This window comes from Candidatus Enterococcus courvalinii, assembly GCF_017315945.1.
Taxonomy (GTDB): Bacteria; Bacillota; Bacilli; order Lactobacillales; family Enterococcaceae; genus Enterococcus_B; species Enterococcus_B courvalinii.
This window is the reverse complement of record NZ_JAFLWI010000004.1, coordinates 115,344-173,014: the sequence shown is the minus strand read 5'-3', so window position 1 is coordinate 173,014 and position 57,671 is coordinate 115,344. Positions and strand designations below refer to the sequence as shown.

General features: G+C 35.7%; 56 protein-coding genes and 1 riboswitch (1 of these 57 only partly in view). Of the genes, 13 read left to right on the top strand and 43 right to left on the bottom strand.

Features of this window, described 5'->3' with window-relative positions; translation table 11 throughout:
- Positions 1-19: 19 nt before the first annotated feature.
- Both JZO71_RS03920 and JZO71_RS03915 read right to left on the bottom strand, forming a co-directional pair.
- Positions 20-355 (bottom strand): hypothetical protein, encoded by a 336-nt coding sequence (locus JZO71_RS03920; RefSeq protein ID WP_067482472.1) that lies wholly within the window; start codon positions 353-355, stop codon positions 20-22.
- A gap of 85 nt (positions 356-440) precedes the next feature.
- Positions 441-986 (bottom strand): TetR/AcrR family transcriptional regulator, encoded by a 546-nt coding sequence (locus tag JZO71_RS03915; RefSeq protein WP_206898307.1) that lies wholly within the window; start codon positions 984-986, stop codon positions 441-443.
- A gap of 465 nt (positions 987-1,451) precedes the next feature.
- Between JZO71_RS03915 and JZO71_RS03910 the strand changes: the two genes are divergently transcribed.
- On the top strand, positions 1,452-2,987 hold the full coding sequence (locus JZO71_RS03910; RefSeq protein WP_206898285.1) for a helix-turn-helix domain-containing protein: 1,536 nt from the start codon (positions 1,452-1,454) through the stop codon (positions 2,985-2,987).
- Positions 2,988-3,039: 52 nt separating this feature from the next.
- Here JZO71_RS03910 and JZO71_RS03905 read toward each other — a convergent pair whose 3' ends face one another.
- The 7 genes from JZO71_RS03905 to JZO71_RS03875 all read right to left on the bottom strand — a co-directional run bounded on the left by JZO71_RS03905 (position 3,040) and on the right by JZO71_RS03875 (position 10,033).
- Complete coding sequence (locus tag JZO71_RS03905) at positions 3,040-3,744, bottom strand: zinc metallopeptidase (RefSeq protein WP_206898284.1); 705 nt, start codon at positions 3,742-3,744, stop codon at positions 3,040-3,042.
- Between the two features lie 75 nt (positions 3,745-3,819).
- Positions 3,820-4,155, bottom strand: coding sequence for a zinc ribbon domain-containing protein YjdM (locus JZO71_RS03900; RefSeq protein ID WP_206898283.1), 336 nt, complete (start codon positions 4,153-4,155; stop codon positions 3,820-3,822).
- 165 nt (positions 4,156-4,320) lie between these two features.
- Positions 4,321-5,292 carry a DHH family phosphoesterase gene (locus tag JZO71_RS03895; RefSeq protein WP_206898282.1) on the bottom strand — a complete coding sequence of 324 codons (972 nt, stop codon included), beginning with the start codon at positions 5,290-5,292 and terminating at the stop codon, positions 4,321-4,323.
- Between the two features lie 14 nt (positions 5,293-5,306).
- Positions 5,307-6,638 carry a DRTGG domain-containing protein gene (locus JZO71_RS03890; RefSeq protein ID WP_067482483.1) on the bottom strand — a complete coding sequence of 444 codons (1,332 nt, stop codon included), beginning with the start codon at positions 6,636-6,638 and terminating at the stop codon, positions 5,307-5,309.
- A gap of 7 nt (positions 6,639-6,645) precedes the next feature.
- The gene (locus JZO71_RS03885; protein ID WP_206898281.1) at positions 6,646-7,326 is read right to left on the bottom strand and encodes a metal-dependent hydrolase; all 681 of its coding nucleotides are present in this window, start codon (positions 7,324-7,326) and stop codon (positions 6,646-6,648) included.
- Positions 7,327-7,739: 413 nt separating this feature from the next.
- A complete protein-coding gene (locus tag JZO71_RS03880; RefSeq protein WP_206898280.1) occupies positions 7,740-8,222 on the bottom strand; it encodes a YbaK/EbsC family protein in 483 nt (160 codons plus the stop codon).
- Between the two features lie 131 nt (positions 8,223-8,353).
- The gene (locus JZO71_RS03875) at positions 8,354-10,033 is read right to left on the bottom strand and encodes an RNase J family beta-CASP ribonuclease (RefSeq protein ID WP_206898279.1); all 1,680 of its coding nucleotides are present in this window, start codon (positions 10,031-10,033) and stop codon (positions 8,354-8,356) included.
- Between the two features lie 670 nt (positions 10,034-10,703).
- On the opposite strand from JZO71_RS03875, the gene JZO71_RS03870 reads away from it, so the two are divergent.
- The 3 genes from JZO71_RS03870 (at position 10,704) to JZO71_RS03860 (ending at position 14,161) form a co-directional block, all read left to right on the top strand.
- On the top strand, positions 10,704-12,218 hold the full coding sequence (locus JZO71_RS03870; RefSeq protein WP_206898278.1) for an ABC transporter permease: 1,515 nt from the start codon (positions 10,704-10,706) through the stop codon (positions 12,216-12,218).
- A 13-nt stretch (positions 12,219-12,231) separates the two neighbouring features.
- A complete protein-coding gene (locus JZO71_RS03865; RefSeq protein ID WP_206898277.1) occupies positions 12,232-12,912 on the top strand; it encodes an ABC transporter ATP-binding protein in 681 nt (226 codons plus the stop codon).
- Between the two features lie 262 nt (positions 12,913-13,174).
- Positions 13,175-14,161 (top strand): DUF1002 domain-containing protein, encoded by a 987-nt coding sequence (locus JZO71_RS03860; RefSeq protein ID WP_206898276.1) that lies wholly within the window; start codon positions 13,175-13,177, stop codon positions 14,159-14,161.
- Positions 14,162-14,238: 77 nt separating this feature from the next.
- On the opposite strand, the gene JZO71_RS03855 is transcribed toward JZO71_RS03860, so the two are convergent.
- From JZO71_RS03855 to JZO71_RS03830, 6 genes are all read right to left on the bottom strand, one after another.
- Positions 14,239-14,457 carry a CsbD family protein gene (locus JZO71_RS03855; protein ID WP_206898275.1) on the bottom strand — a complete coding sequence of 73 codons (219 nt, stop codon included), beginning with the start codon at positions 14,455-14,457 and terminating at the stop codon, positions 14,239-14,241.
- A 103-nt stretch (positions 14,458-14,560) separates the two neighbouring features.
- A complete protein-coding gene (gene iadA, locus JZO71_RS03850) occupies positions 14,561-15,745 on the bottom strand; it encodes a beta-aspartyl-peptidase (protein WP_206898274.1) in 1,185 nt (394 codons plus the stop codon).
- 76 nt (positions 15,746-15,821) lie between these two features.
- Complete coding sequence (gene yfcC / locus JZO71_RS03845; RefSeq protein ID WP_206898273.1) at positions 15,822-17,561, bottom strand: putative basic amino acid antiporter YfcC; 1,740 nt, start codon at positions 17,559-17,561, stop codon at positions 15,822-15,824.
- Between the two features lie 479 nt (positions 17,562-18,040).
- A complete protein-coding gene (locus JZO71_RS03840; RefSeq protein ID WP_206898272.1) occupies positions 18,041-18,253 on the bottom strand; it encodes a DUF2922 domain-containing protein in 213 nt (70 codons plus the stop codon).
- A 13-nt stretch (positions 18,254-18,266) separates the two neighbouring features.
- Entirely contained in the window at positions 18,267-18,479 is a 213-nt protein-coding gene (locus tag JZO71_RS03835) for a hypothetical protein (RefSeq protein ID WP_206898271.1), read from the bottom strand.
- A 113-nt stretch (positions 18,480-18,592) separates the two neighbouring features.
- On the bottom strand, positions 18,593-19,117 hold the full coding sequence (locus JZO71_RS03830) for a hypothetical protein (RefSeq protein WP_206898270.1): 525 nt from the start codon (positions 19,115-19,117) through the stop codon (positions 18,593-18,595).
- 164 nt (positions 19,118-19,281) lie between these two features.
- Here JZO71_RS03830 and JZO71_RS03825 point away from each other — a divergent pair, with 164 nt between their 5' ends.
- Positions 19,282-20,016, top strand: a complete 735-nt coding sequence (locus JZO71_RS03825; RefSeq protein WP_206898269.1) for a hypothetical protein — start codon at positions 19,282-19,284, stop codon at positions 20,014-20,016.
- Between the two features lie 115 nt (positions 20,017-20,131).
- Entirely contained in the window at positions 20,132-20,302 is a 171-nt protein-coding gene (locus tag JZO71_RS03820) for a hypothetical protein (protein WP_206898268.1), read from the top strand.
- A 141-nt stretch (positions 20,303-20,443) separates the two neighbouring features.
- Here JZO71_RS03820 and JZO71_RS03815 read toward each other — a convergent pair whose 3' ends face one another.
- The 18 genes from JZO71_RS03815 to JZO71_RS03730 form a co-directional block, all read right to left on the bottom strand.
- Complete coding sequence (locus JZO71_RS03815) at positions 20,444-21,403, bottom strand: LCP family glycopolymer transferase (RefSeq protein ID WP_242590380.1); 960 nt, start codon at positions 21,401-21,403, stop codon at positions 20,444-20,446.
- A gap of 449 nt (positions 21,404-21,852) precedes the next feature.
- The gene (locus JZO71_RS03810) at positions 21,853-22,470 is read right to left on the bottom strand and encodes an SIS domain-containing protein (RefSeq protein WP_206898267.1); all 618 of its coding nucleotides are present in this window, start codon (positions 22,468-22,470) and stop codon (positions 21,853-21,855) included.
- 640 nt (positions 22,471-23,110) lie between these two features.
- Entirely contained in the window at positions 23,111-23,455 is a 345-nt protein-coding gene (locus JZO71_RS03805; RefSeq protein ID WP_206898266.1) for a hypothetical protein, read from the bottom strand.
- Positions 23,456-23,615: 160 nt separating this feature from the next.
- Positions 23,616-24,197 (bottom strand): hypothetical protein, encoded by a 582-nt coding sequence (locus JZO71_RS03800; protein ID WP_206898265.1) that lies wholly within the window; start codon positions 24,195-24,197, stop codon positions 23,616-23,618.
- Between the two features lie 247 nt (positions 24,198-24,444).
- Positions 24,445-25,320 carry a UTP--glucose-1-phosphate uridylyltransferase GalU gene (galU, locus tag JZO71_RS03795; protein ID WP_206898264.1) on the bottom strand — a complete coding sequence of 292 codons (876 nt, stop codon included), beginning with the start codon at positions 25,318-25,320 and terminating at the stop codon, positions 24,445-24,447.
- Between the two features lie 157 nt (positions 25,321-25,477).
- Positions 25,478-26,488 carry an NAD(P)H-dependent glycerol-3-phosphate dehydrogenase gene (locus JZO71_RS03790; protein WP_206898263.1) on the bottom strand — a complete coding sequence of 337 codons (1,011 nt, stop codon included), beginning with the start codon at positions 26,486-26,488 and terminating at the stop codon, positions 25,478-25,480.
- 70 nt (positions 26,489-26,558) lie between these two features.
- Positions 26,559-26,966 carry a glycerol-3-phosphate cytidylyltransferase gene (gene tagD, locus JZO71_RS03785; protein WP_206898262.1) on the bottom strand — a complete coding sequence of 136 codons (408 nt, stop codon included), beginning with the start codon at positions 26,964-26,966 and terminating at the stop codon, positions 26,559-26,561.
- Positions 26,967-27,018: 52 nt separating this feature from the next.
- On the bottom strand, positions 27,019-28,911 hold the full coding sequence (locus JZO71_RS12580) for a glycosyltransferase (protein ID WP_206898261.1): 1,893 nt from the start codon (positions 28,909-28,911) through the stop codon (positions 27,019-27,021).
- A 25-nt stretch (positions 28,912-28,936) separates the two neighbouring features.
- The gene (locus JZO71_RS03775) at positions 28,937-29,746 is read right to left on the bottom strand and encodes an ABC transporter permease (RefSeq protein WP_206898260.1); all 810 of its coding nucleotides are present in this window, start codon (positions 29,744-29,746) and stop codon (positions 28,937-28,939) included.
- Positions 29,747-29,758: 12 nt separating this feature from the next.
- Positions 29,759-31,087, bottom strand: coding sequence for an ATP-binding cassette domain-containing protein (locus JZO71_RS03770; RefSeq protein WP_242590379.1), 1,329 nt, complete (start codon positions 31,085-31,087; stop codon positions 29,759-29,761).
- 42 nt (positions 31,088-31,129) lie between these two features.
- Positions 31,130-33,034 carry a CDP-glycerol glycerophosphotransferase family protein gene (locus JZO71_RS03765; RefSeq protein WP_242590378.1) on the bottom strand — a complete coding sequence of 635 codons (1,905 nt, stop codon included), beginning with the start codon at positions 33,032-33,034 and terminating at the stop codon, positions 31,130-31,132.
- Positions 33,035-34,123 carry a CDP-glycerol glycerophosphotransferase family protein gene (locus tag JZO71_RS03760; RefSeq protein ID WP_206898259.1) on the bottom strand — a complete coding sequence of 363 codons (1,089 nt, stop codon included), beginning with the start codon at positions 34,121-34,123 and terminating at the stop codon, positions 33,035-33,037. It abuts the gene before it with no gap.
- Positions 34,111-35,136 (bottom strand): alcohol dehydrogenase catalytic domain-containing protein, encoded by a 1,026-nt coding sequence (locus tag JZO71_RS03755; protein ID WP_206898258.1) that lies wholly within the window; start codon positions 35,134-35,136, stop codon positions 34,111-34,113. Before JZO71_RS03755 ends, JZO71_RS03760 begins: the two co-directional genes overlap by 13 nt.
- On the bottom strand, positions 35,133-35,837 hold the full coding sequence (locus tag JZO71_RS03750) for an IspD/TarI family cytidylyltransferase (protein WP_206898257.1): 705 nt from the start codon (positions 35,835-35,837) through the stop codon (positions 35,133-35,135). The genes JZO71_RS03755 and JZO71_RS03750 overlap by 4 nt, the downstream gene beginning before the upstream one ends.
- Before the next feature lie 38 nt (positions 35,838-35,875).
- Positions 35,876-36,451 carry an LCP family glycopolymer transferase gene (locus tag JZO71_RS03745; RefSeq protein ID WP_206898256.1) on the bottom strand — a complete coding sequence of 192 codons (576 nt, stop codon included), beginning with the start codon at positions 36,449-36,451 and terminating at the stop codon, positions 35,876-35,878.
- A 22-nt stretch (positions 36,452-36,473) separates the two neighbouring features.
- A complete protein-coding gene (locus JZO71_RS03740) occupies positions 36,474-37,280 on the bottom strand; it encodes a WecB/TagA/CpsF family glycosyltransferase (RefSeq protein ID WP_206898255.1) in 807 nt (268 codons plus the stop codon).
- A complete protein-coding gene (locus tag JZO71_RS03735; RefSeq protein WP_206898254.1) occupies positions 37,264-38,388 on the bottom strand; it encodes a CDP-glycerol glycerophosphotransferase family protein in 1,125 nt (374 codons plus the stop codon). The genes JZO71_RS03740 and JZO71_RS03735 overlap by 17 nt, the downstream gene beginning before the upstream one ends.
- A gap of 481 nt (positions 38,389-38,869) precedes the next feature.
- Complete coding sequence (locus tag JZO71_RS03730; protein WP_206898253.1) at positions 38,870-40,606, bottom strand: fibronectin type III domain-containing protein; 1,737 nt, start codon at positions 40,604-40,606, stop codon at positions 38,870-38,872.
- A gap of 221 nt (positions 40,607-40,827) precedes the next feature.
- Between JZO71_RS03730 and JZO71_RS03725 the strand changes: the two genes are divergently transcribed.
- On the top strand, positions 40,828-41,670 hold the full coding sequence (locus tag JZO71_RS03725) for an Rgg family transcriptional regulator (protein WP_206898252.1): 843 nt from the start codon (positions 40,828-40,830) through the stop codon (positions 41,668-41,670).
- Positions 41,671-41,795: 125 nt separating this feature from the next.
- Positions 41,796-42,440 carry a lytic polysaccharide monooxygenase gene (locus JZO71_RS03720; RefSeq protein WP_206898251.1) on the top strand — a complete coding sequence of 215 codons (645 nt, stop codon included), beginning with the start codon at positions 41,796-41,798 and terminating at the stop codon, positions 42,438-42,440.
- A 65-nt stretch (positions 42,441-42,505) separates the two neighbouring features.
- On the opposite strand, the gene JZO71_RS12540 is transcribed toward JZO71_RS03720, so the two are convergent.
- Both JZO71_RS12540 and JZO71_RS03710 read right to left on the bottom strand, forming a co-directional pair.
- Positions 42,506-43,657 carry a 3D domain-containing protein gene (locus tag JZO71_RS12540; protein WP_347401329.1) on the bottom strand — a complete coding sequence of 384 codons (1,152 nt, stop codon included), beginning with the start codon at positions 43,655-43,657 and terminating at the stop codon, positions 42,506-42,508.
- 181 nt (positions 43,658-43,838) lie between these two features.
- A complete protein-coding gene (locus JZO71_RS03710) occupies positions 43,839-44,675 on the bottom strand; it encodes a putative ABC transporter permease (protein ID WP_206898250.1) in 837 nt (278 codons plus the stop codon).
- A 176-nt stretch (positions 44,676-44,851) separates the two neighbouring features.
- Between JZO71_RS03710 and JZO71_RS03705 the strand changes: the two genes are divergently transcribed.
- Positions 44,852-46,567, top strand: coding sequence for an ABC transporter ATP-binding protein (locus tag JZO71_RS03705; protein ID WP_206898249.1), 1,716 nt, complete (start codon positions 44,852-44,854; stop codon positions 46,565-46,567).
- 1 nt (position 46,568) lies between these two features.
- Positions 46,569-48,332 (top strand): ABC transporter ATP-binding protein, encoded by a 1,764-nt coding sequence (locus tag JZO71_RS03700; RefSeq protein WP_206898248.1) that lies wholly within the window; start codon positions 46,569-46,571, stop codon positions 48,330-48,332.
- Positions 48,333-48,376: 44 nt separating this feature from the next.
- Here the strand turns inward: JZO71_RS03700 and JZO71_RS03695 are convergent, their stop codons facing one another.
- Together JZO71_RS03695 and JZO71_RS03690 are read right to left on the bottom strand one after the other, a co-directional pair.
- Positions 48,377-48,913 (bottom strand): folate family ECF transporter S component, encoded by a 537-nt coding sequence (locus tag JZO71_RS03695; RefSeq protein WP_206898247.1) that lies wholly within the window; start codon positions 48,911-48,913, stop codon positions 48,377-48,379.
- A 36-nt stretch (positions 48,914-48,949) separates the two neighbouring features.
- Positions 48,950-49,053, bottom strand: a riboswitch (THF riboswitch).
- 157 nt (positions 49,054-49,210) lie between these two features.
- A complete protein-coding gene (locus JZO71_RS03690) occupies positions 49,211-49,642 on the bottom strand; it encodes a methylglyoxal synthase (RefSeq protein ID WP_067482555.1) in 432 nt (143 codons plus the stop codon).
- Positions 49,643-49,846: 204 nt separating this feature from the next.
- On the opposite strand from JZO71_RS03690, the gene JZO71_RS03685 reads away from it, so the two are divergent.
- Positions 49,847-50,956, top strand: coding sequence for an ABC transporter ATP-binding protein (locus JZO71_RS03685; RefSeq protein WP_206898246.1), 1,110 nt, complete (start codon positions 49,847-49,849; stop codon positions 50,954-50,956).
- A gap of 276 nt (positions 50,957-51,232) precedes the next feature.
- On the opposite strand, the gene JZO71_RS03680 is transcribed toward JZO71_RS03685, so the two are convergent.
- The 3 genes from JZO71_RS03680 to JZO71_RS03670 form a co-directional block, all read right to left on the bottom strand.
- Positions 51,233-51,706 (bottom strand): hypothetical protein, encoded by a 474-nt coding sequence (locus tag JZO71_RS03680; RefSeq protein WP_206898245.1) that lies wholly within the window; start codon positions 51,704-51,706, stop codon positions 51,233-51,235.
- A gap of 56 nt (positions 51,707-51,762) precedes the next feature.
- Positions 51,763-52,503, bottom strand: coding sequence for a helix-turn-helix domain-containing protein (locus JZO71_RS03675; RefSeq protein ID WP_206898244.1), 741 nt, complete (start codon positions 52,501-52,503; stop codon positions 51,763-51,765).
- Positions 52,504-53,248: 745 nt separating this feature from the next.
- Positions 53,249-54,106: a LysR family transcriptional regulator gene (locus JZO71_RS03670; RefSeq protein ID WP_206898243.1), complete on the bottom strand. Its 858-nt coding sequence runs from the start codon at positions 54,104-54,106 to the stop codon at positions 53,249-53,251.
- 109 nt (positions 54,107-54,215) lie between these two features.
- Here JZO71_RS03670 and JZO71_RS03665 point away from each other — a divergent pair, with 109 nt between their 5' ends.
- Both JZO71_RS03665 and JZO71_RS03660 read left to right on the top strand, forming a co-directional pair.
- Positions 54,216-54,773: a sugar O-acetyltransferase gene (locus JZO71_RS03665; RefSeq protein WP_206898242.1), complete on the top strand. Its 558-nt coding sequence runs from the start codon at positions 54,216-54,218 to the stop codon at positions 54,771-54,773.
- 95 nt (positions 54,774-54,868) lie between these two features.
- Positions 54,869-55,615, top strand: coding sequence for an SDR family oxidoreductase (locus JZO71_RS03660; protein ID WP_206898241.1), 747 nt, complete (start codon positions 54,869-54,871; stop codon positions 55,613-55,615).
- 112 nt (positions 55,616-55,727) lie between these two features.
- Here JZO71_RS03660 and JZO71_RS03655 read toward each other — a convergent pair whose 3' ends face one another.
- From JZO71_RS03655 to rnmV, 3 genes are all read right to left on the bottom strand, one after another.
- Complete coding sequence (locus JZO71_RS03655) at positions 55,728-56,336, bottom strand: hypothetical protein (RefSeq protein ID WP_206898240.1); 609 nt, start codon at positions 56,334-56,336, stop codon at positions 55,728-55,730.
- 424 nt (positions 56,337-56,760) lie between these two features.
- On the bottom strand, positions 56,761-57,648 hold the full coding sequence (gene rsmA, locus JZO71_RS03650; RefSeq protein ID WP_206898239.1) for a 16S rRNA (adenine(1518)-N(6)/adenine(1519)-N(6))-dimethyltransferase RsmA: 888 nt from the start codon (positions 57,646-57,648) through the stop codon (positions 56,761-56,763).
- On the bottom strand, positions 57,641-57,671 hold the 3' end of the coding sequence (rnmV, locus tag JZO71_RS03645; protein WP_206898238.1) for a ribonuclease M5. 533 nt of this gene lie beyond the right edge of the window; only the last 31 of its 564 coding nucleotides appear in the window; its start codon lies off the right edge, out of view; its stop codon occupies positions 57,641-57,643. Before rnmV ends, rsmA begins: the two co-directional genes overlap by 8 nt.

Here is a 57,671-nt window from a genome sequence, read left to right as displayed (position 1 = left end):
ACTTTTTTAACGCAAAAAATTACATGATTTTGTCAACTAACGTCATCAAACGTTCGCGTAAATCATCTGTTGAATCTTTTAGTGTATCGCCATAAACAGAGATTTTTTTACGACCTTTTTTGATTTTTTCTAAAACACCCATCAAAGAGTCCAAATCACTATCAGATAAGTCGTCGACTAAACCTAATAGTTTTTCGTTTCCATCAAACTTATCATTAACAAATTTTTTGACTTTGCAACGATTAGACATATGACGAATTTTTTCCACCACTTTACCTGACACAACTGCTGTAGTTGCTACGCCGGCAGCTGCCATAATACCTAAACCAATTGTTACTTTTGTTGATGTTTTCATCAGTCTTCAGCTCCTTTTTATCTACTTCTATCATAGCATAGACAAAAAAATAAACGAACTATTACACTCGACTCATGAATCACCGTTACTTAGCTGCAACTAAACGAATATCCGTTAAGACTTCTGGTAAATCATCATCTAGTTCGGCTAACTTACTCCAGATGGCTGTCATTGTTTCATAAAACTCACGAGAATTTTCGTCAGAGTTTAAACTTCCTAAAATATTCAACCATAAAAGCTCAACTAAATAAACCTCACTAACTCTAGTATGCTCGTGGAGATGGTTTTTAAAGCTTGTTTTGAATAAAGCAGCTAAGTCTAAATCAGATTGGAAGACGATTCCACGAACGCTTTCGTTCACTGCAAAAAATTCTTTCAACAAGTGGACAATACTAAAAAAGTCAGTCATCTGATATGTATCTAAATATTTTTCAAAGCTTTTCTTGATCTCGTCAATAATCGTTTCTTTTAATACACCAATGGAATCAAAATGTGCATAAATCGGATATGTGGAACAGCCACAATACGCGGCTAATTTTCTAGCAGTAATCGAATGCAAACCAAATTCTTCTGCATAGACCATACTTTTAAATAGCAAATATTCTTTACTAAAATTGGTTACTCTACCCATTTCTTTCACCCTTTTCATTTGATTTTATTCTTCACAGTAATATTTTTCTCTAACGATTCTTTGTCAATATCCTGCGTAACTTTATGTAGGGGGAAAGCATATAGAAAAAGTCGCTATCTCTTATGATAAATATAACATCAATCATCCAATAAAATAGTAGCTGTCATCTAACGTAATAGACCTGTGACTAGGATGATTCGGTAGAACATAGCCAATAAACCATTCATCTCATGCTTGACTATAGTGTTATATTTCGTACGTCTAAAAGAAATTTCATTACTTTTTTCTAACTTGACAAAACGCGCTTGGACATAAACAATAGAATAAACAACTAAACAATAACTTTAAAATAACAAGTTATATTATCACGGTCTAATACCCTGTGAGAATAACATAGTATAAAAATACTTACCACTCACACTTTATGGCCTATCCTGTACATATTTAGGAGGAAAGGAGTTTCTCATGTTAGTTGATGCAAAAAAAAAGGAACTACTCGTTCTTTATGAAATTATCCAAAATGATACTTGTTCCTTACAAGATCTTTCAAATAAACTCGTGATTCCCAAACGCACGGTGAAAGATTTGATACGAAAACTTAATCAAGCAATTAGTCAGTTATTTGAATTTCATACGTTTATTTACTCGAATTATAAAGGAGAGATTCAAGTCAATGAACACTATGAAGAAACAAAAATGGAAGTATTTTATCGCTTGAAATTAGTCTTTTTGCGCGAATCTCAACGGTTTAATTACTTATTACTTTTGATGGACAGCCCTGATGCTTCAGTTGCCAAAGAAGAGTTGAGCCAAAAATTATATATTTCTTCTTACTTAGAAAAATTAACTACTCGAATCAATAAGGACTTAAAAAAATTCCATCTACAAATTATTTCCTCAAATAATTGTTACACTTTATCTGGGGATGAACGATCGATTCGAATCTATTTATACATATTTCTTTCTGATGCTTTTCAAGGAACCGAATGGCCATTTGCGACGATTGATTTAGCCGCAATAAAACAGGAAATCACTTTGTCAGATGCGTTCCAGCTTTCCAATCATTCTGAAACGGAGCAAAAAAATATTTATTTGCTCTATGCAGTGTTTAAACTTAGAATCAAGCAGTTTTCTTTCTTAGAAGCCTCCACAAGCGATATTCAAAAGTTATTGAGACGACTCTTTCACACATACGATTTTTCTGGTTCGTTTAAAAACATGACCATGGAACTATCTGAAAAGCATGCTGAGAACGAATTACTCGTGTTCAATTTCATGATTTTTTGTTTCTTCCCCAACTGGATACATGTGCAGCAAAAATTGCTCATCGGTAAATATTTCAGACAAGTAGACCATCCATTTTGTCAATTTGCACAAAAATTAACTATTCGATTAACCAAACATTTTCCGACAATTGAGACGACTGAAAAGCTCGCCTACTATCACTATTTCATCACCCTCGCGCTTACACTTGTCTCATTATTAGGAGACTCAATCATTGAATTTCACACGCTTTATTTCCCTGTTGTGACAGAATCGTTATCGACAGATGATGTCCAATTCCAGTCGATTCTCAAAGAAATCAGTGCTCTTTGTCCAACGAGGTTACGTTCAGCTCACGTTATTCATTACTTGAGTTCGCTGATTTATCAATTAGTTCGCTCTGAGACAGATACACAACTTTTGATCCATTTAAAAATGACGAAGACTTTAACTGGCAATTATCATCTAAAAAATCGTTTGGAAAAATTGTTCAATCACGAGACGATTCTTCTCACCTTTTCGCCAGAAAAAGCGGACTTGATCGTTACTGATTGGTTTGAAGCAGCACAGAAAACCACTCCTTCTTTTTACTGGGATCTAACAAATGAAGAAATCAGCTGGCAAAAACTTGTTTTATTTATCCAAACACTCTATGACAAAAAAACACAGCTCAATTCAACGCAAACGTTGCTACCTGCGGCACAAAACCAAAAAGAAGCACCGGCTTTTATCAATTGACAAAAGCCAGTGCTTCTTTTTTATTCTTATCTATTACTTTGCTATTTAGCCTTTAGTCTCGACGGTTGTTTCCGCCAAACAACAGAATCAAGCGGAGTAATTGTAAGAAGGTTGCTAGCGCTGCAGCGACATAAGTCAATGCTGCCGCAAACAAAACGTGACGCGCCATTGGCACTTCGTCTTCGGTCAATAAGCCACCCTCACTTAATATTTGTAACGCACGTCTGGACGCATTGAATTCAACTGGCAAGGTCACTAATTGGAATAACAACGCCAATGAAAAAGCAAAAATCCCGATATTGATTAACGTATAATTCCAACTAAACAAAACGCCAACCATAATCAATGGCAACGAAATGGCAGAGCCAAAATTAGCTACTGGAACCAATGCTGCACGAATTTTTAATGGTGCATAGCCAACAGCATCTTGGACTGCGTGACCGCATTCATGGGCTGCCACACCAATTGCAGCAACTGAAGTTGATTGCGCTGTTGCTTGTGATAAGCTTAGCATTTTATTCCCAGAATTATAATTATCTGTTAGATTCCCAGCGATTGGCTGGACGCCAACGTTTTGGATGTTTTGACTGCTCAAAATGTATTGTGCAGCTTGTGTTCCTGTCACATTATTTTTGCTACGGATTTTATCATATTTCTTGAATGTACTGTTGACATATGCCGAAGCAATTCCTGAAATGACTAACCCGATGATGACTAAGATAAACGTTGGATCAAGTACATTATAGATCCCGTACATTTAAGCTCACTCCTTTTCATTTTCTTTATTCTACCATGAGAAGAGAGAAAAAAATGTGAAGAGACTTTGAAGCTTTTAGTTTTTCTTAACGAACTCAGATTTCAACTTCATTGGACCAAAGCCATCAACTTTGCAATCAATATTGTGGTCGCCTTCAACTAAACGAATATTTTTGACTTTTGTTCCTTGCTTAATTGCGCCAGAAGCACCTTTGACTTTTAAATCTTTGATGACTGTGACATTGTCACCTTCTGCCAAACGATTTCCGTTTGCATCAAGCACAACAAGTCCCTCTTCCATATTTTCTGTTTGTTCGGCGCTCCATTCATGACCGCATTCTGGACAAATAAATAATCCTCTGTCTTCATAAGTATACTCAGACCCACAAGTTGGGCAATTTGGTAATGTCATCTTCTTTCTCCTTTAAAATCTATTATTGAGCATCATTGTAACGAAAAAAAGGGGCTTTGAAAAGAGCGCTTGTGAATTTTGTACAAAAAAGAGTAAAGAAAGTGACTGATGTACTGTTATTCTTCCAAAAGTCGCTTTTCTTTACTCACTTAATGTCTTTTTCGATTACTTTTGTTGGTACTCTCGACACAAAGCTTGGATTTCTTGATAAATTTCTTCTACTTCACGCAAATCTTTTGCATTTGCACCACTTGCTAATGGATGTCCGCCCCCGTGATGGCGCTTTGCTAGCTCATTGATTACCGGCCCCTTTGAACGCAAACGAACACGGTAATGCCCTTCCGGTTGTTGAACAAAAATCCCCCAAGCCAATACTTCATCCACGACACCAGGCAAAGCAACGATTGCTGCGGTTTCAGAATCATCGATTCCGTAGTCAGTCAACAATTCCTTCGACAAAAGCACTCGACCAGCACCATTATGATCTACCTCAAGATGTTGGTATAAATACCCTGAAAGTTTGGCAACTTTCATTGGCATTTGTTCTAATTCACGATTTAATTGACCCGCATCAAATGGATAGCTCATTAAGACAGCTGCAATTTCTAATGTTCGTGGAGTTGTTGCTGGATATAAAAATCTTCCAGTATCACCTACAATCCCACCGTAGAGTAAACGTGCTGCAGTTGCATTGATCGTTAGTTCTTCTGGAAACAGCAAAGCAAATGAAGCAATCATTTCACTACAGCTGCTAGCCTTCGTATCTACCCAAACAAGGTCTCCGTAAGGCTCATCATTTGGATGGTGGTCGATCTTGATCAACTGATCGCCTAATGGATAACGGTCATCACTGATTCGTGGCGAATTCGCTGTGTCCGTCACAATAACTAATGCGCCTTGATACAGTGCATCATCAATTGTTTGCATTTCTGCTAAAAAGCGAAGTCCCTCAACAGTTTCGCCTACTTGATAAATTTCTTTTGTTGGAAAGCTTTCTCGTAGAATTTCTGCTAAGCCAACCTGCGAACCGATTGCATCTGGGTCAGGGCGTTGGTGGCGGTGAATGATGATTCGTCCTGCCGCCCGAATCGCTGTTAAAATTTCTTGTTGAATCGTTGGTTCTGCTGTGTTTCTCATGTCTTCCCTGCTTTCTAAGAACGTTCCATTACTTGGCAAACAACAATTGCTTTTGCCACAATAATATTTTCAATATACACTTCAATATCTAGTTTTGCTGAACGGCGCCCAATTTCTAGCACACGTGGTTGGATATCTAATTCACTCTCTAATTGAATTAAACGTAAATAATGGAGGTTCATTTGTTCAATCAATATATTACGTCGTTGGTTCAACAGCATCGTTTTTTGGGCAACATCTGAAATAATCTCACTTAATACCCCAAACGAAATCGTACCTACGCCGTTAACCATTTGTGGTGTTACTGTAAATTTGAATTTAGGGTTGTCTAGACGACTTCCTTCACGATCCGTTTCAATCGTTTGGATATCACCCGAAATTTGATCAGAAATCGTATCGGCAATTTGTGGTTGTCGCTGAACAAGCTGCATGGCTTTCATCACATCTTGACGCGTAATTACGCCTTCCAACGTCAAATCATCTGAAACCACAGGCATCACTTCAAGTCCATCCCAAATCATTTGATGGCTCACTGAAGCAACACTCATCGTTTTCTTGACGCTAATTGGCTCTTTCGTCATTACACGTTCAATGAGTTGATTTTCAGATTTTCCTAAAATGTCCTTGGCTGTCACGATACCCATCAACCGTTGGTGGCGATTGACAACGGGAAAGCGTGAATGCTGCGTTTCTTCTGACAGTCGTTGAAAATCAGCAACGGTTTCTGTTGGCAAAAGATGATACGTTTTTTCTGCTGGCATATAAATATCACTAACTAGCATAATATCTTTTTTGATCAATTGGTCGCTTAATGCACGGTTAATCATGGTCGCAACCGTAAATGTATCATAAGTTGTTCGCAAAATAGGCATTGCTAACTCATCTGCCAATTGAGAAATCTCTGGTGTTGTTTCAAATCCCCCAGTAATCAACACTGCTGCACCATCTTCTAATGCGAGCTTTTGGACATCCGTTCGATTCCCCACAATCATTAGCGAACCGGGAGTGATATAGCGTTCCATCGCATGCTTCGTCATTGCACCAATCACAAACTTATTGAGATCTTTGTCTAGACCTGCTGCGCCTCCTAATACATCCCCTTCAATGATTCGGACAACTTCGCCGAAGGTCAAACGTTCAATATGTTTTTTTAATTTCCGCTCGATCCGAATCGTTCCGACACGTTGGATGGTTGATACTAAACCAATGTTTTCGGCATCTTTGATTGCTCGGTAAGCTGTCCCCTCACTGACATTCAGTTCTTTTGCAATGCTCCGAACAGAAATCCGATTGCCCACTGGTAAACTTTCGATATATTCTAAAATCAAATCATGTTTTGTCGCCATTTTTCCCCTACACTTCCAGCGTATCTGATACGCTCATTATTTTTCCAACATTTGCTGGTAATAAGTCAAGAAATGCTTGTGGATCTTGCTCGATTACCGGAAAAGTATTGTAATGGATCGGTACAACTTGCTTCGCACCAATTCGTTTGGCTGCGCGCGCTGCATCTTCTGGTCCCATCGTGTAGTTATCGCCAATCGGTAGGAAAGCAACATCAATCGCAAATTGTTCTGCCAGTAAAGCTAAGTCACTAAAATCAGCTGTATCTCCCGCATGGTATACCGTTTTTCCTTCTGCTTGAAGAATGATCCCACTGGCTTCTCCCATATATTGAACGATTCCATTGACCTCATAACTTGAACTATGCAGTGCGGGAACAAGTTTTACTTCACCAAATGGAAACGCATGTTTACCGCCAAGGTTCATCCCAAATGCGTTCACACCTTTTGTTTGGGCATAGTCGGCAATTTCAACGATGCTAATAATTGTTGCTTGGTTCTTTTGTGCAATTGGAATCATATCTCCAATATGGTCACTATGACCGTGAGTTACTAAAATCCAATCTGTCTGGACTTCATCGACTGTTAAATCCGTTAATTTGTTTCCAGTAATAAAAGGATCAATCAACAAGCGTTGCTTGTTTTCCATCTCAATTGAAAGACAAGAATGACCATGATAAGTAATTTTCATTTCTTCACTCCTCACAGATTTTTGGTTTGTGTACCTAAAAGAAATAAAACGATTTCAATCTCATTGTTTCAATGAAAAAAATCGCTCTCCCCACTTATTTTTTTAAAAATTTTAGTACAGTATGTTCTTTTTTATTGTAACAGATAATACAGAATTCACCAAGCAGACCTCTTCTTATTTTTTCAGATAAAAAATAGAGTTTCTCGATTCAAATCTTAAGAACCCTTCCTGCTTTTTCTCAAATAAATGGTATTTCATTCCGATAAACTCTCATAGTAAAAAAGAAGGAGGAATGACAAGCTATTTGTCATTCCTCCTGTTTCCGAATAGCCAATGTTTCCCAAGTAGCTTCTTCGGTAATAAAGCTTTTTTTCATAAAACGATGATTAACTATTTTTGTGAATCCTTGAAGTTTACGAGTCTTTGATCAGATCTGCATAGATTGGTTGGACAATTGCCTCTAGATCTGTTCGTGATAATAAGATACCGCGTCCTAATTCGCCACTAGAAATCAAAAGTTTGGGTTGTTTTTTCAGAGAATGATCAAATACAAAAAGATCTTCTGGGTGTTGAAGTTTGATTCCCACTGGGGTATTTGCACCGTGTACATACCCTGTGTGCGCAAAAACAACATCCATATCAGGTAGTCCAACTTTATGATTTTTTGTTACTTCTCGTGTTTTTTTATAATCAAGACGTGCAGCCAGTGGTATTAAGGCAATAATAATACCTGTTTTATCCCCTTTTAATACTAGATTTTTACAAACAAGATCAGCAGATAAGCCTTTTGCTGCTAACGCAGATAAAAAATCTGCTTCCTCGATACCTACTAAGTCAATAATTTCAAAGAAAATCGCTTTTTCTTCTAAATATTGTTCGACTTTGGTTTTAGTCATCCCTCATCAATCCCTTCCTTGATTCTTTATGTGAACAGATTCATTTTCCTACATAGTAAAAAAGTAGAAGACCACCAAACAGAGGGAATCTTCTACCTTTTTTGATTTTTTAGAACGAAAATCTCTAGTGCTTACTTTTTGCCACGTCGTTGTGTTGCTTCCATAATGACTGGTAAAATCACCGGACGACGTTTTGTTTGCTCGAATAAGTAACGGCCCAATTGATCACGGATGTCTTGTTTTAATTTACTCCACTCAAAGTCATCACTTTCTAAATGTTTATTGACGATTTCTTCAATCATCCCTGTGCATTCTTTCATCAGATCGCGACTCGCCTTGACATAAACAAATCCACGTGAAGTGATTTGTGGTTTCGAAACGATTTTCTTTTCTCGACGACTGATTGTAACGACTGCCACAAAAATCCCGTCTTCCGATAAAATTTTGCGGTCGCGTAGCACGATGTTCCCAATGTCACCAACACCAAGTCCATCGATCATCACGTTTTCAGCACTGGTTGTACCAGCAACACTCATTCGTTTATTTTTATATTCTAAAATATCCCCGCGGCCGGTGATATAGATATTTTTGTATGGCATTCCAACGGCATGTGCCAAATCAGCATGTGCTGCTAATTCACGATATTCGCCTTGAACAGGAATAAAGTAAGTTGGACGCATGAAGTTTAACATTAGTTGTAAGTCGTTAGGGTTTGCATGACCAGAAACACGCATGTTCTCTGAAATCAATTTCACTGTTCCACCCGCACGATAAATCATATCTTCCGTTTTAGCAACCATTGTTTCCATTGCTGTGCTTGGTGTGGTTGTAATATAAACTAAGTCACCGTCTTCGATTTTCAAATTGCGGTGTGTGCCATTTGCCATTTTTTGTAATGACTTGATTGGTTCCCCCATTCGACCTGTCTCAAGAATAATTAATTCTTCTGGTTCATAATTCTTCATTTCTTTTAAGGTCACCAATAAATCTTCGCTTGGTAATTGAACCTTTTCTAAACGCATTGCAGTCCGAATAATTCGTTCAAAATCTTGCCCTGTTAAGACAACTTTACGGTTAGCTTTTGCTGCAGCATCTAACACTTGCTGTACTCGTTGTAAATTACTTGCCACGCAAGCAACAATAATACGACCTTCCCAATATTCGATTGTATCAAAAACTTCATCAGCAATTTGCAATTCAGAAGCAACGGGTGCTGGGTTCTCAGCGTTCGCAGACTCACTAAGAAGTGCTAGTACGCCTTCTTTACCAATTTCTGTCAAACGCGCATAATCTGTTTGATACATCGGGATAGCTGTTTGATCAAATTTAAAATCGCCTGTATACACAATATTTCCTTCTGGCGTTTTTAAATTGATTCCCACAGAATCTGGGATTGAATGTGTCGTGCGGAAAAAACTGACGATTGTTTCACCAAAATCAATCTCAGTATGTTCATCCACAACATGGAAATCTTTGAATCCTTTTGAATCTTCATTGCGACTAACGCTTATTTTAGCTAATTCGATCGTTAACTCCGTTCCAAAAACTGGAACAGCTAATTTAGATAAGAAATATGGCAAAGCGCCAATTGCATCTGCATGTCCGTGTGTTAAAAACACGCCAGCTACTCGATCTATATTTTCTTCTAAATATGTGAAGTCAGGAATGACAACATCGATTCCCAAAAGTTCATTTTCTGGATATTTCAATCCACAGTCTAATACAAAAATATCTTCTCCAACTTCTGCGACATACATATTTTTCCCATTTTCGCGGACACCGCCTAATGGAATGATTTTAATGGTACTCACAAATTTCACCTCTTCTATGGCATCACTTTCAAATGATGTCAATTCTCTACTTAATATTGATTACTAATCTATTTAACTACTAATTGATTAACGAATTACTTTATTGCTAACTGATTGATTGTAGTAAATAACCAAAAAAAGTTGTTTTTTGGTTGCTTATACAAAAGTCAACGAGACTCTAAAGGCAATCCTTACATAGAACTGGTGCTTTCCTATCTTTTTTTGCCATTGTTCATCTTGTTCGTTTTGGATAAGTGTTTCTCGCTTTACAATGAATCTTCTTTACGCAATAACTGATTGCATCCAAGCCAAATAATTTAGCTGTCGCTATCATTATACAACAAAATCAGCAAATCGCTAGCATCTACAATCGTTTCCTATGGCCTTCTTAAAAAAATCTTCCCCCGTTTTCTTTTCGTTCAACACAACCAAAGACAGGAAGGACTTCACTAGACCTATATCCGCATTTTTCTTACACTTCTTGCTCTTACCGATTTTTTGCCACTTGCTCGAAACATACTTGTTACATTCTAGCACATTTCGAACGATAACTATAGCTTGTTTTTCTTCCTACTATTTGATTTTCCTTGGTTCTCTTCGTGATTAAGGTTCATTTAAGTTAGACCTTTTACAATTTGGCAATGCAATACTACAGGAGGGATTGAAAATAATGAATTTTATCAAACGCGCACTAAAAAGTACCAAGGTGAAATGGGGACGTTCGCTTCTCTTATTCGCCGTTTTCACAGCGATTTTAGTCTTTGTTCTCGCGGGTCTAACTATTCGTAGTGCAGCCGAACAAGCTGCTAGCGAAGCACAAAAAGAAGTTGGGGCAACCGTTACACTAAGCGCTAATCGCGAAGCAAGTTTCCAAAAACCAGATGAAACAGCTAGTGGGACAGATTCAGACAGCACGAGTCAAGAAAGGATCGACCCGGGAAGTTTTTCATTAACACCAGTTTCATTAGAAGATGCACAAAAGATTGCTGATTTAGCAGAAGTTAAAAGCTACTCTTTTGAAAGCTCCGCTTCCGCATTAGCAAGCGATGGAATCACAGCCATCTCAAGTTCTGATTCAACAGATAGTTCTACTGAAACAACCGATGCGAATCAGCCAATGGGAGGTGGGATGCCTGGTGGTGGTCAAATGACACAAGCAGACTTTCAAGTTACCGGTGTGTCAGCGTCCGCGCAAAATAGTACTTTTTCAAATGGAACAGCAACAATTACTGACGGGGAAGGAATTGATGAAAGCGACAAAGAGACGAATCATGTCCTGATTGAAGAAACATTAGCAACTGCCAATGATTTAGCAGTTGGAGATACATTTACGATTACTGGTTCTGAGGACGAAGAAACAACGTACGAACTGACTGTGAAAGGCATTTATAAGTCTAGCGAAAGTAGCAATAGCATGGGGATGCAATTCAGTATGATGAACCCTTCCAATACTCTGTACACTTCCTACACACTAGCCAATGAATTAAATGGAACAGCCGAGGACAATACTATTGATTCAGCCGTCTATACACTCGCAGACCCAGAAAATATGGATGAATTTGTAGCAGAAGCTGAGAAACTTATTGACACAGATACTTTCAGCTTACAATCAAATGATGCAGCTTACCAATCAATGCTTGAACCTTTGAACAATGTAGCCAGTTTTTCCAAAAATGTCGTCTTGTTAGTTGCTGTTGCTGGCATTATTATCTTGACTTTGATCATCATGATCACTATTCGTGAACGTCGCCATGAACTTGGTGTCTTACTTTCATTAGGTGAATCTCGAATCAAAATTATTTTACAATTATTTACAGAAGTAGCTTTATGCATGATTTTAGCGCTAGGCGTGGCAGCAGTTAGCGGAAACGTAGTGGCAAATGTGGTGGGACAACAGCTGATAGAGCAACAAACAAGCACTGATCAAAACACACAAACAAATGGTGAAGGAACCCAGCGACCAGACGGAGAAAATCCTGGCGGACGTGGTGGTCAAATGGGCGCACCGGGTGGCAACAATAATCCGTTCACCGTTTCTAATGAAGTCAGTGAACTTTCGATCAATGTAACGCCAACGCAAATCGGTTTTCTTGCCTTGGTTGCTTTAGGAATCAGTTTGCTTTCTGTTTGCTTGGCCTCTATTGGCATCTTGCGTTTGAACCCACGAAAAATTTTATTGAATTAAAGGAGGTACACACATGTTACGAACAGAAAACTTAGGATTTTGGTATCAAAATCCAGAAGATGCACTTTACCAAGAAGTCTCTTTAACTTTTGAAACAGGCAAAATATACGCGATTTTAGGTGCCAGTGGTTCTGGTAAAACAACCTTTCTTTCATTGATCTCTGGTTTGGATAATCCTAGAGAAGGAACCGTGTATTATGAAGATCGTCCTTTAGCAAAAATTGGTCTGCGAAATTATCGTAAGAATAGCGTTTCGATTATTTTCCAAGCATATAATTTACTTCCTTATCTTTCTGCAGTTGACAATGTCGTTGCAGCCATGGAAATTTCTCAAACCAAACAAAAAAATCGACGTCAAATCGCACTTGAACACTTAGCACGAGTAGGCATTGATGAACAAATGGCACAAAAGAAAGTAACATTACTTTCCGGTGGACAACAACAACGGGTAGCTATCGTTCGTGCAATCTGTTGTGATCACCAATTGATTGTCGCGGATGAACCAACTGGAAATCTGGATGAAACAACGTCTCAAGAAATTGTTGAGTTATTCCAAGAAATCGCACATGAACAGGATCGTTGTATCATCCTTGTTACTCATGAATTAGAAGTTGCCAAAAAATGTGATGAAGTTTATGAGCTAAAAAACAAAGAATTCACTCGTAAAATGCTTGCTTTAACCAACGATGACTAAAAGAAAGAAGGCTGTGACAAAGTATTGTCACAGCCTTCTTTCTTGAATAAATGGTGTTTACCACACAGCTGTCTAAAAATATGAAAAGCTATTTTTAGACAAAACTCCTTATTCCTTGAAGCTAAGCGCTTGGTGCCACAACCTTTTTTAAATTTCCCTAAATCCGCCTCTAGTCCCAAGTTTTCTCAAGTACCTTGTAGTAAACTAAGTGAAATCATTGAATTAATTATTCAAATAATTTTTACAACTTTTGGAGGTCAACATGAAAAAAAATCAACCAAAAACATGGACACTACTTGCTACGACTTTAATCGCAAGCCAAGTTCTTTTAAGTACACCCTTAGCGTTTGCTCAAGACTCAACAACAAGTGAAACCGTTGCGACAACTTCAACAACGAATCAAGAAACAAGTCAGTCTACAGACCAAGCAGAAAAAATTCAAGTCAATGCTGTCGCACTCGGTAACGCGCTAACCAAAGAGCAACAAGACTATACGTTAAACAAGTTAGGGATCAAAGGTGAAACACCGATTTATACGACAAATGGAACGGATTTAATGAACTATATTCCTGATGGTGGCTTCAACCAAGAATGGGCAGTCTACAGTTCTGTCCGTATGCAAACTTTGGCAGAAGGAAAAGGAATCAACGTTGACATCGCTACACCCGAAAATATTACGAAAATTACCGCAGCTCAATATCAAAATGCTGCTTTGACTGCTGGGATTACTGATGCCCAATTAACGATTGCTTCTGCCGTTCCAATTGATGGCTCTGGTGCACTAGCAGGTGTTTACAAAATCGTTGAAGAATCTGGCGGAATCATCAACAAAGATCGCGTAGAAGTCGCGCAAGATGAGATGAATGTCCTTTCTTCAATCACTGAAGAAAACAAAGACAAAGAAGGTTACTCTGATGAGGCTTTGAATGCCGCACAAGAGCAAGCAAAAGCTGAACTAGCAACCAAAACCAAAGATGGCCAGAAACTAACCAAAGAAGAAATCCAGCAAACTGTCGAAACAGCTTTAAAAGATCACGGACTTGCGGATATCATGACGACAGATCAAGTCAGTGAGCTAACCTCACTCATGAGCGATATGAAAGATAAAAATATCTTTGAAGACTTCGTGAATGAACTAGACTTAACAGAAACTAAAAAACAAATTGAAGAGAAATCTAAGGGACTATGGGTGCAAATCAAAAACTTTTTCAGTGGTCTTTGGGATTCAATTACAAGTATGTTTGAATAATCAACAGCAAAAAAGGGTGGAACAAAACGAAATAACGTTTTGTTCCACCCTTTATTTTTAGTCCAGGTAAGTAAAAATTATTTATCTTTCTTTGAAAATTTATCTTTGATATCTTCAAAGCCTTCTTTGATGTCATCACCAAGATCACGCGCTTTTTCTTTGATGTCTGCGCCTAAAGATTGTGCTTTTCCTTCAACCTCTTTTGATTTATCATCAGTTGCTTTACCATAAGCTTCTTTACCTTCACCGACTACTTTGTCCTTCAAGTCTTCTGAACGTCCTTTTAAATCTGCCATGATTCTTCCTCCTTGATAAATAATGATTATTTTTAATCTACTTATAGAGTAACATCAACCAATTATTCAGACAAATAGAACACCTCAGAGGCTTATTTTTTCATTAACGTAATTGTTCAAATGTCCCCCAAACCTTGACTTCTTTTCCTTGAACCATCACTTCTCCCTTGGCGATCACTGTATCGATTGTCAGTGTATCTGCATCCAATAAACACAAATCAGCATCATTTCCGACTTTGATTTGGCCTTTTTTAGCTAGTTTCAATACACGTGCTGGATTAGAAGTGATTGCTCTTAGTGCGATTTCCAATGGAATATTCTCTCTTTCAACAGCTTCTTTGATTCCAACTAATAATGCTTTAGCACTTCCAATACCCATTCCTAAGAAATGATTATTTTCATCAAAATAAGGTAAACTCCCCTGCCCATCAGAGGTCATTGTAAAGTTATCTAGAGAAACACCTTCTTCAATCACTCGTTTTAGCGCTTGGCTAAAACGAATTTCACCATCAGTTTTTTCCCAAAAATCGGGATCTTCACTTGCGGTAAAATCAATGGTGCCCCCTTCTTTAGCAAAGGCTAAACAAGCTTCAAATAAATCGGCTGTTCGATTCGCATGGGTTGGCCAAAATTGGGTGATTGGAATTTCAGTTTCTTTCACAACACGTGTTAACAATTCTAATTTTCTTGCCCCACCACCTAAATGAACATTCGTGATTCCTGCCTTGCCAGATAACATGCCGCCAACTCGTGCATCTGCAACTGCTCGAGAAAATTCTTCAAATGTTGGTTGGGAAGAACGATGATCAGAAACCGCAATTTCCCCAATTCCAATTACTTTATCAATCACTAAGAAATCTTTGATCAATGAATCTGTTACTGTGTTGACTGGTAAACGATAGGAACCTTCATAAACATACGTCGTGATTCCCTCTGCTTCTAGTCCGCGCGCTTTACTAATTAGTGCAGTCATATCTCGTCCTTGTCCATCCGTTCCTAAACACCCAACGACTGTCGTCACACCCGCACTGGTCAACTGACTAAGCGTTACTTCCGGTGTTCGGTTTTGGAAACCACCTTCACCACCACCACCTAAAATATGAAAGTGACCATCAATAAAACCTGGAGTCAAGATTTTCCCTCGCCCATCAATTTCTTCTAACGTGACTTCTGCAAAATCACTAGTCAATTGTTCTTCCATGGCAATGATTTCGTTTCCTGAAAGCAAAACATCCATCACACCTAAATAATCTGGTGCATAAACTTGTGCTTGTCGAATAATCTTCATGAATTTTCCTCATTTCTTTTCAAAAAAGGATGAACGAAAATCAGCTAACTGACTTGTCCATCCTCCGCTTTATTTTCTATTGTAACCCAATTGCAATCGCAATCATAATAAAAATTGTTCCCAAAATAAACAAGAATCCTTGCATCTTGATTTGGAATTTCGCCCATTTTGCCCATTCGATTCGAGCAACTCCCAGTACACCAATCAAACTAGCAGAAACTGGCGTGAAAGCATCCATAAATCCAGAGCCAAGTTGATAGGCCAAGACAGCAACTTGTCTTGAAACACCTACCAAGTCAGCAAGTGGTGCCATGATTGGCATCGTTAACGCTGCTTGACCGGAGTTTGATGTGACCACTAAATTGAACAAACTTTGGAACAAGTACATTGCCCATGCACCAATCACAGCAGGTACGCCAGTTAAGACTGTTCCAATACTGTGTAATATCGTATTCAGTGCGGAAGGAACGGAAGCATCTGAACCACCCAATACGAGTAAGATCCCTTTTGCCATACCAACAACAATCGCTGTTCCAGCTAAATCAGCTGCACCTGATTGGAAAGAAGAAGCAACATCATTGATCTTCATATCATTTAGATTAAAGATTACTGCAATAATCCCTGCAGCTAATCCCATGACAAAGAATTGTGAAGCGATTTCTGGAATATAATATCCTTTTTGTGTGACTCCCCAAATGATCCAGACTAAAACAATCAACATTTCAGCTAAAATCAATTTATGGCCAAGTGTGAAAGCTTTTTTCTCGTCTGTTGTTTTTTCAAGATGATCACGGAAGTAAGCATCTGACTTGTAAGTCACAGAACTAGCTGGATTTTTACGAATTCGTTCCGCATAAATCATTAAGTAAACGGCTGATAAACCAGTCACGATCACCCACATGATTAAACGGAAAGTTGCCCCAGACAATACTGGAATTCCAGCAATCCCTTGCGCAACGGCAACACTAAACGGACTCATCCAAGACGTCGCATTCCCGATCTGCGAAGCAACATAAGTGACCGTCACTGCGACAATCGAGTCATACCCCAGCGCAATGACGAAAGGTACCATCACCATTGAAAATGGAATAACTTCTTCAGCCATTCCAAACGTCGCACCCCCAAAAGAAAAAGCAAAAAATAATAGCGGTAAGGCTAAACGTTCAAGTCCTTTTGTTTTACTGATAATGGCATAGATTCCTGCATCGATTGCGCCCGTTCGCATAATAATCCCAAAAGCACCACCGACAACCAAGATCAGTGCCGCAATCCCGACTGCAGAACCATATTTATCACCAGAAACTAACCCTTCAAACACAAAGTTCAGGAAACCAAATCCACCAAAATCATCCGTTCCCCAAACTCTTGCAGTTTTGTGTAGTTTTTTCGACGTGTCATAGATATTATCTCCATACTCGTCATAAAGCACTTCATCTGTTAAAGCAATCTCATCTAGTTTTTCTTGTGTTAATTGTTTTTCACCAGCGGCAAGCACATCTTCTAATCCGGCTTCTGGAACATCCAGCTTCTCCCGTTCCGCTGGGCTATCTTGTAATTTCTCTAATTGATCAAAAACATACCCTTTATCAAGTGCATAAGCATAACGGAAAGAGTCTTGACGAAGTACTGTTCGTGTACTTGTTTCTCCGTTTGCGTCTTGGTATTCGATCTCCTGTGTACTAAAGCGACCAGCTGGTACCAAAAACGTTAAGATCCAAGCAAAGATTACTACACCAAAAATAATCACGTACGTGTGTGGCGTCGTTAGCTTGGTGAGGTCTCGCTTGTTTTTTTCCGAAGAAGGATTTTTCTTCAAGTAGTTTCTTCCTTTCTGTTCACAATGATATTGTGATGAATAAAAAATGGATAATCAAAAAGATTATACAGGAAAACCCCTTCACTCACATGAATAATTTATTAGAAAATAATAAGTGAATCGTACGATGTAAACCACTGATTTTATTGCGTTAATCTGATAGTTCATTAGAAAATATTTTATCACAAAGTACATTTAAGTCAAAATTCCCACACGTTTCTCATACCTCTTCATTAAAAATAAACGAATATTCTTAACATTTCTTTTTAATAACCAATAAAAATAACGATCATTATCTATGAAACCTTGGTCTATAAACTTTTTTATTACAAAAGGTAAACTTCGTTGCATAATTGATAACAAATGTATTATAATCATGGTGTAAAGAGTTTTGGGGAAGACTCTTTCATCAACGTGTATAAAGAGAGAAGAAAGAATTGCCAACAATTCTTTCTTCTCTCTTTTCCTTTTATTTTTTGTTAAAACAAGATCGTTTCGATTGTTTCAATATACTTTGCACTCAACGGTTGTGCGTAAAGTGTTACACCTTCCTTGACTGAAAGGTTCAATTCACTTAAGCGACGCATCATTTCCTGAACTTCCCCTGCTGTCAATGAATTGGATGCAATTACGGGATTGATTCTTTGATTTTTCCCTTCACTATCTGAAAAGATCAACTGTAGTTTTTTCATTTTCCCTTCTCCTTTAACTCTTTCGATAACTCGTTGCTTCAGTTTTCAAAACAGAAGCAAACTTCACTTCTTTCGGTGTCAATAATTGAAAAATTTCTCCTAATGCCAATACTTTTTCATCTTCTGGATTAGGAATGATCGACCCAATCGTTTGCCGATATTCTTCCTCTGCTTCCAAATTGGTAAAATAAATCGTTAATTTTGTACTTTCTAATTTTTTCTCCATAAGTTTCTCCCTTCTTGATTTATAAGTAAATGAAACCACGCCTGCACCGGTTCATTCGTCATTCATTTACTCACACTACTAGTAACGTGTTCAGAACACTCAATGTCAAAATTTTAATCGATTTTTTCATCCTGCCATCGTTTTTTTAGTTTTTTTCGCCAATTCGCTATTGTTTGTCTACTTGCTGGTGCTAGGTAATGACTACTTCGAGCTTTTTCCAAACGATACGCTAAAAAACATTTTTCCTTCGCCGATAATTTGTGCCAAAGAAAGCAGAGCGTTAGTCTCTGATCGGCGTATTCATGCGAAGAAACAGATGCTCTAGTAGAAAGACCGCTTATTAATTGTCGTCCTTGTTCCTCATTTACTGCTACTAAAATTTCTTGCTGGCGCCAGATTTTTCGTTGATGTTCTTTTAGTTTCCAGACAATTTTTTGAAATAAATAGCCTATAGGATAAGCTTCTTCAAATGTTTTTGGCGCTATAAACTCCCGTGCTACTTCAAAAAAAGCAATCCGTGCTAATTGAACGTACTCCTCGTATTCCTGATTGTTTTGATAAACTCCACATTTCTTTACCACTTTGTGATACAGCTTTTCATATTTCTGACATAAATCTTCTAACTCTTTTTGTTCCATCCTTTTCTGCCTTTTCCTTTTTTCCGGCCGGTACTTGTAGCTTAAGGAAAAATATAGCTACTGTAAAAAATAAAAAGAGCTTTTATTGGTCAAAAAATGTTCTATTTCCATATGCTAAACTGTAGCTACACGAGGAATTATGACATTATTCTTGGAGGTAGTTTATGATTGAATCCAGCAAAAATCGTTTTACCATCAATGATTTTACGACTATTTATTGTGAATCGTCATTTGTTTCTTCTATTGAAAGTAAAGAAACCTTTTATAAATCTGAACAGCTTTATTTTTTATACCAAATTCCTTTAGATGTCGAAATTTATGCACTGCTTCCAGACACAACCACAGACTTCAATCGCTGTTGGATCGTTTTTCAGCATGAATGTATGTTGGTCGCAAGCTCTGCGCAAGAGATCATTACTTATCTACTAGACAGCCATCACCAGCTAAAATTAAGCTGGTATCTCAAAACAATGCGTACACTTCTTCCTGTCAAGCACTACAAGTTACCGGCAGCAATCCGAACGCAAAGTTTGCTACCGCTGGAATCTGCAAAAAGGGTAACTACCATTTGGTTCAATCCATTACAGGTGCAGTTGGTTGAAGAACACGCCTTTCAAACAACGATCCAGTTAACAAATCAGCTCCGTTTTCTTTCTCCGATCAAGAAACGCAACTTAACAAAAAGAATTCGCCTCGCGTTTTCTTGCCATTTGATGATCCACACAGACTTTTCGCCACTTCATAGCCCAACCTTTTTTCCATTCTTTCCAAAAGCAAAATGGTTGGCTCGTCCCTTTCAACAAGTTTTGGCACATCAGCAGCATTATCGCCGTGGCACTTTTTTCCGTCAGTATCAGCAAATTATTTACCAAGAAGGGCAACAAGATTTTGAACAGTGATCATGTTAGATTATTTACGAATTTTGTTATAAATTTATTTAAGAAATTGCAAATAACTCGTAACTTCAATGGCAACATGCTATACTACTGCTGAGAACTTGAAGGAGTGAGAGTTATGTTATTGCTATTACTAATTACTGTTTTATTGATTATTGTAAGTTCTTATATTCTAAGTTCTGAAGCATTTATTGATGCCAAAACGATTGTTCGAAATCCACGAAAAATCATGTCTTTTACAAAAGCATTTTTCTTGGCTGCTTTCGCTTTATTTTTTGGTTTAATCTAACAGTAAATAAAATTTTAGGATCGGGTAAAAGAAGACATTCTTGCAACCGATCCTTATTTTTTCAGCTTATCGCTAAAAAAACACAGAGCGACCATTCAAATGGTTGCTCTGTGTTTTTTGTTAGGTATTTTTTTCTTTGCACTATTTTAATTGTTCTTTTAATTCTTTTTGGATTCGAGCGAGTTCGTCACTGCTTGCTCGTTGATAAGAAATACCATTTTCTCCAGTTGTGCCATCACCAGTAAATGAATCTCCTGCTAGCTGTTCTGAATGAATCGTTGAAAAGGCATCACGATAATTTGTGGCTAATACTTTGATCGTATCCCATGAAACATCTGTTGTTGCATTATTGCCCAAAGCGTCTAACAAATTGGTATAGTTCGTCAAAGTATCCACTGACTTCATTTTGTTGATAATTCCAGAAATCACCTGACGTTGACGATCTTGACGACCATAATCGCCTTTTGGATCATCGTATCGCATCCGTGCATATTTCACGGCATCTGTGCCATTTAATGTTTGTTTACCGATTGGGAAATCAGTTCCATCATAGTTAAATGTCAATTTATTATTTACATCGACACCACCAACTGCGTCAACCAAATCTTGCATTCCTTTCATGTTGATTTCCGCGTAGTGGTCAATAGGAATATCTAACATGTTTTCAACTGTCGCAATAGACATTGCCATACCACCAAATGCATAGGCATGATTGATCTTATCACTCGTTCCATGCCCAACAATTTCTGTGTAGGTATCACGAGGAATACTTACTAAAGTCGTTGTCTTCTTTTGTGGATTAACCGTTGCAACCATAATTGAATCCGAGCGACCTTGATCTGTGCGACCAAAATCTCCTGTATCCACACCTAGTAGTAAAATTGAAAAGGGATCGCCTGCATCATAATCGATTTCTTTGTCCCGTTTTGATTCCGTGATCCGATCGACCGTTGCATAAGTCTTGTCCGCTGTGGACTTCACATCAAAATAAATTTTTCCTGCATACACAGCAATCCCCGCAATGATAATCAACAAAATACTTAGAATCCATAAAAAAACCTTCCGTCCCGTACTCATTCGTTTTTTCTCAGCTCTTCTCATCTTTTTTCCCACTTATCCTTTAGTTTTTCTCAACAGTTATTAAGATAACAAGTTGATCTCGTTTAACTTTCTTAGATAACGATACCAAAATGATTCTAACTTTTCAATGAGATTTCAAACAATTAAAGGTTTGCTTTAAAGTCTGTAAGAAGGAGTTAAATTTTTATAGATATTTCTTTTACCTAATTATTTATCCACATCCATAATTTGATTGACTATTATCTACACGCCTCTGTGAAACACCTCTATAAATAATCATCAAAATGGAAACAAACACTATTATTAAAACTATTAAACCATTAAAAATAACTATTGAGCTATCACTTATCAATGATTATCAACCTAAAAAATCGTTTTCTTTTCGTAAAACTGTTTCTGTAGCTGTGGAACACAAACTTTTTTTCTTTTATTCAGTTGATTACTGTGGAAAACTCTCTGAATGGTAGTCCTTAATCTGAAGGCACCTCTTTTTTAAGTAAAAACTGAGCAATAAAATAGAGCATCTGCTGAAGTAAAAACATGGTAGAAACGGAGGCTGTTCCACAAATTGATGGGTCCAACTCAGGTATAGTCAGTACCGCATCATGCAATTTTGCATGATTATCTAAAACCAAATCGGCAATCTCAAATAACCGTAAGCCACTACTATGCTGCGATTTTATACTTCTAGATAAATCAAAACCCGTCACGATGATGACTGGATACTCATGTTCCTTGATCCACTGCGCAAGTTCAATAATAGCTGGGTTACGTCCTTCATTTGATAACAGTAAAAAAATATCTTGAGGGTTTGTCTCTATCTGTTCAATAATTGCTTGACCCGTCCCCTCTAGTTTCTCATAAATACCATCAGCTGGATTTTTGATCAATTTCCCAGGAACAATATCTGGAAGCTGTTCCCAAAATTCAAAAGCAACACCGCTTAACGTTCGGCTAGCGAAAATCTGTAACCGACCTCCGGCAGCTACTCGTTGAGCAATCCAAGTCCCTGCTTGGATCATTAATGGTTCTTCTACTCGTAATTTTTCTTCCAGCTGTTGATAATAATCAAAATAACGTAAACTCATAAGTCTCCCCCACGAATCAAAACCAATAGAAACAGCTGCCTAATAAAGCGAAAGCAACAAAACGGCAGTTGCCAACTTGCTTTTTACTCGTCGTTATTTTTCCCCAACAAAAAAAGGTATTGAGCGTCTAGCCCAATACCTTGACATAGCAAATAAACAAGCGTGCAACCTTCACAAAAATCTACATAGGGGTAGAAATTTCACCTTAGATTAGGTACAATAAAAAGGTCGATGCACTGCATTGACTATGGCAAAATGATTGGTCAGCGCGTACTGACAAGTCATTCCCTGTTTCTTAGCGCCAACTAAGAAGCAGGGAGCCTTTTTTTATTCAGCTGTTTCTATCTGTTCCCATTGTAAGGAAACTATTTGCTGAGTGCAAGAGGTGAATCATCAAAAAACAAGAGTACGATATCTTACCATAATTATAATCTTGTTATTATATTCTAACTTTCCCCACCTCTCAGCTATTCTAAACCATTTATCATAACGTTTTTTCAAATAACAAGCAGTCAAAATTTAATTAAATAAATTTTAACCATATGTATTCCCAAATAAAATTTAAAAAAAAGAGCCTGGAATCTTGTACTTCAACCAAAACTCCTAATTTTTGGTTTACTACAGCTATCCAGCCTCTTTTTTATTCTTTTATTGAACGATACCGAGCCGCATGTTTTCCTTTTTTGATCAAATGCATTCGATGTCCTAAATAGCGAATATAAATCACCACATACAACCCAATCAATACAGCTGCAAAAATTAATGCGACTTGCGTATCAACTGCAATTTGCAACATCAAACTGCCAATCGCAACCGTTGCTAAATACCAAACTAAAATCAATCCTTTTTCTTTGCGTTTTACCATCTGATACATGATATAAAAACTGACACAAATGAAAGGTAATAAGATTAACCAATTACTTCCTTCCAGTAACCACTTCAACCCATCAAGCAATGATTGAGCAATTGCTATTAGTTTCTCCATGAAATCCACACCTTCTATTTAAATTCCGTTTGCCAAAAACTCTTCATTATTTTACTACTAATTCAAAAAAATTGTTGATTTTTCTTCTTTAATCTTATGCTATTTTTGTACACTTAAGTAAAAATTAAAGCTTCTTTTAGACATACAATCGCTTTGAGACTTAAACAAATCGATTCTTTTTTTCCAATACTAGCTGTTTTTGGACGCGAGAGAAATCAGCAATAGTATCTAGCACTTCATAAAAGCCCAAAATTTCATCGATTTCTTGTTCACTCAAGCCATCCACAACTTTATGCCCAGTTTGAACCAACGCCCTTTGTTCTCGCCAAAACTCGGCGATGGTCTGTACTGACTGTTCGATGAGATCATATATACGCCATTGGTCTGCCAAAGTCTGAATCAGCAGTTGTTTCTTTTTCACGATGGCTGAACTCCTTAATTTATCATAGCCATATTCCTCTTTCCATAGAATATAACTTTGTTTCGTTGGAAATAAGATCTCTTGTACCTCTTTATTGTTAAAACCCAAAAAATGAAGTAATAAAAAATAGCGAGGATTGATTACCACTTCTTTTTTTGTACTATGTTTTGTTATTTTCTGATTATCTACTAAAAGTGTGGCTAACTGTTTCACTCTCTGAGGTGCTTCCTTTTGAGAATGATACCAGTCAGGATTTTCATTCAAAAGTTCAAGCAACTGCATTCTAGCAGCTTTTTTAAAATTTTTATCTTGTTTAGTCATCTCAATCGGCCGTTGAAATTCTAAGCCGCTGACACTTCCCTCCACTTATTTTTAGCAACAAAATTATGTACTCTATTTATTTTATAGTAAACCCAGCAAGTGTCAAATAGAAAGAGGTTGTCAACGACATGTTCACAGCCAATAAATAAGGATAAATTGTCAGAAAGTACTCAAACAAAACATCTAAACACAAAAAAGTAGAGCCCAAAATGATTTGGTTCTCTACTTCAAATCAATACAAAATCAATTAATTTAATTTTTCTCCTAGTTCAATCAGATAGTCTTTTAATGTTTCGCCAATTTCTGGGTGTTGCAATCCATATTCGATGCTCGTCTTCATGTAACCAAACTTATCTCCAACATCATAGCGTGTCCCTTTAAATTCATGTGCAAACACACGTTGACTTTTATTCAGTTCATCAATCGCATCAGTTAGCTGGATTTCATTTCCCGCACCAGGTTTTTGTGTTTCCAAAATAGTAAAGATTTCTGGATTTAACAAATAACGGCCAATAATAGCCAAATCACTTGGTGCGTCTGCTGGATCTGGTTTTTCTACAAAATTTTTCACACTATAAACATCATCTGAAACTATTTCACCGGGATTGATAATGCCATATTTCGACGTATCTTCATGCGGAACACTCATAACGGCAATTGTCGAAGAGGTTGTTTGTTCGTAATCGTTCATCAATTGTTTGGTCAAAGGAATGTCATCCACCATCAAATCATCACCCAGCATCACAATAAAAGGTTCATCTCCTACGAAAGCTTTTGCCTGTAACACAGCATGCCCTAAACCTTTTGGATGAGATTGACGAATAAAATGTAAATTGACGTCTGTTGTTTCTTCAACTAATTTCAATAATTCATTTTTTTCTTTTTCACGTAAATTTGTTTCCAATTCAACATTTGAATCAAAGTGGTCTTCAATTGGTCGTTTTGCTTTTCCTGTAACAATTAAAATATCTTCGATTCCTGAAGCCAAAGCCTCCTCAACAATAAACTGAATCGTTGGTTTATCAACAATTGGTAACATTTCCTTTGCCATCGCTTTTGTTGCGGGTAAAAAACGTGTCCCCAACCCTGCTGCTGGAATCACAGCTTTTCTAACTTTTGTCATGATTTGTTCGTTCCTTTCTCACAATCATTCATTTAAAATAAAGGTACTCACTGAACTATTATAGCAGAGGTAAAATAGGAAACCTACTTTCTTTCTGTTTTATGCTCCACAAAAAAGTAGAACAAAACGATAATCGCTTTGTTCTACTTTTTAATATTTACATAAATTCATTTTCCGTCTTGCCATCACGCAACATGATATCTTTTGCAGCCTGCTTGATATCTTTATCTTCATATAACACACTATAGATAGTCTCAGTGATTGGCATTTCCACATTTAATTGCTTAGCTAGTTCAACAGCGGCTTTCGTCGTTGAAACACCTTCAACAACCATCCCCATATTTTCTAAAACCTCAGCCAACTTATGACCTTGACCCAATAAGTTTCCTGCACGCCAATTACGAGAATGAACACTCGTACACGTAACAATCAAATCACCCACACCACTTAATCCAATAAATGTCAGTGGGTTAGCACCCATAGCCACCCCTAAACGACTGATCTCAGCTAAACCTCGAGTCATAATAGCTGCTTTTGCATCATCACCAAATCCTAGTCCATGAATGGCGCCAGCACCGATTGCAATAATATTTTTTAATGCAGCTCCTGTTTCCACACCAATTACATCGTTATTTGTATAGATTCGGAAATAATCATTCATAAATAAATCTTGAACAAATTCTGCTGCATGTTGATCAATACTTGCAGCTGTAATCGTCGTAATATCGTGAACAGCAACTTCTTCTGCATGACTTGGACCAGAAAGCACAACGATTGCTTGGCGTTTTTCTTCTGGAAGTTCTTCTGCAATCACTTCTGAAATACGTTTGTGTGTGCCTTGTTCTAGTCCCTTACTTGCATGAATGATGATTGGTTTTGTATTCATTTTTTCTAACAATTCTTGTGCAACTGAACGAATAGCTTTTGTTGGGACAACGAATAATACAGCATCAACGCCATCAACAGCCTCCGCTAATTCTTTATATCCGACAATTGATTCAGGAATTTGCAAGTCTGGCAAAAAATGTTTATTGGTATGATACTCATTGATCTCATCAATTTGTTCAGGAACATTTCCCCAAATTCGAACATCATGTCCATTTTCTGCTAAGGTCTGCGCTAAGGCAGTCCCCCAAGAACCTGGACCTAAAACTGCGATTTTTTTCATTAAATTTCCTCCAGTAAACTAATCGTTATCTTTCATTATAATACAGAAAAACAAAACATGTTTAGTAATTTTACTGTTTTAACTGTTTATTTAAGTCTTCTTTTATCTGACTTGTTGAAATCTCTGGAGTTCGATCTAAATAGATTACCTCCACACCAGTTTCTTCGTGAAGATAATCAAATTTTCCTTGCCAATCATTGCCCATCACAAATTTATCAACCTTAAATTCTTTAATATCTGAGACTTTTTGTTCCCAAGAGTTCTCGGGAATGACTAGGTCGACATATCTAACTGCTTCGAGCAATTGCTTTCTTTTTTCATAGGAGAAATAACTTTTTTTGTCTTTATATTGATGATTAAATTCATCAGTTGAAAGAGCAACAATCAAATAATCGCCTTGCTCTTTTGCTCTTCGCAACAAATTGATATGTCCATAATGAAGCAAGTCAAATGAACCATAAGTGATTATTTTTTTCATTTTGGCTCCTTTTCACCTGATAAACATTAAGTAATTTCAACTATTTGAATGATTATTTAAAATATTTAAAACTTAGATTCCCATACGGATTAGTAAAATAGGGCAACCATGTACGATGTTTTTTTCTTTTATCTTTAATTTCAATAGAATGATTACGCTTATTCCCTATTCGTTCTTTAAAAAAGAAATTACATTTGTTTATAACAATTGAATAATCATATATCTCTTGTTCATCAAGATTGCCATCTCTAAAATTAATAACTGTTTCCAATTGAACACGTTGATTGTTTTTTTTCTTTACTGAATCTTTTACTAGAATATACTTATTATTTTCTTTAGTTTCTAGACTCGATCTCAGATAAAGCCGACCTTCAATATTATAATTAGAAATATCACTACTACTTTCAATATTTGTAGTTATTTGTAATATGTCTGGTGCTAACCATCGTAAATCTTCCAACACAAAATTAACTTCTGCTATATTACATAAAGAATTGTTTTTAACAGAATTGAATAGATATTCCCATTTTTCGGCAAATCTTTGATCTGAAAAATTTAAAGCTGACTGCAATGCATTTTCACACATTTTATTTTTTTCTATGTCACTAAGATCTATATAATTAATGATTGCCGAAGATAGCTTATCTGTGTTTCCATTTTCGACTAGATACCCATTCTCTCCGTCTATTATCATATCGGATGGCCCATATTTAATATCATACGATATAACAGGTGTGCCATTTGATAAACTCTCTAACACAGACAAACCGAAACCTTCAAATTCTGATGGAAATATTGTGCAAGTTGCCCTTTGCAAAACCTTATCTGCACTTTCCGTATATCCTTTTAAAAATACATTTTTTTCCAACTGATGCTCTTTAATTAGATTTGATAAATTATCCTTGTCAGCACCTTCGCCATAAATAAACAGCATGCTGTCAGGTATATGTTTTACTACGTTTTCAAATGCAACAATCGCATTATCTATTCGCTTATTTTTATCTAATCTTGAAAGTATGACAAATGTATTTTTTTCTTTCGATTCAATAATATCTTTTCTTTCTATAGAATGTGGGATAACAAAATAGTTATCTCTATTACCGAATCTATTCTCTACATCTCTTTTCTGGGAATTTGTTAAAAATACTACTCCGTCAGTATAATTTAAATTATTCAGAACTTCTCTGTTACCGACTCTAACAATGTCTGTTTTGGGTCTAATATGGATACTATGTGTCATAAAAATTTTCTTTATATTTTTTTCATTAAAATCAAGTACAAATTTATCTTGTGCTCTAGTTTCACTAACCAGTATATTTACATTATCATGGTCAATAATTTTTTTTAAGAACAATTCCTTGTATTCATTTTCAGAAAATTCTTCTCCAGTACTAGAATTTGTTTTGAAGTAAATAATATTAGATAGTTTACTATTAACATAATTTTTAGTAGCATAACAATAGCCATTTTTTTTAAACATTAATTGCTTTATTAAATTTGATTGTCTATCATAATAATTAGTTGAAAAAAGGTATCCATCTTTATTAATGATATCTTTTTTTGTAATTATACCTTGTTCATCAAAATACGTGATTTTACCAAAACTAACATTCATTTTCAACATTCCATTCTGGTAATAGTCAACAGAATCAGGTTTTTTCACTCCGTTCATTCCTTGTCTGTTAACAGCATATTCTTGATAGAATTCATTATTATCATATTCCACAAAAAAATTGTTAATATTTATAAAGTTAATTTGTTCAGGTATATTGTATCTTTCTCTGAGGAGTTTTATAGTTTCTTCATAGTTTTCATCATAATGAAAACTCACTACATTCGAACTAATTTTCTTTTCATTAAATAAAATTCTTACTTTATTTAATAAGGAAGCTGTTAATCCACCATGCTCTAAATCTAAACGTGAGGTTAAAAAAAATATTTTCACATCCATGTTCTCCTTTGTGGTTATTTTAAACATAATCCATAAATTTAGCTCTAAACTTCAAATGAAGATGTGCGCCAACAGTTAATATTATTAGTAACATCAACCAAAAAATTAACGTATAATTTCCTTTTTCCCAAAACCAAGCCTTGGATAGAAAGGTATCTCGAAATCCGTTTATCAAATAATAGAACGGATTTAATTTTAATAGGCGAACCAGTGTATTCGGTAGATTTCTATTTTCAATATTCCATATCGGACCTGATACATAGAACAAAACTCTAAATAGAGACTGCAACATAATGTGATAATCTCTAACTAAAGTCGTAATAGTAGCATTCAAAATGCCAAATGCGAATAAGAAACAAATCATTGCAATAAAATAATATATATATTGTAACCAGTATAGACTTGGTGACACACCAAACTTAATTAGTGAAATTACAACTATGATGGTCATCCAAACATAACTTGTTAAATTACTAACTATAGATACGGATGGCAGAATGCTAATTGGAAACTTCATTTTAGCGACTAGTCCTACCTGTCTATATATACTATTTGATGCCCCAAAAACTGATCCATTTATAAAAAACCAAGTTGATATACCAATAATCATCCATAGTATATAAGGCACACCATCTATTTTATTTCCCCCATTTACTCCCAAGCCAAAAACCATATAGTAGATTCCCACTTGAATCAATGGATTAAAAATTTGCCATAATAAGCCTAAATAGTGACTCTGATAAGTCGCTTTATCTTCATACTTAGACATTCTAAAAATTATGCTGTAATTAATTAGTTGCTCTTTAATAACAAGCCAAACTTCTCTCATCTTATTCTCCCTCTATTGCTCTGAACTAGTAGGTATTTTTAACTCTTGTCCTGCCTCAATATTGTTATCACTCAACAAATTTTCATATTTTAATTCATCAATTGAAATATTATATTGATTAGCTATGCTCTCCAAAGTATCTCCAGGTTGAACCATGTAACTCTCTAAAGTGTCAGAGGACATACTTGTACTCTCGCTTATTATTTCTGTTGAACTGTTTAAACTAGAAATATTTGTAGAACTATCCATTTTTGATGAACGTTCCTTTGGAGGAGTAGAATTTTTTCTTAGATCAGTAAATTGTTTCCTAATAAATTCAACAGGGTTATTTATGATAGATGAAACAGCATTATCATTAAAACTAATTATAGACAAACAAACAAGAAGAACGCTGGCCATTAACAACATAATTTTGGTTCCTCTTTTCATTTTATCCCCAATTGGTGTTTTTTGAGTTTCATTTTGAATTTCTCGAACTTCAGACCTAGTTAGCAATTTATTTTCGTTTTCTTTTTTCTTAATTATGTCATCCTTGAGTTTTTGCAATGTAAACTCTTTTTGTTTGTTTTTCATTTTTCTTTGATATTTAGACTGCTCTTCTTTTGATTGCTGTTTAAACCATTGTGTGAAATTTTTATATTCAGTAATTACCTCTTTAGTTTTACCAAACATTTTTAATTCCCCGTAATGCATCCAAATAGTTTTGTCACAAAGTTTTTCTACTTGACCTAAAGAATGACTTACAAAGAAAATCGTTTTCCCTTGCTCCTTGAATTCCATCATTTTATTGACACATTTTTGATAAAATGTGTCATCTCCAACTGCCAATGCTTCATCAATAATAAGTATATCAGGATTTTGATGCACAGCTACAGCAAATCCTAATCGACTTTTCATACCACTAGAATAGCTTTTTACTGGTTGATTTATAAAGTCACCTAAATCAGCAAATTCAATAATATCAGGTGTCACTTCTTTTATTTTACTATTTGACATACCGCTCATTAAACATTTCAATTGAATATTTTCTATTCCTGTTAAAGGACCTTTTAACCCAGCACCAATAGAAATAATAGAGGTATCTCCATGTATGTCTAACGATCCAGATGTGGGCGGAATAATTCCACTAATCAAATTTGACAGTGTAGACTTTCCTGAGCCATTAATCCCAATTATTCCTACAGTTTCTCCATCGTTTACTTCAAAACTAATCCCTTTTAAAGCCCAAAAGCTTGGTATTTTTTTTCTAGTAAAAGTGAATAAACTTTTTATTTTATCCGATTTTCTTTTTAATAAATCATATTCTTTTGTTATATATTTTGCCTTTACCTTATAAGTCAATATATATACCTCTTTTTCTTACGCTATAGTTATTAAATCATTTTATTTTTTACTTCCCCATTCAGGAATAATTTTTCCATCGTCTGTATATCTAACCGTTTCGTTTTCTATCTCTTCTTCATAAAAATCATTCTTTAAATAATCAATTAGCCGATCCGTCGATTTCCCATCTAGATCATCAAAATAATAGTTTACAAAATCTGTAATTTTTTTTGTGTCTACGGTCTGATCTTGTATTTGAGTAATTAATTCATCTGTATTTGAAGCGTATGATCCAGGAATAAAATTAAAGTAATCATAATAAAAATTTCTAGAACTCATATATTCTGCTAAATCTGGACTAAAGAAAATCATTTTTTTCCCTAATAAAGCATATTCAAAGCATACTGAAGAATAATCGGTAATTAAAATATCAGTAACCAATAACAAATCATTAATTTCTCGGTAATCAGATACGTCGTAGAAGAACTCTTGATATTCGTATGGAATATTAGGCTTATTATGAACAAATGGATGGATTTTTAATAAAAATATCCAGCCTTCTTTATAAAATTTATCAAAGAGTTTTTTAAAATCAATTAATTCAAATGGATAATGTGCAGATTGTTGACCATTACCACGAAACGTTGGCGCAAATAAAATTATCTTTTTTCCTTTAAGAAAAGTTAATTCATCATATAAATGTTCTTTTATTTCGTGCTGTAGCTCTTTATCAAAAAACATATCTGTTCTTGCCGCACCTAATGCATAAACATTGTCTCTCGGCACACCAAAGCCTTCAGCATATTTATCAGCAATATTTTCAGAGCTCACAATAACTTTAGTATAATTCTTATGATCCATTGAATCTTTTCTAGGACCGCCAGGCATTCCCAATCGAGAGTATCCAAATGTTTTAAAAGCACCGACAGCATGCCAAACTTGAACTAGATCACTATCTTCCCGAATATTTACTGGATAAATCATTGGGTAATAATCGTCTAAAATAATATATCTACTTCGAGCTAAATTGTATGCCATTGTTATAATTTCAAATAGTGTCTTTTTCTCTTTAATACTCGACTTCAAATAAAATTGAATATCAAAATCCTGAGGGTTATCCAGCATTTTTTTATAAATATACTCAAAGTTACCTGAGATATCTATTCTACTGTCAGAAACAAAAGATATTTGTTTTTTCTTTACAGGAAATATCTTAAAAAGATTATACAAATGTTTAAACAAAGATTTTTTTGTTTTTCTAACTGCTGGTAAGTCCATAACAATTTCTTCTTCTATATCAAATTCAAGTGGATTAATGTCCGATAGCAACTTAGACTGGATCTCAAATTGTCCTGTATCCACACCTAAAACAGCTGTCAAACTGTATTTTTTATTACTCTTAGCAGAAAAACTAAACATATTAGTTGATAATACAAAATCTGTTTTTTGATTCCTAATATTTCCTAATTGGGTAATTACCTCTGACCATGAATCATCAATAAACTGTTTTATTTTGATTTTCAACTCATATTTACCTGGATTTATTGGCTTCCCATTAATTTTACTAAAATGGATTTTCCCTCTATATTTATCAAAATTTACATAGCCATTTTCATCAACTGACTCGATATTTTGAATAGGAAATTCATAATCAATCGTATTTCCTTTTTTGTTAACTAAAATTAGATACTTTTCTATCCCATCCTGTGAAATTGGTTCTGGCGCATTTTTGATACGAACGGACCCTTCTATTTCCATTGCACTTGAATTAAAGTAAATCGAATCAACTACTTTATCAACCACATACTCAGCCATATCAAATTGATTTAACAATAATTCGGCCGTTTCCTCATCCATATTAGATAATGCTGATAACAGGCTTTTAGCTGCTTCATCTCTACCTAAGTAATCTGGGTATTCACTTTTTGGATGATTTGATTCTTCTTTCTTTGTGACCTTAACCATCTAATCTTTCCTTCCTAACAGATCTTCAATCAGTAAAATAGCATTTTTTAAAGCGTTCTTACTTTCCATAGTTAACTGTGCTTCAGTTATTTTATCCACAGCAAAAAAATCATAATTATTTTCTCCAAATAATCGATAGCAATTCTTATATTCCGTTATTTTAGGGAATGGATACTCTTGAAACAGATTAGCAGAGAAAAAACCTACTTGTGCTTTATACGTTTCATAATCTGGCATATAAAGATAAATTGGTCTGCGCAAAATACTGAAATCAATTATCAACGAAGAATAATCGGTAATCAGGATTTTACTTGCCAACAATTCATCGTAAAAATCATCAGTACCAACTAAATAGCTAGGATCAATCCCCGTGCTATCCACATAAGGATGTAACGATATTTTTAATTGTTTGTCTGAATTAGTACTGTTTTCTTCAAAAGACTGAATCATTTGTCTGACCAATTTTTTTGAATAATCATTCTTACCGCTTCGATAAGTTGGAGCATAAAATATTTGCTCTTTTACTTCTCTTGTCTCTTTTGATTTTTCATACATATAAAACAATTGCAGTGATCCTGTAACAATTGTCTGACTTACCGCTACTCCCAAAGATCTTGCATAAATTTCTCTGTCACTTTCTTTATTCACAAAAACATAATCATAATTTTTATGAGGAATCAATGTATTATTACCTTCATAATTGCCAAATTGTTTCATTGTCCCAGCTGCATGCCAAATTTGAATCACTTTGTTTCTTTTTTTCTTGTAATACAGCGCATTGATAGCAAAAAAATGGTCATCTACTATAACCACTTTTGAAGTTGCTAAATTATATAAGGATATAACACTATTCTTGAAATATTTTTTTTGTCCCTCAATTCGGCTAAAATAAAAATTGTGAACAGTAACATTTTCATTAGTTTGCAATTCTTTTTCAATTAGTTTCAACCCAATTGAAGGCTCGACTGAACGAGCACTCATTAGATACACTTGCTTTTTATTTTGCTTATAAAAAGTAGAAAAAAACAAATAAATTAGTGTAAAAGTAATTTTCAACCCTGTAATTTTGATTTTTTCTATAAATTCCATTCCATTACAGCTTTTCCCCAAGTATTTTGTAGTTCTTTCTCAAAGAATTCATGTACATCTTCAATTGTGTCTACTTTTTCAGTTATTCCCACTAAACTTTTCAAACGATTTCTTGCACCAGGATGTTCATTTAAAAAATTGACCGTTTTGACAAAGTCTTCTCGTCCACTACGGCTGCTTCCAATTAGAGTAAGACCACGTTCTAAAACCATTCTTGTATTGATTTCTACATATTGTTCAGAGACACCCATTAAAGCAATTGTTCCTTCTGGCTTAATGTGATCAATAATCTGATCAATTGCATCTTGACTTCCCATACCACCAACACATTCAAAAGCTTGTGATATTTTTAAGTCAGCTGGAATAGCATCTATTTGATATGTTTTATGTGCAAATGAAAAATACTGTAATTTATTTTCATTCTTACCGAAAACAACGATCTTCGCTTCAGGAAAATGCCGTTTGAGCAGTAAACTAGTGATAAACCCTAAATTTCCGTCTCCCCAAACACCAAATACATCTGTATCATCGTTCATTCTTTTTATCATCCTACTAATAGAATGCATTGATACAGAAATCAGTTCAATATATGCTGCAACAACAGATGGCATGTCATCTGGAACTGCAACTAAACGATCAGGAGAAGTAAATACATACTCTTGCATTAATCCATCAAATCCACTTGAACGAAATTTAGAGCTAGGTAAGTAATTTTCGTGAATAGTATGGGAATTTTCTTGTGGTGTATTTGGTATAACAATTACTCGTTCACCCGTTTTGTAAGTGCCTGTGTAATCTTTAACGACCTCTGCTACACCCTCATGAATTAAAGCCATTGGCAATTTCTTTTTTAAAGCTTCTTTTCCACGTGTTCCTGTATAGTAACGCTGATCTGCATGACAAATAGATAAGAATCTTGGACGTACAATTGTTGTATTATCAGTTATTTTTTCATCAATCATGAACGTTTCAAACTGTCTTGGTGCTGTTAAACGAACTACTTGGTTAATCATTGTTTGCGCTCCTTAAGTATTGCATTTGCTATTGTTAGATCATACGGTGTCGTTATTTTGATATTAAATAGTTCACCCTTCACCATTTTTACTTGTTCTCCTGCTAGCAAACATATTTTACAAGAGTCGCTCAAAATTTCTTTTTGGTCATCCGTTAACTGAGCATAAGAACTTTTTACTGTATTAATTTTAAATGTTTGTGGTGTCTGACCTTGATACATTTCTTCACGATTTGGAATATCGGTAATCAATTGATCTTTCCCACGAACTATTGTATCAAAAGCTGGAACAACCGTATCTACAGCGCCAAATTTTTCCGCTGCTTCTAAATTTTCATCGATAATTCGCTTAGTAATGAATGGTCGAACAGCATCATGAACTAATAAAATATCATCATCTGTAACATCATAATTTTTTTCTATATAAAGAATTGCATTATTCAGTGTGTCGTTTCTTTCTTTACCACCTTCAATGATGATGACACGACTATCATCTACATATTTATTAACGATGTCTTGAGCATATTGAATCCAATCTGCAGGGCAAGAAATAATGATTTTCTCAAATTCTTGATTTAAGATAAATTTTTCTAAGGTATGAATAATGATAGGTTTATCTCCTAACATTAAGAATTGTTTTGGCATTGGGATATTTCCCATACGCTTGCCAACTCCACCAGCCATAATCTGTGCAAATTTCATTATTAAATCCTCCATTTTATAAATCACTAAATATACTATTAATTTATTATATTTAGAATAACTTCTTTTTTGATTTTTTGCTTTGTACCAGTAACATAATGAGAGCTCATTTTCATAATAGAAGACAGCGTGATATCTGTCTTCATAATTGATAACATCCTCTTTATTTCTTTATGGATGTTCAAAGGATTTCTCCCTTTTATTACTTTTTGAGTAGCAAGGCGAAAAACATGCTCCTGTCTCGCAAAAGTATCGTTATCCTCATTAAATTCAAAAAATGCAATCAAATTTTTTTGATCAAGCTTAACTTTTCCTTTTTTATAAAAAACATCATTATGAATAAAATCACTTGGATTTGATACCTCAATCCATTCTGTTTCATCTAACAGTTGCTCTAAGAACAATTGCTTAGGAATAACAATATATTTATCATATGGAAAAATATTTTTTATTTTCTCTAAAAAATCGGATAATTCCATACTACAAAATAAATGACCTATTCTATTGTTTTCTACTTCTACAGATGGAGCAATTCTTTTCAAACTATTATCTTTTTGTGAATATAAATAAAACGTTGATTGATCCTTATCATCTAATATTGCTAGTATTTTCAATAATACACCTTCCAACTTAACTTCAATGAATTTGATTATTGGTTTGTTTTTCTATTTTTTTTGTATTCGACTCGGGATATTCTCTTTGCACTCTAATTGTTACATCTTTATGTCGCACAACCGAGTATAAATACTTCGGTATCTGCACCAATCGATCATAACGCTTCATCGAAAGTGACCGATAAAGCCATTCGAGGTTATTGTCTAAATAAAATTTTGGTGCCCGCTTGACTGCTCCCGCAAGGACATCAAAGGTGCCTCCTACATCTAGAAAAACTTTGGCATTCAATTGATCTACGTTTCTTTCCAAAAAAATTTCTTGCTTAGGTGATCCCAAGGCAACAAAGAGAAAGGTACAGTTTGCTTGATTAATTTTTTTAATCACTTCTTCTGTATTTCTGCTTGTGTAACCATGAAGTGTGCCCCCCACTTCAATATTCGGATATTTTTCTTGAATATTTCGTGCTGCTTGGTTCACTACATCTTTTTTGGCTCCATATAAAAAAATCCGGTAACCAAATTGATTCGCAAACTGCAAACTTCTTTCCATCACTTCAATACCAGTTATCCGTTCACGAATATTCCCTCGTAGCATTTTAGAAGCCTTGACTACGCCAATCCCGTCAGCGATTCGATGTGTCGCCCGCTCCAAATAAGCTTTCACCTCTGGATACTGGTAAGCTTGCAATGTAATTTGAGGATTAACACTTGTGATCAACATTTTTTTATTTGCAGCTAAATATTTTGGAATGTCCTCCACGATTGTTTGATAGGTTAAATTATCAACAGGGACGCCGCTTATGTATTCTGTCCTATTCGTTTTTTCCACCAATCTCACCCAGTTCCTTTTTCACTAATGCCATTATCTCTCCAACAGTTTCGCCGTTTTCATACTGATTCCATAACAGTTTTGCTTTTTTTAGCAATTGTTCATTTGCTTCATATGAATAGGATTGAATTGCTTGCCCCAACAATTCCTGACTCTTCACGACTGGTCCAGGTACCCACTCAAGAAAATCCTCTTGAATCCCTGGATTTTTCTTATACTTATCAAAATCAGGACAGAAAAAAATAATTTTTGGCTGTTCCTGTATAGTAAGATACTCAAAGGTACTCGCCGAGTAGTCCGTAATCAATAATTTTACATTTGGATAACTTTCCATGATGTTTTGGTTCCACCAATGTACATTTTTAGGTAAGGTCCAATTTTCTTGATTGATCGTTGGATGTAGATGTACGTAAAATTGTTCTTCCGATAGTTTAGAAAACGTAGCTAATGCTTGTCTAAAAATGTGTTCCATATCTTTTTGTTCTGGACGATACGTCGGTGCGTATAAAATAAATTTTTTTGTTTGTTTAACCGTTTTTGCTACTTTACGGGCTGTTTCTAATCTTAGAGAACCTAACTTTTTAGTCACTTTTAAATTTAAATCATAGCTTCTTTGAAAAATACCTGCCATCTTATCTGAATTGACTACTACATAGTTGAAAGAGTTGTAAACTTTTTGAAATCTCTTTTGGTCTTGGTAACTACGTTGCTTCGTCTGCGGATCATCCCAACCAAATTTTTTGATTGCACCATCAGCATGCCACACTTGAATGACTATCTGGTCGGAAGCCGTCACTGCTAATTCAGGAAAATAGTTATCAACAATAATCACTTTTGCTTGTTTTAATAAAGAAAGATTTCTTCCTAAAAAAAGACTTTTAGGAGTAAACGGACGAACATCGATTCCTCCACTCTTTAACTTCTCCGCATACTTGCGGCACTTGTCTACAAAAAAAACAGTCACCTTTCCTGGATAGTTCAAGTGAAGCTGCTTGATTAAGTCGCCTTCATTAAACGAAAAACTCATGATGTACACTATCGTCGAGGTCAATTTTCTTTTAGGCCAAAGCATTGCAGCGGTCATATATCCATTTTTCACTATATTCATCGCTGATCTACTCCTTCCCAACCTAACAACTTTGTCACCTGATCAATATTTTTTATCCTCTTTGTCCACGAAATGCACACAAAACAATCGATAAAAAATCAATTTTTGGTCTATAAAAAGGCAATATTTGATCTAATTATACAGAACAATGTAGCTGGTTAAAAGGTGATTTGTTATATGTAATATCTAAGAAATGTTCGCGTAACATTCTTTTAACACAAACGACTTATTCGTAAAGAAACTCCTTTTGATAATCGTTATTTTTTAGCTAATACTAATAAAAAATCACAGATATACCGTTTTGTATGCACCAGACTGAAAAAAGAAGCACCTTTTAACTCCTTTATATTTAATAAAACGAACATTATATAACAAAACAAACATCTAACTATGAGCTAAAAGATCAACTGCCTTTTTTCACTAATTAAATGTTTGTTTGCATAATTTATTTTTTTATTTGTTTTTTTATTTGTTTTTTAATTTATTTACTTAACTTCTCCCATAAAGCCGGTGCTTGATCCGGACTCCAAACAGCTATCGATGTGTGTGCCTGCAAGCATTTATATTGATGGCCTTGGTGAGTCACCCTATCCCCCGCATGATACGTGACTCCAACTTTCCACGCTTGGACTTCGCCACTCTCAGAAGTTGTCGTTCCTGTCACTTGTTGACTGAAATCAGAGAGACCCATTCGATTGACTGCTTTGATTTGATACATGTAAGTTGTTTCTGGTGTTAAATTTTGATCCGTGAATTGATTTTCAGTTGTTGTTGCCACTTTTTTATTTTCACGATAAATCTCATAGGTAGTCACTTCTTCTTCTGATGCATTGTTGTCCCATGTTAAAGTTAAACTATTTGCTGTAGCTTTGCTAATTTTTACATTCGTGGGTGCAGATGGCTTGTTTAACTCGGATGCCTCTTTTGTAATCACATCCAGCTTAGTTGAGTGCGCAGATTGATTACTTGACGTATCTACTGCTACAACTGTATAGCTATAGTTTGTTGCTGCTGATAAACCAGTATGCACAAAATTTGTTGTTTTGCTTGTGCCAACTAACTGATTTTTTTCATAAATATTGTAATGATCTACTTTGACATTATCAGTAGAAGCTTTCCAAGATAACGAAACACTGTTTGAGGTCGCAGATGCTGTTAAATTCGTTGGAACAGTTGGTTGCTCTGTATCAGGTACCTGTTCTTCAAATAATCCTTGATAAGCGTGTGCAAACGACTCATTGTAACCAATCCCCGCTGAATTTTTTCCTTCATCCCAGTTCACACTCCACGTCATGATTCCTTTTAAAGGAGTCCCTTTTGTCGCTAGCGTTTCAAACACTTGATAGACAACATTCGAATCTTTGACATAACCATTTGCCGCTGCATCTTGATTGGCTGGAAGTCCTAAGGCCAATTTACTTGCTGGGATATGAATGAAACCATTATTTCCTTTGTCAAATGCATCTGAGATTCCATATAAGAATTCAAATTTTTTACTATCGTTGTTTTGAGCAATCCATTCTGAGCCAACGCTAATGCCATCTCCGGCTTGATTATAAAGCTGTGGAGCAATAAAATCATAGTCGTTTTCCAAGGCAGTGATATAAGGTACATATTTCCCTGCTGTTCTCAAATACGGAAATTCTGGAGCCATTGAAATAATAAAGTGTTTATTTTGTTGTTCATAATGGTTGCGCACAATTTTTAACGCTGCCGGGATTACTTTCGCATTATCTCCTGCTGCTACAGCCGTTTGTTCTAAATCAATATCCAAGCCATCAAAGCCATAAGTATCTACCAAGCGAATAATTTCATTGGCAAAAGCTTGTTCTTGTCCAGTTGAAAGTTCAATATGCGAATCTGCGCCACCTAATGATAAAAGAACCGCACGATCTTGCGCATTTAAAGTTGCCACTTGTCTTCTGAATGCTTGATCACTCATATTATACGGTTTGAAAGTAGGGATTCCTTCACCTTTCATAAAGGCAACAGAAATGACATTGTAAAAGGAATTGATTTGATCTAACTGGACATCAGCGGGAGCTCCGCCCATATAACCTGCGCCCATTTCTCCAGGCCAATTATGATAATAACCAACCGAAATTTGCTTGTTTGCAATACTTGGCATTTCATCTGCTGTATCCGCAGCGACACCATTTGCACAACCAAATATTCCTCCAATGACACTAATTGAAAATAACAATAATTTTTTTTGCATTCTTTTTCCTCCAACACTTATTTTATTTTAAAATCCTTCTCAATTATAAATTATCTCTTATAAAAAAGACTTTTTTGTACGCTATTGCAACAAAACATTCCTTAAAACAAAAGGAATTTCACACTTTTTAATAAAAAGGCAACACAAAAGAAGAATTTCTTCACCTCAGCTGTGATATGTTATCTTAAACTAGAAATAAAATAACAAAGGGAGTGTTTAGTATGCCAAAACATGCTTTTTTGATCCGGAAGTTAAGGAAAGAACGTGGTTTTACTCAGGAACAGTTGACCATGGGAATTTCCCAACGAGGAACACTCGCTGCTTTCGAATCTCGTGGCACAAAAATCAGTTTTGAGCTTTTGATTAGTTATCTAGAAAAAATGAATGTGACTTTAGAGGAATACGAATTTTTACTAAACGATGGTTCACTGTCGCCAAAGCAAAAATTAACCAATTATTTTCTTACAACTCCTGCACTCACTTCTGCACAGGAAGATGAATTACTAAAAGAATATGAGAACACTGGAAATATTTTTTATCGTTTACTTTACGCCCAACGGAAAATCATTCTTAATCATTTAGAAAAAGAAACAATCACTCCTGAGGTCAAAAAAGAAGCACAACTAATTATGAATTATTTAGAACATATCGATACTTGGGGGCACTTTGAGCTTTCAGTCTTTTCAAGATGTCTTTTTATTTTTAAAACAGATTATATCGTACGTTCCTTCTATCATAGTGTCACTAAAATGGGGATCTACCAAGATACTGCTGTTCAACAAAACTTATTAGCCAATTTTATTTTAAATGGCGTCAGGCTGTCCTTTACTCGCTCATCCGCTTCTTTAAGGACTCTTTTTCTTACTGAACTAAGAAAACTAGCAGAATTACATACAAATAGCTTAAATATGGCTTATTATAAAATTTTTTCTGCCTTGGATCGTTTATCTCAAGGGGATCAAAGCGCGATTCCCGAAATCGATCAAGGAATTCATTTTTTTAATTGGTTAGGTCTAACGACAATGACGGACTTCATCCTTCGATTAAAGAGCACGTATAGTTGATCAAATAATTTTTTGTTGCAATAACATACAAAATAATTTTTCAAAACTGTTCCATTTTATACTACTTGTTGTTGAGATAATTGAGTTTTATCTCAAACAAATGATTTATTTTGGAGGGTTTCAAGATGAAAAAGAGTACACTGCTAGGGTTAAGTTTTATTTTAGTTGCAACTGGGTTTACTGCATTAACGACAGTTTCTGTTGATGCACACGGGTATGTCAAAGAACCAGCAAGTCGTGGTTATCAAGGCTTTTTAGACAAAGATCATCTAGGTTGGAGCGCTGCTCATGATAAATATGGTGCAGTCGTTGATGATCCTCAATCATTGGAAGCCAAAAAAGGCTTTCCGCAAGCTGGACCCGCAGACGGGCACATTGCTTCAGCTGATGGCGTATTGGGAGATTATACTTTAGACAAACAAACAGCTGATCGTTGGACAAAACACACAGTATTCACTGGGAAAAATAATTTTTCTTGGACATTTACCGCCGACCATGCAACAACAAAATGGCATTATTATATTACAAAAAATGGTTGGGACCAAAACAAGCCCTTAACTCGGGATGAATTACAATTGATTGATACAATCGATCACGATGGAGATGTTGCCTCAACAGATAAAACTCATGAAGTAACAATTCCTACAGATCATCTAGGCTACCACGTTGTTTTAGCCGTTTGGGATATTGATGACACACCAAATGCGTTTTACAATGTAATTGATGTGAACGTCAAACAAGGAAATCGCTTGACTAATTTAGCACAATAAAAAGAAAGGCTGAGACAAAACGCGCACGCGCTTTGTCTCAGCCTCTTTTTTATTTATGAAAAATTTTAACTCATGACAGTTACTTTTACTTGGCGACGTCCCCAAGCAACACATTCTGCAACCGTTGCAAAGTGAACATCAATGATGTTTCCTTTGATTGCGCCTCCTGTGTCAGCAGCGATTGCCACACCATAGCCTTCAACATTCACGATTGAATTTAGTGGAATCACGCTGGGATCAACGGCAATTGCTTGTGGATTGTCATATAAATCTAACCCACTGGCAGTGATATGTCCTGAACCCGGTTCTGAATAAGAATAGGCTGTAGATTCCATCATACGGGTAGCACCTGATGTTGGTACTTCCTCTTTTGGTGTGTCTTCTTTTGGCTTTTCTTTTGATTGTTCCTTGGCTGGCTCAGTTTCCTTCTCTGCGTTTTCTGCTGCCAATTTTTGGGCTTCTTCTTTTTCTTTTGCTTTTTGTGCTTCTTCTTTTGCTTTTTCAGCCTGTTTTTGTGCTTCTTCTTTTGCTTGTTTTTCAGCAGCTTCTTTTTTCGCGTTTTCTGTAGCAATTCGCGTTTTTTCAGCTTCTTTATTCTTAGCAATTTCGCTAAGCGTCACTTGATTATCTGTTAGTTTTTGTTTTAAATAATCGACTTTTTCATTCAAAGAGTCCGCTTCGACTTCTAAAGAAACTTGATTATCCTTTAATGAAGTTTGTGTATCCTCTAATTTTTGATTAAGATCAACTAACTTTTGTCTTTGACTATCCAAATTAGCGATTTTATCTTTTTCTGCTTGATGAAGAACACGAACAGCGTATGCGCGATTGATAAATTCGGCCACAGTTTCAGCATCTAAAAGGGCTTGTAAATTTCGCTCATTCGAACCATTGATTTGCACCTCTTTTAGTCGTTGTGCAACGGCTTCTTTGCGTTTTTCAATCGTTGCTTCAGTCTCCTTGATTTCTTGTTTTGATTTATCAATCGTTTGCTTATTTTGATCGATTTCTTGTTTTATTTTCTCAACTTCTTGATACTTTTCATTGACATCATTTAATGCCACTTGTACTTCGACACTGATTTCTTCACCCTGACGTTTTGCAACTTGTTCTTTTTCATTTAAAGAATCAAGCGATTCTGCTTGAGCCACTAAGGGTAGTGCTAAATTTGCTGACAATAAGACAGCAAGCATAACTAAGGCTTTTTTTGCCTTCACGAACTCCAACACCTTTCTCCTAAAATACCAACTCTTACATTATACAAATGATTATTACAATTCATATGTCAGAAATATTACAATTTATTACAAATACAATTCGTTTTCAATGAACGATTAGCCAAAATAAAAAGCAATTGAACTTTTTTTGTTCAACTGCTTTTTTGAGCAAGGATATAGGTTATTTTTTCTTACGCAATTCTTTTACTAATTGGCGAATTTCATTCACATCTTTTCCTTCTTTCAACGATAGTTGCGGGAAATTCTTCAAGAAGCGACGTTGCGTATAATTCAAACGTGGTAAGTAATCATTCGTTTTCGCTGACTCTTTGAATGCCTGTAACCAATCAGTAGCAGCTTTTTTCTCTGGTTTTGAGACAATTCCCTTACCGAAAACTGTACCTGAAGTTTTTTGACGTTCTTCCCATTCGTCTTTGGTTTTTTCAAAGACTTCTTGCAAGTTTGCTTTTTGTTCATTGATTGCTTTTTGCAAATCTGTGACTGCTTTTTGGAAACTTTGTAAGTTCGCCAATGTGTAACCAAGGTCCATCATGATTAATCCAATCAAGATAACTGGTAAATAAAAACCAAATCGTTCCGCCAACAATTGCTCTAAAATCAAAATATGCGGATGGATCACCTTTACGATCAAGACACAGCCAACACCCCAAAAAAGTGAAACTGGTACAGCAACTCTCCCATTGATATTCAACGGAACATCGTGGTAATCCCACCAAGTGGCATGAAATAATTTTTCCAAGCCAAAGCTCGTCAAGTACTCCAAAATCGTGACCAGAACGGTTGATAAAACATACAATAAAACAAGATTTGATTGGAAGGGTTCGATAAAATACAACACGCCCAAAATACCAAAGCCATAGATTGGCGTAATCGGACCAACCAAAAATCCTCGATAGACAAAATGCTTGGCTTTAATGGAACAATAAACAGTTTCCCATAACCAACCGACAAATGAGTAAATAAAAAATAGCAATACTACACGAATAAACTCGTTCATACGTACCTCCTTTTTTCTTTTCATTGTATCAATTAGCCGAAAAAATGAAAAGAAACTCTAATGAAAGAGCTTGCTGGCTTTTCATTCCAAATTTCATAAGCTACAATGTGTAATGTACTTATCACTTTTCTTCTACTATAAATATAGAAAAAATTTTACTATTCAGGAGGAATCATATGATTCAGTTATTGCGTTATGCAAAAGACTATCGTAAGCAAATCATTTTGGGACCCTTTTTCAAATTCCTTGAAGCAGTTTTTGAATTAGTTCTTCCCTTACTGATGGCTTCGTTGATTGATAACGGACTTAAAAAAAATGATACAGGTGTGGTCATTCAAATGGGTGTTTGGATGGTTGTCATGTCGATCATCGGACTGATTTGCGCGATTATTTGTCAATACTATTCTTCAATCGCTTCCCAAGGTTTTGGTACAGAATTACGCAATCAACTTATGAAAAAAATCAATACACTTTCTCACAGCGAGCTAAATCATTTTGGAACAGACACCTTGATTACTCGCATGACCAATGACATCAATCAATTACAATTAGCGTTGGCAATGGTTATCCGCTTATTGATCCGCGCACCGTTTTTAAGCATTGGTTCTGTTGTGATGGCCTTTATCATTGATTGGCAAATTAGTCTATTCTTCTTACTTTTTTTACCTATTTTTGCGGTTATCTTGTATTTTATTATTAAAAAGACAATTCCTCTTTACCAAAAAGTACAAGAAAAATTAGATTATTTAAACGAAATCGTTAGTCAAAATCTTAGTGGTGTTCGTGTGATTCGAGCCTTTGGTCGAACAAAAACAGAAGTCAAAAGTTTTGACGAAAGCACCGATGATTTAGCAAAGAATTATTTGCTCGTTTCCAATATTTCCGCACTTTTGACTCCTGCCACCACTTTGATCATGAATGTAGGAATTATTTGTCTGTTGACAGTTGGTGGAATCAAAGTCAATATTGGTGGACTACAACAAGGACAAGTTTTAGCGTTGATCAACTACATGAACCAAATGTTGTTAGCTTTGATCGTTGTTTCTAACTTAGTCGTGATTTTTACCCGAGCTGAAGCTTCAGGAAAACGGGTCAAAGAAGTCTTAGCAATGGAAAATTCGATTCAAGAAGCATCAGATGCAAGCACGCCTGAACTTGATAGTAAGATAATTGTTGAATTCAAACATGTAGATTTCCGCTATACACCTGCTTCTGGTTTATCTTTAGAGAATATCAATTTTCAAGTGAAGAAAAATGCTGTCGTCGGAATCATTGGACCCACTGGTAGTGGCAAAACCACTCTGACTCAACTAATTCCTCGTTTTTATGATGTAAGTAGCGGTGAAGTTCTCGTTGACGAATTAAATGTCCGGCAATGGGAAACAGAAAAATTGCGAGAGCAAATTGCCATGGTTCCTCAAACAGCTGTGCTCTTCACTGGCTCTATCCGCGACAACTTACATTGGGGCAAAACAAACGCCACAGATGAGGAATGCTGGGAAGCTTTAGCCATTGCACAAGCTGATGAGTTTGTTCGTCAACTTCCTGATGGTTTGGATACTAAGGTGATGGAAAATGGAAAAAACTTTTCTGGTGGGCAAAAACAAAGATTGACTATCGCACGCGCCTTGATTGCGAAACCAGCCTTGCTGATTCTTGATGATTCGCTAAGCGCACTTGATTATCAAACAGATTTGAATTTACGCAAAGCATTGAAAACTTCTCTTGATTGTACCGTACTGATTATTTCTCAAAGGGTTCGCTCAATCCAAGAAGCAGAAACTATTTTAGTCATGGATCAAGGACGGATTGTTGCTCAGGGAACAAATGATGAACTATTACGTACATCAAAAGAATACCAAGAAATCGTGGCGTCGCAGGAGGAGGAATAAAATGAAACAAAAAAAATTCTCAATGCAGTTATTCAAGCGATTTGTCCCCTACTTGATGGCTTATCCTAAAGAAATTGCTTTAGCGATTTTCTTTGGTCTATTGAATGGTATTGCAACAGTGGTCATGACGCTACAAATTGGCCAAAGTATTGATTTGATGATTGGTATCGACCACGTTCAATTTCAAGAACTCTTTCATTTATTATTACTTTTTGGTAGCGTAGTACTCGTTAATGTTCTTAGTCAGTGGTTGATCCAAGTCTTAAGTAATCGGCTTGCTTACCTCTCTGTAGCGGCGCTAAGAAAAGATGCTTTTGAACGATTGAACCGTTTGCCTCTTCGTTATTATGACCAAACTGCTCATGGAAATATCGTCAGCCGTTTTACCAATGATATGGATAATATTTCGATTGCCATTGCAGCAGCATTCAATCAACTATTTTCTGGTGTTGCAATCATCATTTTATCCTTTATCTTTATGATTCATTTGAGCCCGTTGTTAACTGTTGTCGTCTTGTGTGCCACCCCGATTATTTTTTTAGTCAGCTTTCTGGTTGCACGTTCTTCTCAAAACGACTTTAATCAACAGCAAAAAATTATTGGAGATATTTCTGGATTTGTTACTGAACGGATCGGTAATCAAAAAATCGTGAAAGCTTTCCAACAAGAGTCTGCTAGTCAACAGGCATTTGAAACATTGAATCAGGAACTTTATGTCAAAGGACAACGTGCTCAATTTTCTTCTTCTTTGACAAATCCTTCTTCGCGTTTTGTTGATCATTTAGCTTATCTCTCAATTGGTTTAGTTGGTGGATTACTCGCTTTACGAAGCGGTTCAGCAATTACCGTTGGTGTTATCTCAAGTTTTACCATCTACTCGAGTCAATTCTCTAAACCTTTTATCGAATTATCTGGTATCACTACGCAAATTCAAACTGCCTTTGCTGGATTAGATCGAGCATTTGAGTTGATCGATCAACCTGAAGAGACACCTGATGCCCCAGATGCATTTGCTTTAGATCCCCAAACGATCAAAGGAGAAGTTGTTTTCGAACACGTTTCCTTTTCATATGATCCAAATCAACATTTGATTGAAGACTTCAATTTTAGAGCAAAACCTGGGCAAACAATTGCGATTGTTGGAAAAACAGGAGCTGGAAAATCGACACTAGTCAATCTTTTAATGCGTTTTTATGATACGAATAGCGGAAAAATCCTGATTGATGGCCACAATCTTCGTGATATCAAACGAACGACTTTGCGTAAAAGCTTCGGGATGGTTTTACAAGACACTTGGTTATTTGATAGTTCCTTACGTGCAAACCTACGCTATGGCAATCCAAATGCTAGCGATGAGGAAATCAATGAAGCATTAAAAGCTGCCTATATGTATGAATTTGTCGAACGGTTACCTGAAAAGCTTTCAACCAAAATCGGCGGGCAAGGACTAAAAATTTCCGATGGTCAGCGACAACTATTGACCATTGCACGAACAATGATCAGTAATCCACCCATGTTGATTTTAGACGAGGCAACTAGTTCTGTTGATACGCTGACTGAAAAGAAGATTCAACAAGCATTCTTGACAATGATGGAAGGAAAAACTAGCTTTGTGATTGCCCATCGGCTTTCTACCATTAAAAATGCTGACCAGATTTTAGTCATGGATCAAGGACACATCGTCGAAATGGGGACGCATGATGAATTAGTAAAAAAAGCAGGCTATTACAATCAGCTTTATCAAGCACAATTTACACATCAATAAAAAAAGGCAATCTTCTGGGATGGGAAGATTGCCTTTTTTTATTTTTATTTCGTACGAACTGTTAGACTTTGTAAAATCTTTTTGTAAGGGATACTCCGCCCAACATAGTAAATTGCAATTGATTGAAGTGGGATCCAAATGACTGTTTTCAACAATCTTGGTGCCCAAACGACCCAACTAAATAAAGGGACGTGATACATCAAAGCTAGCCAAAGCGGTGTCAAAATCAAATTGATAATCAACGTGACACTCAGCGTTGCTAAGATAGCATTCTTCCAAGTGATTTCCTTTCGATAGAAAAAGAAACCATAAATCGCACCTTCGATGAAAGCATTCAACGTAAATCCAATAAAGAAAGCTGATTTTGAGAATAATGCCATTCCAACAAGGTCAGCTAACACCGCTCCTATACCAGACCAAAAAGGACCAAATAAAATCCCCATGATGACCTGTGGAATAAATGTTACACTGATTTTGATAAAAGGTGTTTCGATAGATATTAGTCGTGATAAAGTAACCATTAAGGCAATCAATAGCCCCATGATCGCAATCATCCGTGCATCTAATCGATTTTTTTTCATTTTAGCATCTCCTTTAAGAGCTGCTACACAATAATATGCAGCGAATGCGAAAATAAAACCGCGAACAAGCTCTCTTGTCCTTCGTCCGGGCGGCAACATCCCATCCTCCCAGCACTTAACGCTTTATTTCCTACTCTGATTTTATTTTGGGAAACAATTCCCTCACAAAATATAACATAATTATCAGTGACTAGCAAACAGGAAAACTGAATGTTTCTATGATTTTTTTCTTTTATGTTCGCTATTCAACAAGTTCCATTAGTATTTATTCATATTATTGGATAAAATGCCGAAAATTCATTCATGTTCCGTCGAAATCGCTTCTTTTTCCATTTCATGAACGACCGTCCGAAAATCTAAATATCCCGCTGCTAATCCACGCAATAAAACTTCAGCTGTGCCAATATTGGTTGCCAAAGGTATTTCATACACATCTGATAAACGAATCAATGCTGTTACGTCTGGCTCATGTGGCTGTGCCGCAAGTGGATCACGCAAGAAAATGACTAGATCAATTTCGTCTTCAGAAATCATTGCCCCAATTTGTTGGTCGCCTCCCAACGGACCTGATTTAAAACGATGAACCGGCAAATTCGTTGCCTCTTGAATTCGTAAACCTGTTGTCCCAGTAGCATAAAGCTCGTGTTTCGCTAAAATCGTTTGATAAGCTGTCGCTAATTTAATCATTAATGGTTTCTTTCGATCATGTGCAATCAAAGCAATTTTCATCAGTCACACTTCCCTTCTTTTCTTTAGTGTAACAAACTTAGGAAAACGTTTAAATTTTTTGTTACCATTTTTTTGATTTTCTTTGTTCCTTTGTCACTCTGACCAAAAAACAGACAAATTCTTGTTCATTCTGCCATTGCAGAAGGTTAGCGATTTCATTTATACTTTAGTCAAATAAAACTTATAGAAAGTGTGGAATTTACTATGGTAGAAATGGCGTTGACACATGTTTATAAAAAATACGATAATGCAGAAAATTATTCAGTTACTGATTTTAATTTAAATATCCAAGATCGCGAATTTATTGTTTTTGTTGGACCATCTGGCTGTGGGAAATCAACTACTTTACGTATGATTGCTGGTTTGGAAGACATTACGGAAGGCGAATTAAAAATTGGCGAAAAAGTCATGAATGATGTAGCTCCAAAAGATCGTGATATCGCAATGGTTTTCCAAAACTACGCTCTTTATCCTCATATGACTGTTTTTGATAATATGGCATTTGGTTTGAAATTAAGAAAATACGACAAAGCAGAAATCAAAAATCGAGTTGAAAATGCGGCAGAAATTTTAGGTCTAACCGAGTACCTAACTCGTAAACCAGCTGCATTATCTGGTGGACAACGGCAACGTGTGGCTTTAGGTCGTGCAATCGTTCGTGATGCCAAAGTCTTCTTGATGGATGAACCTTTATCAAACTTAGATGCTAAATTGCGTGTAGCGATGCGTGCAGAAATTGCTAAATTACACCAACGTTTAGAAACAACAACTATCTACGTGACCCATGACCAAACAGAAGCGATGACAATGGCAGATCGAATCGTTATTATGAAGGATGGATTTATTCAACAAATTGGTTCACCAAAAGAAGTTTATGACACACCAGTGAATGTTTTCGTTGCTGGATTTATCGGTTCTCCTGCAATGAACTTCTTCAATGTAACGCTAAATGACGGCGTGATTACTGATGGTCACGGATTAAGACTTCGTATTCCAGAAGGAAAAAATAAAATCTTAGTGGAAAAAGGCTACAACGGCAAAGAAGTCATCTTTGGTATTCGTCCTGAAGACATCCACAGTGAACAAATTGCTTTAGATGCTTCACCAGAAGCAGTCGTTCATTCTGAAGTTGTGGTTTCAGAATTATTAGGTGCAGAAACAATGCTTTACACAAAAACTGGCTCAACTGAATTTATTTCAAAAGTCGATGCACGTGACTTCCACAAACCAGGCGAGATGATTGACCTTGCTTTCAATATCAATAAAGGACATTTCTTCGATAAAGAAACAGAAGATGTGATCACTTTACCTTAATTTTAATTGATGCCCCCTTTTTAAGAGCTGTACCGCAACCAACGGTGCAGTTCTTTTTTTGCCATACTAGGGACTTGTTCGATTACAAAAAAAGATAAAAGAGCTTGGGACAAACGCGTTCAGCTCTGAAAAAAAAAGTTTGGAAATAGCTCTGTCTATTTTTGAAATTATTCGGCTTGTTTTTTGAGAAATTTACTTTTTGAACATCATTTGTTCGTAAAAAAGTGTCTGAAACATTCATCAAAATGATGATGTTCCAGACACTCGTTGCTTATTTTAAAACATCATATTCATTCCATAATTCATGGCACTGGAAGATAAGTTTCTTAAACCGAAATAATACGTTGCAGTAGCTGATGTTGTATCAGCGATTGAAGCTGGTGTCCCGTACACTTCCCAATATTGGATTTGCGCACCATTTTGATTTACAATCATCGCTCTCGGACTCCAATCACTATCATGATTAGTAGTTAGGTAAGTATATCGAGTGTTTCCTGCAATCGTAAAGCTGTAGCCTGTTACATCACCGCTTAAAAGCTGTACATCATGATAGATAAAAGGTGTTACACCTGGGATTTCTTTATCTAGTAAGACGAGCTTATTCTCGTTGATCACATATCTCCCTTCAGAAGTCGTACAAAGAATGTCAGTCAAGCCAGACTTACGCTCATCTATGTAAATTTTCCCCAGTTCTGGCGCCACATCGTTAGTAATTTCAGCAGCTTGTGCTGGCTGACCAAACAGTAACATTCCAAATGTAACCAATCCAAGACAAATAAATTTTTTCCTTTCTAAACACTCCTTTTTTATTTTTCCCAAATCACCCGTTGCTCTTTTGCTGTACTTGGGGGATCTGCGGTATTATCGTCAATCAAGATAATCTTTTTAGGAATATCCATGTACTCGGTATCCCTAACATACTGTGCAGCGACAAAACTCAATTTTGGAAAATAGTTGGTCGGAAAAGGTTCCCCTTTATACACTTTATTTTGTGAAAGATGAATATACGCAGCTCCCGTATTATTATCAAAATGAAAAACCCATCCCGGTTCTTTCCAACCTTCACGTAATTTTACATTTGCGGTGATTTCAGGAACTCGATATTTATTATCTTTACCATAAGGGATTTCTTTAACCGTAACATCCATGATATCTGTCAAAGGAATAATATACTCGACTGGTTCTTTTTTTACTTTTTCTTTTTTTGTACTCTGATTCGCCGTGTTCAGAAAAAGCAAACCAATCAACAGTGCACAGATCAAGCAAACCAAAAAACCAAATCCAAAATATTTTTGTTTCTGATTCAAAGAACCCATTGTTTTTATTGTCTGATTGTTGTCAATTGTCTCTTCTTCATCTTTAATTAAATAATCGACTGTTACTCCATATAATTTACTTAAAGTAATCAGGAAAGAAAGATCAGGATATGTTCTCGACACTTCCCAGCTTGAAACAGTGGAGCGTGCAACATTCAATATTTTGGCAATATCTTCTTGCGTATACTCATTCTTTAGACGTTCTTCTTTCAGTTTGTCTCCTAAACTCATTTTTGTTCCCTCCATTAAATAATTGTCTCAATCAGATTAACGGAAGTTGTTAACCAAGTTAAGACAAAATTCATAGCTAGTAGGCTTGCTACAAAACATATCGAAGCCATTTGGAGCTTTTTTACATAGCAAACGAACTAAATTACTAATCAGGAAGACAATTGAGCATATAAATAACAATATTATATCGCAATTAAAAAACAATATGTACTCCAATCACGCCAAACAAAAGTTATTTTTATTCCAACCACCTCTTCATTTAATCGTACGATTTTATTTATCAGGCACCTTCAGTTACACTATATCACAAAAAACAACGCTTTCAATAAGTTTTTTATTATTTTTAATTTTGGGTACGCATCTTAGACTTTCTATTTTAAAATTTGTTTTTTTTAGAAAAAATATTTTTTAAAATTTTCTTTTAAAAGAACAATCAAAATATTCCCCATTAAACCTCTCACTTTTTTTGGCAGCTATTTTCTAGATGCCATAAGCTAATTGATTGCTAATGTAAAAAAAAAAGGAAGTGCTCCTACATTCCCTTTCGATACTTTTATTCTAAAGTAAAAGGCTTGCTCTACCTTTTTTACTTATTAATTATTTTCAAAAAGCACTCTACCATATTTTTACTAACTTTCCCACCAATGAACCGCTCGATTTGACGGAAGGGCATATTGATAATAAAGTACATATTATTTGACCAAATCAGATTTTTTTTGCTTGCAACGAATAGCTAAACAACTTTTCACAGTAAAGTTAGGAGTTGATTTGCCGCATTAGAAAATACTCGATTTTTTTTCCAAACAATATTTATTGTGGCATATAAGCTTGGACTTAGAGGGACAAACTGAAGATCTGTTCCCTCTGTATTAATGATTCCTTCAATACATAAAGCACTTGCAACGTCTTCTTTCACCATCACTGATGCATTATAAAGTAAGTTATAGGTACCCACAATATTTAAATTATGAAGATTCGTTCCAAACCATTCGGCTAATTGATTGTCTACGGATGATTGATTTGAAATCAGTAAGGGTATTTCTTTTAACTCCTCGGCTAATACAAATTCCTGTTTCGATAATGGGTTTTTATTATTTAGAAGTATGCCCCAGCGATCTTTTGGAGGTAATTGCTTATACTCGTACTTTTGTTTGGACACCGGATCAATAACCAGACCAAAGTCTAATAATCCTTTATCTAATTTATCCAATACATCATCAGCATTTCCACTATATATTTCTACTTTAATGTCTGGATGATCAGTAATTAATTTGTGTACAAGACCAGCAATAACTCCAAATGCTTCCGTTTCTCCTCCGCCAATTGTGATTTTCCCACTGATAACGGATTGATTTGTAAGATTCGAAATCGTTAAGTCAACTAGAGTCATTATTTCTTGTCCTCTGTTTTGCAAGTAAATGCCGTCCTCAGTTAACGTGATTTCACGACTCCCACGTTCGAAAAGTTTGATACCTAATTCCTGTTCTAATTCCTTTAATTGCTTTGATAAGGTTGGCTGTGTGACATGCAAAGTTTTCGCAGCTTTGCTGATTGTTTTTTCCCTTGCAACAGTCAAAAAGTAATTTAGTACTCGTAGTTCCATCCAATTCCTCCTATAACGAAAAGTTATACTACCCTATTCTATATAAGTATTTTTCATTATCAGTATAGCGAAGTACACTAAATGTAGCAAAAATATCGGAGGTATTTTCATGGAAAGGTTACTTGAGTTGATTCAGTATATAGAAATTCTGCCTAATTCACCACTGTTTAAGCAAATTCATAGCATAAAAAAACAAAATGAACGTCCATTAGTTGAATTGAATCTCGACTACCGAACAAACGAAGAAATATTAGCATGGCTAGAGCCTGTATTAGGTAAAAAAATTGACTCTTCAGTTATTATTTCTCAACCATTTTATAGCGATTTTGGGCGCCACATTTCATTAGGAAAAAATATTTTTATCAATCAGAATGTAACGCTTGTTGACTTAGGTGGGATTACAATAGAAGATCATGTTTTAATTGGACCAAATAGTCAAATCATTACAGTTAATCATTTGACTGATCCTAAAAATCGTCGCGGGTTGATAACCAAACCGGTAGTAATTAAACAAAATGCGTGGTTAGGCTCTGGGGTGACAATCCTGCCTGGAGTGACAATTGGAAAAAATGTGATTGTCGCAGCTAACTCAACTGTAACGAAAGATATACCAAATGATGTGATCGTTGCAGGCACTCCTGCTAAAATAATCAAATCTATAGAATAAGATACTTCAAATTAAAAAAGTTCAATGAAATAAATAATTAATTGGAAACCATACGTTCAAAAAGTAACTAATTTTATTTAATAGGAGGAATTAATATGACTATCAAAAATAAAGTTGTAGTGATTACAGGTGCTTCTTCTGGTATTGGCGAATCTACTGCTAAATTACTTGCCATCAAGGGCGCAAAAGTTGTCTTGGCTGCCAGACGTGAAGAAAAGTTAAAAGAAATCGTACATGATATCCAAAATGCTGGTGGCAATGCAGTTTATCACGTAATGGACGTAACTAATTTGGATGAAAATCACAAATTAATCGAATTTACCAAAGAAAATTACGGAAAAATTGATGTCATTTTTTTAAATGCTGGAATCATGCCCAACTCTCCACTATCGGCTCTGAAAGTCGATGAGTGGAATCAAATGATAGATATCAATTTGAAAGGTGTATTAAATGGTTTAGCAGCAGTCCTTCCCACATTCATTGGACAAAAAAGTGGTCACGTAATCACAACTTCTTCCGTAGCAGGAATAAAAGCCTATCCAGGTGGCGCTGTTTATAGAGCAACTAAATGGGCAGTCAAAGATCTGATGGAAGTTTTACGAATGGAGTCAGCTCAAGAAGGGACAAATATCCGAACCGCGACCATCTACCCCGCTGCAATTAATACTGAGCTACTTGATACAATCACAGATAAAGATTCTTTAGAAGGCATGACAGCTCTTTACAAAAAACACGGGATATCTCCTGAACGAATTGCCAATATTGTTGCTTTTGCAATAGATCAACCCGAAGATGTCAATATAAATGAATTTACGGTTGGATCCACAAATCAACCATGGTAAGCAAAATAGGTAACTTAAAACAGCATCTGTTTTAAGTTACCTATTTTTTACTAATGTATTTGAAAAATTCAACAATAACTAAATCTAATCAATTTTTATAATCCAATTATTTTTAGCTAAGCTTATCCATGTTTCTTGCTTGTTCTTTTGCTGCAGTAAATACGGGAATATCAAAATATTTGCTCAACGTGCCCGCAACAAAATAAGCAATATTGTAGTCAACTAAACTGTGAATCAACCCACCGATCCCCATCAAAATAAATACTGTGTAGAAATAGCCTTCTGAATAATACGTATCAGGCATATTTCCCATGAAATAAAAGGCACTCACAACCAACATTTCTGCAATTGAATGGATAACCCCAATGACAAAATTAAAGCCTTGAAATTTCCAGTTTGCTAGCGTAAACTTTCCATCCTTCAAGACGATTCCAGGTTTCTTTTGTAAATACCAAGCACCAACCACTGCAAAAATAATGTGTGATAATGCTCTTAAGGCAATAATGACTGGTGTCGATAAAAAGAACCCAAATGTTGTTCCTAATGCGACAGCAACAGCTACCCCTGGTGAAAAAAACATTGCTAAGAATAATGGCACATGCGAAGCTAAGGTAAAAGATGCTGGTGGAATCATGATTTTTGGCATAACTAATGGAATGATGATTCCCATTCCAATCAGCAATGCAGAAATAGTTAAGTGACGAACAGAATTTTTTTTCATTTTTACTCTCCTTATGTGTCTTGACACATTGATGTTGTTTATTGTACTGATATTCCATGTATCTGTCAAGACACTTAAAGAAGTTACCAACAATCTTCGACAAATTCTTTTTTACTCACTTAGTTGGATTGTATAGATGCTTTTCACATTGGATATGTCTGTCAGTTCATCAATTTTATTATAGAGCCACCAAGTCATTCTTCTTTTCCAATTAAAATAATTGTGTTACTAACTACTTCAAAAGCATCCTTTCGTCATTCGAAAGATGATTTAGAAAGTGACTTAGTTCTGCTTTTTTTCATCCTCTCCCTATTATAAGTACGCATTTTCCTCCAAATTTTATCCTACTTGATAAAAAAATCACAGAAAAACGCGAGCATTCTGCTCCGCTTTTCTGTGATAAATATTTTTTGAACTATACTTCTTACCCTTGTTTATTCGCCATCATCGCATTGCTTAATGCAGCAAATTCTTCTAATGACAGTGTTTCCCCACGACGTTTTGGATCAATTCCTGCATCAGCTAAACTTTGAGTCAACCACGCTTTGGTTGCTTCATCTTTTCCATACGCATGTTGCAAATTGTTCCATAATGTTTTGCGACGCAATTGGAATGAGGCTTTCGTCAAACGGAAAAATTCTTTTTCATCCGTGACTTCAACAGCCGGTTTTTCTCTGCGTGTCAATTTTAAAATCGCTGAATCAACGTTTGGTTGTGGTACAAAAACTGTTTTAGGTACGATAAACGCTAAAGACGCATCCATATGATATTGCACGGCAATTGAAAGTGAGCCGTAAGCTTTAGTACCAGGCTTCGCAGAAATTCGATCAGCAACTTCTTTTTGCATCATCACAACCATTTCATCCACACGTACGTCTGATTCAAGAAAGTGCATCATGATTGGCGTTGTAATGTAATAAGGAAGATTTGCAACCACTTTCAATGGTAGATCTTCTGTAAAATATTCTGCGACAGCAGCAACCAAGTCCGTTTTTAAAATATCTTGGTGAACAACCTTAACATTTGGATAACGGTGAAGTGTATCTGCTAATACTGGAATCAAACGATCATCGATTTCAAATGCAACGACTTGATTACCATTTATGGCTAATTGTTCAGTCAATGCACCAATCCCTGGTCCTACTTCAATCACATTTGTTTCATGGTTGATCTCAGCTGTTTCAACAATTTTTCGTAGAATGTTAGGTTCTGTTAAAAAATTTTGTCCTAAACTTTTTTTAAATTGAAATCCATGTTCTTTCAAGATTTCTTTTGTTCGAGAGGGTGTTGCGATCTCACGATATTCAGTCATGTTTTGCCTCCACTTTTTTCATT

What these genes read in the sequence shown, in the direction of transcription:
- JZO71_RS03920 (WP_067482472.1), bottom strand. Translation starts at nt 355, where the DNA reads ATGAAAACATCAACAAAAGTAACAATTGGTTTAGGTATTATGGCAGCT.
- JZO71_RS03915 (WP_206898307.1), bottom strand. Translation starts at nt 986, where the DNA reads ATGGGTAGAGTAACCAATTTTAGTAAAGAATATTTGCTATTTAAAAGT.
- JZO71_RS03910 (WP_206898285.1), top strand. Translation starts at nt 1,452, where the DNA reads ATGTTAGTTGATGCAAAAAAAAAGGAACTACTCGTTCTTTATGAAATT.
- JZO71_RS03905 (WP_206898284.1), bottom strand. Translation starts at nt 3,744, where the DNA reads ATGTACGGGATCTATAATGTACTTGATCCAACGTTTATCTTAGTCATC.
- JZO71_RS03900 (WP_206898283.1), bottom strand. Translation starts at nt 4,155, where the DNA reads ATGACATTACCAAATTGCCCAACTTGTGGGTCTGAGTATACTTATGAA.
- JZO71_RS03895 (WP_206898282.1), bottom strand. Translation starts at nt 5,292, where the DNA reads ATGAGAAACACAGCAGAACCAACGATTCAACAAGAAATTTTAACAGCG.
- JZO71_RS03890 (WP_067482483.1), bottom strand. Translation starts at nt 6,638, where the DNA reads ATGGCGACAAAACATGATTTGATTTTAGAATATATCGAAAGTTTACCA.
- JZO71_RS03885 (WP_206898281.1), bottom strand. Translation starts at nt 7,326, where the DNA reads ATGAAAATTACTTATCATGGTCATTCTTGTCTTTCAATTGAGATGGAA.
- JZO71_RS03880 (WP_206898280.1), bottom strand. Translation starts at nt 8,222, where the DNA reads ATGACTAAAACCAAAGTCGAACAATATTTAGAAGAAAAAGCGATTTTC.
- JZO71_RS03870 (WP_206898278.1), top strand. Translation starts at nt 10,704, where the DNA reads ATGAATTTTATCAAACGCGCACTAAAAAGTACCAAGGTGAAATGGGGA.
- JZO71_RS03865 (WP_206898277.1), top strand. Translation starts at nt 12,232, where the DNA reads ATGTTACGAACAGAAAACTTAGGATTTTGGTATCAAAATCCAGAAGAT.
- JZO71_RS03860 (WP_206898276.1), top strand. Translation starts at nt 13,175, where the DNA reads ATGAAAAAAAATCAACCAAAAACATGGACACTACTTGCTACGACTTTA.
- JZO71_RS03855 (WP_206898275.1), bottom strand. Translation starts at nt 14,457, where the DNA reads ATGGCAGATTTAAAAGGACGTTCAGAAGACTTGAAGGACAAAGTAGTC.
- iadA (WP_206898274.1), bottom strand. Translation starts at nt 15,745, where the DNA reads ATGAAGATTATTCGACAAGCACAAGTTTATGCACCAGATTATTTAGGT.
- JZO71_RS03840 (WP_206898272.1), bottom strand. Translation starts at nt 18,253, where the DNA reads ATGAAAAAACTACAGTTGATCTTTTCAGATAGTGAAGGGAAAAATCAA.
- JZO71_RS03835 (WP_206898271.1), bottom strand. Translation starts at nt 18,479, where the DNA reads ATGGAGAAAAAATTAGAAAGTACAAAATTAACGATTTATTTTACCAAT.
- JZO71_RS03830 (WP_206898270.1), bottom strand. Translation starts at nt 19,117, where the DNA reads ATGGAACAAAAAGAGTTAGAAGATTTATGTCAGAAATATGAAAAGCTG.
- JZO71_RS03825 (WP_206898269.1), top strand. Translation starts at nt 19,282, where the DNA reads ATGATTGAATCCAGCAAAAATCGTTTTACCATCAATGATTTTACGACT.
- JZO71_RS03820 (WP_206898268.1), top strand. Translation starts at nt 20,132, where the DNA reads ATGTTATTGCTATTACTAATTACTGTTTTATTGATTATTGTAAGTTCT.
- JZO71_RS03815 (WP_242590380.1), bottom strand. Translation starts at nt 21,403, where the DNA reads ATGAGAAGAGCTGAGAAAAAACGAATGAGTACGGGACGGAAGGTTTTT.
- JZO71_RS03810 (WP_206898267.1), bottom strand. Translation starts at nt 22,470, where the DNA reads ATGAGTTTACGTTATTTTGATTATTATCAACAGCTGGAAGAAAAATTA.
- JZO71_RS03805 (WP_206898266.1), bottom strand. Translation starts at nt 23,455, where the DNA reads ATGGAGAAACTAATAGCAATTGCTCAATCATTGCTTGATGGGTTGAAG.
- JZO71_RS03800 (WP_206898265.1), bottom strand. Translation starts at nt 24,197, where the DNA reads ATGACTAAACAAGATAAAAATTTTAAAAAAGCTGCTAGAATGCAGTTG.
- galU (WP_206898264.1), bottom strand. Translation starts at nt 25,320, where the DNA reads ATGACAAAAGTTAGAAAAGCTGTGATTCCAGCAGCAGGGTTGGGGACA.
- JZO71_RS03790 (WP_206898263.1), bottom strand. Translation starts at nt 26,488, where the DNA reads ATGAAAAAAATCGCAGTTTTAGGTCCAGGTTCTTGGGGGACTGCCTTA.
- tagD (WP_206898262.1), bottom strand. Translation starts at nt 26,966, where the DNA reads ATGAAAAAAATAATCACTTATGGTTCATTTGACTTGCTTCATTATGGA.
- JZO71_RS03775 (WP_206898260.1), bottom strand. Translation starts at nt 29,746, where the DNA reads ATGAGAGAAGTTTGGCTTGTTATTAAAGAGCAACTAATTAATTACAGC.
- JZO71_RS03765 (WP_242590378.1), bottom strand. Translation starts at nt 33,034, where the DNA reads ATGGTTAAGGTCACAAAGAAAGAAGAATCAAATCATCCAAAAAGTGAA.
- JZO71_RS03760 (WP_206898259.1), bottom strand. Translation starts at nt 34,123, where the DNA reads ATGGAATTTATAGAAAAAATCAAAATTACAGGGTTGAAAATTACTTTT.
- JZO71_RS03755 (WP_206898258.1), bottom strand. Translation starts at nt 35,136, where the DNA reads ATGATTAACCAAGTAGTTCGTTTAACAGCACCAAGACAGTTTGAAACG.
- JZO71_RS03750 (WP_206898257.1), bottom strand. Translation starts at nt 35,837, where the DNA reads ATGAAATTTGCACAGATTATGGCTGGTGGAGTTGGCAAGCGTATGGGA.
- JZO71_RS03735 (WP_206898254.1), bottom strand. Translation starts at nt 38,388, where the DNA reads ATGAATATAGTGAAAAATGGATATATGACCGCTGCAATGCTTTGGCCT.
- JZO71_RS03730 (WP_206898253.1), bottom strand. Translation starts at nt 40,606, where the DNA reads ATGCAAAAAAAATTATTGTTATTTTCAATTAGTGTCATTGGAGGAATA.
- JZO71_RS03725 (WP_206898252.1), top strand. Translation starts at nt 40,828, where the DNA reads ATGCCAAAACATGCTTTTTTGATCCGGAAGTTAAGGAAAGAACGTGGT.
- JZO71_RS03720 (WP_206898251.1), top strand. Translation starts at nt 41,796, where the DNA reads ATGAAAAAGAGTACACTGCTAGGGTTAAGTTTTATTTTAGTTGCAACT.
- JZO71_RS03710 (WP_206898250.1), bottom strand. Translation starts at nt 44,675, where the DNA reads ATGAACGAGTTTATTCGTGTAGTATTGCTATTTTTTATTTACTCATTT.
- JZO71_RS03705 (WP_206898249.1), top strand. Translation starts at nt 44,852, where the DNA reads ATGATTCAGTTATTGCGTTATGCAAAAGACTATCGTAAGCAAATCATT.
- JZO71_RS03700 (WP_206898248.1), top strand. Translation starts at nt 46,569, where the DNA reads ATGAAACAAAAAAAATTCTCAATGCAGTTATTCAAGCGATTTGTCCCC.
- JZO71_RS03695 (WP_206898247.1), bottom strand. Translation starts at nt 48,913, where the DNA reads ATGAAAAAAAATCGATTAGATGCACGGATGATTGCGATCATGGGGCTA.
- JZO71_RS03690 (WP_067482555.1), bottom strand. Translation starts at nt 49,642, where the DNA reads ATGAAAATTGCTTTGATTGCACATGATCGAAAGAAACCATTAATGATT.
- JZO71_RS03685 (WP_206898246.1), top strand. Translation starts at nt 49,847, where the DNA reads ATGGTAGAAATGGCGTTGACACATGTTTATAAAAAATACGATAATGCA.
- JZO71_RS03680 (WP_206898245.1), bottom strand. Translation starts at nt 51,706, where the DNA reads ATGTTACTGTTTGGTCAGCCAGCACAAGCTGCTGAAATTACTAACGAT.
- JZO71_RS03675 (WP_206898244.1), bottom strand. Translation starts at nt 52,503, where the DNA reads ATGAGTTTAGGAGACAAACTGAAAGAAGAACGTCTAAAGAATGAGTAT.
- JZO71_RS03670 (WP_206898243.1), bottom strand. Translation starts at nt 54,106, where the DNA reads ATGGAACTACGAGTACTAAATTACTTTTTGACTGTTGCAAGGGAAAAA.
- JZO71_RS03665 (WP_206898242.1), top strand. Translation starts at nt 54,216, where the DNA reads ATGGAAAGGTTACTTGAGTTGATTCAGTATATAGAAATTCTGCCTAAT.
- JZO71_RS03660 (WP_206898241.1), top strand. Translation starts at nt 54,869, where the DNA reads ATGACTATCAAAAATAAAGTTGTAGTGATTACAGGTGCTTCTTCTGGT.
- JZO71_RS03655 (WP_206898240.1), bottom strand. Translation starts at nt 56,336, where the DNA reads ATGAAAAAAAATTCTGTTCGTCACTTAACTATTTCTGCATTGCTGATT.
- rsmA (WP_206898239.1), bottom strand. Translation starts at nt 57,648, where the DNA reads ATGACTGAATATCGTGAGATCGCAACACCCTCTCGAACAAAAGAAATC.